Annotated in this window: 49 protein-coding genes, 3 tRNA genes, 2 rRNA genes, 1 other RNA gene, 2 pseudogenes and 1 riboswitch (2 of these 58 cut by a window edge); of the genes and pseudogenes, 25 read left to right on the top strand and 32 right to left on the bottom strand. The window is 30.8% G+C overall.

Annotated elements, in window-relative coordinates:
* From BV55_RS0105700 to BV55_RS0105645, 12 genes and pseudogenes are all read right to left on the bottom strand, one after another.
* A 23S ribosomal RNA gene (locus BV55_RS0105700) occupies window positions 1–2,264 on the bottom strand; it reaches 640 nt to the left of the window's first position.
* A 486-nt stretch (window positions 2,265–2,750) separates the two neighbouring features.
* Window positions 2,751–4,262 (bottom strand): 16S ribosomal RNA (locus tag BV55_RS0105695).
* Together the 16S and 23S rRNA genes form the textbook arrangement of a ribosomal RNA operon.
* 555 nt (window positions 4,263–4,817) lie before the next feature.
* Entirely contained in the window at window positions 4,818–5,069 is a 252-nt protein-coding gene (locus BV55_RS0105690) for a DUF2508 family protein (RefSeq protein WP_029451854.1), read from the bottom strand.
* 277 nt (window positions 5,070–5,346) lie between these two features.
* A complete protein-coding gene (gene recR, locus BV55_RS0105680) occupies window positions 5,347–5,943 on the bottom strand; it encodes a recombination mediator RecR (RefSeq protein WP_029451853.1) in 597 nt (198 codons plus the stop codon).
* Between the two features lie 124 nt (window positions 5,944–6,067).
* Window positions 6,068–6,406 carry a YbaB/EbfC family nucleoid-associated protein gene (locus tag BV55_RS0105675; RefSeq protein ID WP_029451852.1) on the bottom strand — a complete coding sequence of 113 codons (339 nt, stop codon included), beginning with the start codon at window positions 6,404–6,406 and terminating at the stop codon, window positions 6,068–6,070.
* 159 nt (window positions 6,407–6,565) lie between these two features.
* Window positions 6,566–8,194 carry a DNA polymerase III subunit gamma/tau gene (gene dnaX / locus BV55_RS0105670; protein ID WP_029451851.1) on the bottom strand — a complete coding sequence of 543 codons (1,629 nt, stop codon included), beginning with the start codon at window positions 8,192–8,194 and terminating at the stop codon, window positions 6,566–6,568.
* Window positions 8,195–8,406: 212 nt separating this feature from the next.
* The gene (locus tag BV55_RS0105665; protein WP_051652411.1) at window positions 8,407–10,341 is read right to left on the bottom strand and encodes a DUF4153 domain-containing protein; all 1,935 of its coding nucleotides are present in this window, start codon (window positions 10,339–10,341) and stop codon (window positions 8,407–8,409) included.
* A 70-nt stretch (window positions 10,342–10,411) separates the two neighbouring features.
* On the bottom strand, window positions 10,412–10,615 hold the full coding sequence (locus tag BV55_RS0105660; RefSeq protein ID WP_029451849.1) for a helix-turn-helix domain-containing protein: 204 nt from the start codon (window positions 10,613–10,615) through the stop codon (window positions 10,412–10,414).
* A 162-nt stretch (window positions 10,616–10,777) separates the two neighbouring features.
* Window positions 10,778–11,794, bottom strand: a pseudogene (locus BV55_RS0105655) (RNA-guided endonuclease InsQ/TnpB family protein); the annotation flags it as partial.
* Window positions 11,795–11,847: 53 nt separating this feature from the next.
* Window positions 11,848–12,345 carry a DUF2975 domain-containing protein gene (locus BV55_RS0105650; protein ID WP_029451847.1) on the bottom strand — a complete coding sequence of 166 codons (498 nt, stop codon included), beginning with the start codon at window positions 12,343–12,345 and terminating at the stop codon, window positions 11,848–11,850.
* Between the two features lie 147 nt (window positions 12,346–12,492).
* Window positions 12,493–12,758, bottom strand: an RNA gene (gene ffs, locus BV55_RS15295) — signal recognition particle sRNA large type.
* A gap of 11 nt (window positions 12,759–12,769) precedes the next feature.
* A tRNA-Ser gene (locus BV55_RS0105645) sits at window positions 12,770–12,859 on the bottom strand.
* A 250-nt stretch (window positions 12,860–13,109) separates the two neighbouring features.
* Here BV55_RS0105645 and BV55_RS0105640 point away from each other — a divergent pair.
* From BV55_RS0105640 to thiE, 4 genes and pseudogenes are all read left to right on the top strand, one after another.
* Complete coding sequence (locus tag BV55_RS0105640) at window positions 13,110–13,799, top strand: TIGR00266 family protein (protein ID WP_035794280.1); 690 nt, start codon at window positions 13,110–13,112, stop codon at window positions 13,797–13,799.
* A gap of 67 nt (window positions 13,800–13,866) precedes the next feature.
* A riboswitch (TPP riboswitch) is annotated at window positions 13,867–13,979 on the top strand.
* 82 nt (window positions 13,980–14,061) lie between these two features.
* A pseudogene (gene thiD / locus BV55_RS0105635) lies at window positions 14,062–14,877 on the top strand (bifunctional hydroxymethylpyrimidine kinase/phosphomethylpyrimidine kinase); the annotation flags it as partial.
* Window positions 14,878–14,955: 78 nt separating this feature from the next.
* Window positions 14,956–15,771 (top strand): hydroxyethylthiazole kinase, encoded by an 816-nt coding sequence (gene thiM, locus BV55_RS15290; protein ID WP_157469702.1) that lies wholly within the window; start codon window positions 14,956–14,958, stop codon window positions 15,769–15,771.
* The gene (thiE, locus tag BV55_RS0105630) at window positions 15,761–16,387 is read left to right on the top strand and encodes a thiamine phosphate synthase (protein ID WP_029451843.1); all 627 of its coding nucleotides are present in this window, start codon (window positions 15,761–15,763) and stop codon (window positions 16,385–16,387) included. Before thiM ends, thiE begins: the two co-directional genes overlap by 11 nt.
* Window positions 16,388–16,578: 191 nt before the next feature.
* Here thiE and lgt read toward each other — a convergent pair whose 3' ends face one another.
* Both lgt and BV55_RS0105620 read right to left on the bottom strand, forming a co-directional pair.
* Window positions 16,579–17,349, bottom strand: coding sequence for a prolipoprotein diacylglyceryl transferase (gene lgt, locus BV55_RS0105625; RefSeq protein ID WP_029451842.1), 771 nt, complete (start codon window positions 17,347–17,349; stop codon window positions 16,579–16,581).
* Between the two features lie 153 nt (window positions 17,350–17,502).
* The gene (locus BV55_RS0105620) at window positions 17,503–18,342 is read right to left on the bottom strand and encodes a hypothetical protein (RefSeq protein WP_029451841.1); all 840 of its coding nucleotides are present in this window, start codon (window positions 18,340–18,342) and stop codon (window positions 17,503–17,505) included.
* Between the two features lie 287 nt (window positions 18,343–18,629).
* Here BV55_RS0105620 and BV55_RS0105615 point away from each other — a divergent pair, with 287 nt between their 5' ends.
* From BV55_RS0105615 to BV55_RS0105605, 3 genes are all read left to right on the top strand, one after another.
* Window positions 18,630–18,914 (top strand): tetratricopeptide repeat protein, encoded by a 285-nt coding sequence (locus tag BV55_RS0105615; protein ID WP_029451840.1) that lies wholly within the window; start codon window positions 18,630–18,632, stop codon window positions 18,912–18,914.
* Window positions 18,915–19,007: 93 nt separating this feature from the next.
* Window positions 19,008–19,256, top strand: coding sequence for a hypothetical protein (locus BV55_RS0105610; protein WP_029451838.1), 249 nt, complete (start codon window positions 19,008–19,010; stop codon window positions 19,254–19,256).
* Between the two features lie 31 nt (window positions 19,257–19,287).
* The gene (locus tag BV55_RS0105605; RefSeq protein ID WP_029451837.1) at window positions 19,288–19,701 is read left to right on the top strand and encodes a tetratricopeptide repeat protein; all 414 of its coding nucleotides are present in this window, start codon (window positions 19,288–19,290) and stop codon (window positions 19,699–19,701) included.
* A 356-nt stretch (window positions 19,702–20,057) separates the two neighbouring features.
* Here BV55_RS0105605 and BV55_RS0105600 read toward each other — a convergent pair whose 3' ends face one another.
* Window positions 20,058–20,495: a hypothetical protein gene (locus BV55_RS0105600; protein WP_029451836.1), complete on the bottom strand. Its 438-nt coding sequence runs from the start codon at window positions 20,493–20,495 to the stop codon at window positions 20,058–20,060.
* A gap of 403 nt (window positions 20,496–20,898) precedes the next feature.
* Here BV55_RS0105600 and BV55_RS0105595 point away from each other — a divergent pair, with 403 nt between their 5' ends.
* Window positions 20,899–21,315: a hypothetical protein gene (locus BV55_RS0105595; protein WP_029451835.1), complete on the top strand. Its 417-nt coding sequence runs from the start codon at window positions 20,899–20,901 to the stop codon at window positions 21,313–21,315.
* A gap of 73 nt (window positions 21,316–21,388) precedes the next feature.
* On the opposite strand, the gene BV55_RS0105590 is transcribed toward BV55_RS0105595, so the two are convergent.
* From BV55_RS0105590 to BV55_RS0105565, 4 genes are all read right to left on the bottom strand, one after another.
* Window positions 21,389–22,554, bottom strand: a protein-coding gene (locus BV55_RS0105590; RefSeq protein WP_423752101.1) for an IS3 family transposase whose coding sequence is annotated in 2 segments (ribosomal slippage) — window positions 21,389–22,296 and window positions 22,296–22,554 — 1,167 coding nt in all. Because the reading frame shifts where the segments join, the coding sequence is not laid out codon by codon here.
* 420 nt (window positions 22,555–22,974) lie between these two features.
* Entirely contained in the window at window positions 22,975–25,905 is a 2,931-nt protein-coding gene (locus BV55_RS15070) for an SH3 domain-containing protein (protein ID WP_051652409.1), read from the bottom strand.
* Between the two features lie 366 nt (window positions 25,906–26,271).
* Complete coding sequence (locus BV55_RS15065) at window positions 26,272–27,276, bottom strand: N-acetylmuramoyl-L-alanine amidase (RefSeq protein WP_051652408.1); 1,005 nt, start codon at window positions 27,274–27,276, stop codon at window positions 26,272–26,274.
* 15 nt (window positions 27,277–27,291) lie between these two features.
* Window positions 27,292–27,486, bottom strand: a complete 195-nt coding sequence (locus BV55_RS0105565; protein ID WP_029451832.1) for a BhlA/UviB family holin-like peptide — start codon at window positions 27,484–27,486, stop codon at window positions 27,292–27,294.
* A gap of 260 nt (window positions 27,487–27,746) precedes the next feature.
* On the opposite strand from BV55_RS0105565, the gene BV55_RS0105560 reads away from it, so the two are divergent.
* On the top strand, window positions 27,747–29,057 hold the full coding sequence (locus BV55_RS0105560) for an IS30 family transposase (protein WP_029451831.1): 1,311 nt from the start codon (window positions 27,747–27,749) through the stop codon (window positions 29,055–29,057).
* Between the two features lie 243 nt (window positions 29,058–29,300).
* Here BV55_RS0105560 and BV55_RS0105555 read toward each other — a convergent pair whose 3' ends face one another.
* The gene (locus BV55_RS0105555; protein ID WP_029451829.1) at window positions 29,301–29,819 is read right to left on the bottom strand and encodes an RNA polymerase sigma factor; all 519 of its coding nucleotides are present in this window, start codon (window positions 29,817–29,819) and stop codon (window positions 29,301–29,303) included.
* Window positions 29,820–30,289: 470 nt separating this feature from the next.
* On the opposite strand from BV55_RS0105555, the gene BV55_RS14830 reads away from it, so the two are divergent.
* On the top strand, window positions 30,290–30,799 hold the full coding sequence (locus tag BV55_RS14830) for a hypothetical protein (RefSeq protein WP_035794278.1): 510 nt from the start codon (window positions 30,290–30,292) through the stop codon (window positions 30,797–30,799).
* Window positions 30,800–31,022: 223 nt separating this feature from the next.
* On the opposite strand, the gene BV55_RS0105545 is transcribed toward BV55_RS14830, so the two are convergent.
* Window positions 31,023–31,631, bottom strand: a complete 609-nt coding sequence (locus BV55_RS0105545; protein ID WP_029451826.1) for a hypothetical protein — start codon at window positions 31,629–31,631, stop codon at window positions 31,023–31,025.
* A 529-nt stretch (window positions 31,632–32,160) separates the two neighbouring features.
* Here BV55_RS0105545 and BV55_RS0105540 point away from each other — a divergent pair.
* From BV55_RS0105540 to BV55_RS0105525, 3 genes are all read left to right on the top strand, one after another.
* Window positions 32,161–33,297 carry a tetratricopeptide repeat protein gene (locus tag BV55_RS0105540; RefSeq protein ID WP_029451825.1) on the top strand — a complete coding sequence of 379 codons (1,137 nt, stop codon included), beginning with the start codon at window positions 32,161–32,163 and terminating at the stop codon, window positions 33,295–33,297.
* A 141-nt stretch (window positions 33,298–33,438) separates the two neighbouring features.
* Entirely contained in the window at window positions 33,439–34,233 is a 795-nt protein-coding gene (locus BV55_RS15060) for a tetratricopeptide repeat protein (RefSeq protein ID WP_051652407.1), read from the top strand.
* 228 nt (window positions 34,234–34,461) lie between these two features.
* Window positions 34,462–35,627 (top strand): IS3 family transposase gene (locus tag BV55_RS0105525; RefSeq protein ID WP_423752101.1). Its coding sequence is split into 2 segments (ribosomal slippage): window positions 34,462–34,720 and window positions 34,720–35,627, totalling 1,167 coding nucleotides; the frame shifts between segments, so codons are not numbered across the junction.
* Between the two features lie 278 nt (window positions 35,628–35,905).
* Here BV55_RS0105525 and BV55_RS0105520 read toward each other — a convergent pair.
* Window positions 35,906–36,142 carry a hypothetical protein gene (locus BV55_RS0105520; protein ID WP_029451822.1) on the bottom strand — a complete coding sequence of 79 codons (237 nt, stop codon included), beginning with the start codon at window positions 36,140–36,142 and terminating at the stop codon, window positions 35,906–35,908.
* Window positions 36,143–36,889: 747 nt separating this feature from the next.
* Here BV55_RS0105520 and BV55_RS0105510 point away from each other — a divergent pair.
* The 3 genes from BV55_RS0105510 (at window position 36,890) to BV55_RS0105500 (ending at window position 39,240) form a co-directional block, all read left to right on the top strand.
* A protein-coding gene (locus tag BV55_RS0105510) for an IS3 family transposase (RefSeq protein WP_423752101.1) occupies window positions 36,890–38,055 on the top strand; the annotation gives its coding sequence in 2 pieces (ribosomal slippage) (window positions 36,890–37,148 and window positions 37,148–38,055; 1,167 coding nt in all).
* Between the two features lie 139 nt (window positions 38,056–38,194).
* Window positions 38,195–38,680 (top strand): YcxB family protein, encoded by a 486-nt coding sequence (locus BV55_RS0105505; protein WP_029451818.1) that lies wholly within the window; start codon window positions 38,195–38,197, stop codon window positions 38,678–38,680.
* An 86-nt stretch (window positions 38,681–38,766) separates the two neighbouring features.
* Window positions 38,767–39,240: a YcxB family protein gene (locus tag BV55_RS0105500; protein ID WP_029451816.1), complete on the top strand. Its 474-nt coding sequence runs from the start codon at window positions 38,767–38,769 to the stop codon at window positions 39,238–39,240.
* A gap of 239 nt (window positions 39,241–39,479) precedes the next feature.
* On the opposite strand, the gene BV55_RS0105495 is transcribed toward BV55_RS0105500, so the two are convergent.
* Window positions 39,480–39,785: a hypothetical protein gene (locus tag BV55_RS0105495; RefSeq protein ID WP_029451815.1), complete on the bottom strand. Its 306-nt coding sequence runs from the start codon at window positions 39,783–39,785 to the stop codon at window positions 39,480–39,482.
* 255 nt (window positions 39,786–40,040) lie between these two features.
* Here BV55_RS0105495 and BV55_RS15920 point away from each other — a divergent pair, with 255 nt between their 5' ends.
* Both BV55_RS15920 and BV55_RS0105485 read left to right on the top strand, forming a co-directional pair.
* Entirely contained in the window at window positions 40,041–40,598 is a 558-nt protein-coding gene (locus BV55_RS15920) for a DUF6262 family protein (protein ID WP_035794277.1), read from the top strand.
* Between the two features lie 124 nt (window positions 40,599–40,722).
* On the top strand, window positions 40,723–41,484 hold the full coding sequence (locus BV55_RS0105485; RefSeq protein WP_029451814.1) for a Nif3-like dinuclear metal center hexameric protein: 762 nt from the start codon (window positions 40,723–40,725) through the stop codon (window positions 41,482–41,484).
* Between the two features lie 745 nt (window positions 41,485–42,229).
* Here BV55_RS0105485 and BV55_RS0105480 read toward each other — a convergent pair.
* The 3 genes from BV55_RS0105480 to BV55_RS0105470 all read right to left on the bottom strand — a co-directional run bounded on the left by BV55_RS0105480 (window position 42,230) and on the right by BV55_RS0105470 (window position 46,644).
* The gene (locus BV55_RS0105480) at window positions 42,230–42,667 is read right to left on the bottom strand and encodes a hypothetical protein (protein WP_029451813.1); all 438 of its coding nucleotides are present in this window, start codon (window positions 42,665–42,667) and stop codon (window positions 42,230–42,232) included.
* Between the two features lie 393 nt (window positions 42,668–43,060).
* A complete protein-coding gene (locus BV55_RS15655) occupies window positions 43,061–45,496 on the bottom strand; it encodes a peptidoglycan-binding protein (RefSeq protein WP_051652406.1) in 2,436 nt (811 codons plus the stop codon).
* 254 nt (window positions 45,497–45,750) lie between these two features.
* The gene (locus BV55_RS0105470; RefSeq protein WP_029451811.1) at window positions 45,751–46,644 is read right to left on the bottom strand and encodes a phosphatidylserine decarboxylase; all 894 of its coding nucleotides are present in this window, start codon (window positions 46,642–46,644) and stop codon (window positions 45,751–45,753) included.
* 222 nt (window positions 46,645–46,866) lie between these two features.
* Between BV55_RS0105470 and BV55_RS0105465 the strand changes: the two genes are divergently transcribed.
* Entirely contained in the window at window positions 46,867–47,439 is a 573-nt protein-coding gene (locus BV55_RS0105465; protein WP_341349697.1) for a TetR/AcrR family transcriptional regulator, read from the top strand.
* Between the two features lie 359 nt (window positions 47,440–47,798).
* Here the strand turns inward: BV55_RS0105465 and BV55_RS0105460 are convergent, their stop codons facing one another.
* The gene (locus BV55_RS0105460) at window positions 47,799–49,391 is read right to left on the bottom strand and encodes an ABC1 kinase family protein (protein ID WP_029451808.1); all 1,593 of its coding nucleotides are present in this window, start codon (window positions 49,389–49,391) and stop codon (window positions 47,799–47,801) included.
* 53 nt (window positions 49,392–49,444) lie between these two features.
* Window positions 49,445–49,780, bottom strand: coding sequence for a phasin family protein (locus tag BV55_RS0105455; RefSeq protein WP_029451806.1), 336 nt, complete (start codon window positions 49,778–49,780; stop codon window positions 49,445–49,447).
* Between the two features lie 219 nt (window positions 49,781–49,999).
* Here BV55_RS0105455 and BV55_RS0105450 point away from each other — a divergent pair, with 219 nt between their 5' ends.
* Window positions 50,000–50,884, top strand: a complete 885-nt coding sequence (locus BV55_RS0105450) for a MurR/RpiR family transcriptional regulator (protein ID WP_242850853.1) — start codon at window positions 50,000–50,002, stop codon at window positions 50,882–50,884.
* An 82-nt stretch (window positions 50,885–50,966) separates the two neighbouring features.
* On the opposite strand, the gene BV55_RS15530 is transcribed toward BV55_RS0105450, so the two are convergent.
* The gene (locus tag BV55_RS15530) at window positions 50,967–51,140 is read right to left on the bottom strand and encodes a hypothetical protein (protein WP_157469605.1); all 174 of its coding nucleotides are present in this window, start codon (window positions 51,138–51,140) and stop codon (window positions 50,967–50,969) included.
* A 192-nt stretch (window positions 51,141–51,332) separates the two neighbouring features.
* On the opposite strand from BV55_RS15530, the gene BV55_RS0105440 reads away from it, so the two are divergent.
* From BV55_RS0105440 to BV55_RS0105420, 5 genes are all read left to right on the top strand, one after another.
* A tRNA-Arg gene (locus BV55_RS0105440) sits at window positions 51,333–51,407 on the top strand.
* A gap of 387 nt (window positions 51,408–51,794) precedes the next feature.
* Window positions 51,795–53,036: an HlyC/CorC family transporter gene (locus BV55_RS0105435; protein ID WP_029451804.1), complete on the top strand. Its 1,242-nt coding sequence runs from the start codon at window positions 51,795–51,797 to the stop codon at window positions 53,034–53,036.
* A 187-nt stretch (window positions 53,037–53,223) separates the two neighbouring features.
* The gene (locus BV55_RS0105430; protein ID WP_029451803.1) at window positions 53,224–53,742 is read left to right on the top strand and encodes a type 1 glutamine amidotransferase domain-containing protein; all 519 of its coding nucleotides are present in this window, start codon (window positions 53,224–53,226) and stop codon (window positions 53,740–53,742) included.
* Between the two features lie 114 nt (window positions 53,743–53,856).
* The gene (locus tag BV55_RS0105425) at window positions 53,857–54,297 is read left to right on the top strand and encodes a nucleoside deaminase (RefSeq protein ID WP_029451802.1); all 441 of its coding nucleotides are present in this window, start codon (window positions 53,857–53,859) and stop codon (window positions 54,295–54,297) included.
* A gap of 71 nt (window positions 54,298–54,368) precedes the next feature.
* A tRNA-Ser gene (locus tag BV55_RS0105420) sits at window positions 54,369–54,458 on the top strand.
* A gap of 151 nt (window positions 54,459–54,609) precedes the next feature.
* On the opposite strand, the gene BV55_RS0105415 is transcribed toward BV55_RS0105420, so the two are convergent.
* From BV55_RS0105415 to BV55_RS0105400, 3 genes are all read right to left on the bottom strand, one after another.
* Window positions 54,610–56,121: a glycine betaine uptake BCCT transporter gene (locus BV55_RS0105415; RefSeq protein ID WP_035794274.1), complete on the bottom strand. Its 1,512-nt coding sequence runs from the start codon at window positions 56,119–56,121 to the stop codon at window positions 54,610–54,612.
* Window positions 56,122–56,207: 86 nt separating this feature from the next.
* Window positions 56,208–57,518 (bottom strand): betaine reductase selenoprotein B, encoded by a 1,311-nt coding sequence (grdH, locus tag BV55_RS0105405; protein ID WP_084170494.1) that lies wholly within the window; start codon window positions 57,516–57,518, stop codon window positions 56,208–56,210.
* Window positions 57,519–57,530: 12 nt separating this feature from the next.
* Window positions 57,531–57,671 carry the 3' portion of a glycine/sarcosine/betaine reductase component B subunit gene (locus tag BV55_RS0105400; protein ID WP_029451797.1) on the bottom strand. It continues 1,185 nt past the right edge of the window, so 141 of the gene's 1,326 nt are visible here — the last part of the coding sequence; its start codon lies off the right edge, out of view; its stop codon occupies window positions 57,531–57,533.

The raw sequence follows: 57,671 nt of genomic DNA, 5'->3' as shown, positions 1-57,671 counted from the left end.
CGACCGCCCCAGTCAAACTGCCCACCTAACAATGTCCGGCACCCAGTTTCATGGGTATCCGTTAGAACCTCAGTACTGTCAGGGTGGTATCCCAAGGATGACTCCACTGAAGCTGACGCCCCAGTTTCTCAGTCTCCCACCTATCCTGTACAGACAATACCGAAATTCAATGCTAAGCTACAGTAAAGCTCTACGGGGTCTTTCCGTCCAATCGCGGGTAGCCAGCATCTTCACTGGCACTACAATTTCGCCGGATTTGCAGTTGAGACAGTGCCCAAGTCATTACGCCATTCGTGCGGGTCAGAACTTACCTGACAAGGAATTTCGCTACCTTAGGACCGTTATAGTTACGGCCGCCGTTTACTGGGGCTTAAGTTCATGCCTTCGCTTGCGCTAAGCATTCCCCTTAACCTTCCAGCACCGGGCAGGCGTCAGCCCCTATACTTCAGCTTTCGCTTTAGCAGAGACCTGTGTTTTTGCTAAACAGTTGCTTGGGCCTATTCTCTGCGGCCTACTTGCGTAGGCACCCCTTCTCCCGAAGTTACGGGGTCAATTTGCCGAGTTCCTTAACTGCAATTCTTCCGATGGTCTTAGGATTCTCTCCTCATCTACCTGTGTCGGTTTGCGGTACGGGCACTATTTTGCTCCCTAGAGGCTTTTCTTGGCAGCGTGGAATCAGATACTTCGGTCATAATGACCTTCCCCATCACACCTCAGAATTGTCTGAACGGATTTTCCTATCCAGACTCCCTAAGTGCTTAGACTAGCATCCAATAGCTAGCACATCTTATCCTCCTGCGTCACCCCATTGGTAATAACGCTACATAGTGGTATCGGAATATCAACCGATTGTCCATCGCCTACGCCTTTCGGCCTCGGCTTAGGTCCCGACTAACCCTGGGCGGACGAACCTTCCCCAGGAAACCTTAGATTTTCGACCACTAGGATTCTCACCTAGTTCTCGCTACTTATGCCAACATTCTCACTCCTGTACCGTCCACCGCTCCTTTCGGTACGACTTCAGCCAGTACAGGACGCTCCTCTACCGCGTACATAAATGTACACCCATAGCTTCGGTGATAGATTTTAGCCCCGAACATCTTCGGCGCGGGATCTCTCGACTAGTGAGCTATTACGCACTCTTTTAATGAGTGGCTGCTTCTAAGCCAACATCCTAGTTGTCTTTGAAATCCCACATCCTTTTCCACTTAATCTATACTTTGGGACCTTAGCTGATGGTCTGGGCTGTTTCCCTTTTGACTACGGGCCTTATCACTCGCAGTCTGACTGCCGGACTAATAGTATGTGGCATTCGGAGTTTGATAGAGTTTGGTAACCTATACGGCCCCTAGCCCATTCAGTGCTCTACCTCCACTACTCATATCCGACGCTAGCCCTAAAGCTATTTCGAGGAGAACCAGCTATCTCCGGGTTCGATTGGAATTTCTCCGCTATCCACAGCTCATCCCATGGTTTTTCAACACCAATTTGGTTCGGTCCTCCACAGAATTTTACTTCTGCTTCAACCTGGCCATGGATAGGTCACCCGGTTTCGGGTCTACGACATGCAACTATTTGCCCTATTAAGACTCGGTTTCCCTTCGGCTCCGTACCTTAAGTACTTAACCTCGCTACATATCGTAACTCGTTGGCTCGTTCTACAAAAAGCACGTCATCACACACATAAGGTGCTTTGACCGGTTGTAGGCACACGGTTTCAGGTTCTATTTCACTCCCCTTCCGGGGTTCTTTTCACCTTTCCCTCACGGTACTTCTTCACTATCGGTCATCAAGTAGTATTTAGCCTTGGGAGGTGGTCCTCCCTGCTTCCCACAAGGTTTCACGTGTCTCGTGGTACTCTGGATCAGATCTTTGGTTTTATTCTTTCGCCTACGTGGCTATTACACGCTGTGGCTCAACTTTCCAGTTGTATTCGGCTAAAATAACCACCATTTTAATGATCTGTCCGCAACCCCAGAAATAAATTTCTGGTTTGGGCTCTTTCCCTTTCGCTCGCCGCTACTTAGGAAATCGAATTTCTTTCTCTTCCTCCAGGTACTTAGATGTTTCAGTTCCCTGGGTGTACCCTTATATACCTATTTATTCAGTATACAATACATGGGGTTTACCCATGTGAGTTTCCTCATTCGGAAATCTTCGGTTCACAGCCTATTTGCGGCTACCCGAAGCTTATCGCAGCTTATCGCGTCCTTCGTCGGCTCTTGATGCCAAGGCATTCGCCATGTGCCCTTTGTAGCTTGACCTTCGTTCGTTATAATCGTCGCACTACTTCGTCAGCTGCCTCAGTCTGGTGCTCATTTACCATAGGTAAACTCCGCTCCTCCTTCGTTGCTTCCTCGTATTGCTAGATTCTAACTTCACTCAGAGAGTTTTTTAAAGTTTAATCATATTAAAATACAATTAAAACATAATAAATAATCAATGAGTTATCATTTCAATCTTACAAAAGATTTTTCTTTTTAAAGTTTTACTTTGCTTTTAAACCATATGCAGTTTTCAAAGAACATGGCCAGACATCCAAAATCTACGATTTTGAGATGGTCGGCTACTTCTCATGTAATGAGAAGCTCATTTTCGCTTTCATCTCCGTTAGGAGATGTTTCATTAAATCTTAAACTAAGACTTAATTCATGAAAGATACTTGATCTTTCAAAATTGAACAGAAAGATAAATTCCAGCTAGTACTAAGAGTTATAGACGAGCTATAATCTTAATACAGTTCTCCATAGAAAGGAGGTGATCCAGCCGCAGGTTCTCCTACGGCTACCTTGTTACGACTTCACCCCAATCGCTGACCCTACCTTCGGCCGCTGCCTCGCTTACGCGTTAGCGCACGGACTTCGGGTATTGCCAACTCTCATGGTGTGACGGGCGGTGTGTACAAGGCCCGGGAACGTATTCACCGCGACATTCTGATTCGCGATTACTAGCAACTCCGGCTTCATGTAGGCGAGTTTCAGCCTACAATCCGAACTGGGACGAGTTTTTTGAGTTTTGCTCCACCTCGCGGTATTGCGTCTCGTTGTACTCGCCATTGTAGCACGTGTGTAGCCCTAGACATAAGGGGCATGATGATTTGACGTCATCCCCACCTTCCTCCTGGTTAACCCAGGCAGTCTCGCTAGAGTGCTCAACTAAATGGTAGCAACTAACAATAAGGGTTGCGCTCGTTGCGGGACTTAACCCAACATCTCACGACACGAGCTGACGACAACCATGCACCACCTGTCTTCCTGCCCCGAAGGGCTTCCCTAATTACAGGTAATTCAGGAGATGTCAAGTCTAGGTAAGGTTCTTCGCGTTGCTTCGAATTAAACCACATGCTCCGCTGCTTGTGCGGGCCCCCGTCAATTCCTTTGAGTTTTAATCTTGCGATCGTACTCCCCAGGCGGGATACTTAGTGTGTTAACGACGGCACGGAGGATTGGTATCCCCCACACCTAGTATCCATCGTTTACGGCGTGGACTACCAGGGTATCTAATCCTGTTTGCTCCCCACGCTTTCGAGCCTCAGCGTCAGTTATGGTCCAGAAAGTCGCCTTCGCCACTGGTGTTCTTCCTAATCTCTACGCATTTCACCGCTACACTAGGAATTCCACTTTCCTCTCCCACACTCTAGATACCCAGTTTGGAATGCAGCACCCGGGTTGAGCCCGGGTATTTCACATCCCACTTAAGTATCCGCCTACGCTCCCTTTACGCCCAGTAAATCCGGACAACGCTTGCCACCTACGTATTACCGCGGCTGCTGGCACGTAGTTAGCCGTGGCTTCCTCCTCGGGTACCGTCATTATCGTCCCCGAAGACAGAGCTTTACGACCCGAAGGCCTTCATCACTCACGCGGCGTTGCTGCATCAGGCTTTCGCCCATTGTGCAATATTCCCCACTGCTGCCTCCCGTAGGAGTCTGGGCCGTGTCTCAGTCCCAATGTGGCCGATCACCCTCTCAGGTCGGCTACGCATCGTGGCCTTGGTGAGCCGTTACCTCACCAACTAGCTAATGCGCCGCGGGTCCATCTCATAGCGGATTACTCCTTTAATAACTTTATCATGCGATAATGCTATGTTATGGGGTATTAATCTTCCTTTCGGAAGGCTATCCCCCTCTATGAGGCAGGTTACCCACGTGTTACTCACCCGTCCGCCGCTAAGTTATTCCCGAAGGAATAACTTCGCTCGACTTGCATGTGTTAAGCACGCCGCCAGCGTTCGTCCTGAGCCAGGATCAAACTCTCAATTTAAAAGTATATTCCAAATCTTAGATTTGGTATAAGACTTTCTGAGTGAGTTTCAAATGAAACTCTCAGTTTAATCTACTCAATTACATAATTCAAAAGAATTGCTGGTCTTTATATATCTTTTCTGTTCAATTTTCAAAGATCAATGTGCTTCTTTAATGAAGCAACTATATTAGTATATCATTTTTTTTGGAAGTTGTCAACAAGTTTTTTCATTCTTGTTTTGAACTTTTGAAACTTTATTCCTTGCAATAAGTGTTTGTTTTTCTCTGCCTCTAAGGAACTTTTATAGAATAACATCTATGCTAACATTGTATATCCTTCATATTGCCTTTTATACTAAGTTAACTCCTCTATAATCACCATATCTAATTCTTTCTTCATCATGTCTATATGGATACACTAGGTATAGTTTTCTTTTATATTAATACAAATATTCCGTAAAACACTACTATATAGGTTGTACACATAAGCTGTAAACTACTCTCTAGCTAAAATGAAAATAGAATATCTTCCACTTTATTGAAAGATATATCTAATTATTACTATCTCTAATACTTAACATATGGATTTTAATCTTAAATAAAAGATTTCTTCATCTAGTTTTATCTCTAATTTTCTAGCTTGGAATAGTAAGTATTCATATTTAGCCTTTATAGCTTGCTCTGAATATATGGCTACTTCTATTAATTTAGTATCATTAGCATTTTCGAACATACATCTTGCAGTTTCTAGCTCGTTTATAGTTTCCTCTAAGGCTTCAATTATTTCTATTTGTTCTTTAGTATATATTCTTTTATTAATCTTCATAAATACACCCCTTTAATAAACATAACTACTTACATTCATTATTGACATAAATAATATTTTTATAACAACCTTTACTTAATTATTAACCTTTATTTTGTTTTGTTAAAATACTAAGAAATATAAAGTTAATTTCATATCTTAAATTTCTGTTTATTATAGATTGTAATTTATATGTAAAACTATTAAAAGAAATTAGGAGTAATTCATGAATATCGTCCATAAATTACTCCTAATCTTTAAAGCCTTTATTTTTAAAATATACAAACCACTTGATATCTTATATCTCTCTTCTACCTTCTAACGCTTTAGACAATGTAACTTCATCTGCATAATCTAAATCTCCACCTACTGGTATTCCATGAGCTATTCTTGTTACCTTAACTTCTAAAGGTTTCAATATTTTAGATATATACATAGCTGTAGCTTCACCCTCTATGTTAGGATTTGTAGCTACAATAACTTCTTTTACTTCTCCATTCATTCTAGTAATTAAAGATTTTAAGTTTATATCATTTGGCCCTCTTCCTGCCATAGGTGATATGTTGCCATGTAACACATGATATAAGCCATTAAATTCTCTTACCTTTTCTAAAGACATTATATCCTTAGGTTGTTCTACTACACATACTATGCTTTTATCTCTATTTGGATTTCTGCAAATAGCACAAGGGTCAGTATCTGTATAATTACCGCAAACCTTGCAATATTTTATAGTTCCTCTTGCCTTAACTAAGGCTTCTGCAAATGCTTCTACCTCTTCTTTTGGAAGATTTAAAATGTGCAGGGTAAGCCTTTGAGCTGTCTTATATCCAACACTAGGTAGCTTTGCAAATTCTTCTATAAGTTTTTCTATGGATACTGGATAAGATTCCATTTTATATTCACATCCTTATTTACCTTTATATAATGCTAAAATAAAGCTACTACTCTATATTAAAAGTAGTAGCTTTAGACATCTTCAAAATACACTGTTTTAATTTAAAGAATTACTAGTCTAGTTACATCCCAGGTATGTTAAGTCCACCAGTTAGCTTTTTCATACTTTCTGCTGTATCTTCTTCTGCTTTACTTATTACTTCATTACAAGCACTTAATATCAAATCTTGAAGCATTTCTACATCTTCTGGATCCACTACTTCTGGCTTTATTTCTATTGATATAAGTTCCTTTTTACCATTTGCTCTTGCAACTACTGCTCCACCACCAACTGATACTTCAAATTCCTTTGTTTCTGAACTCTTTTGCATCTCTTCCATTTGTTGTTGTAACTTTTGTGCTTGCTTTAATAAGCTATTCATATTTCCTCCACCCATTCCTGGGAATCCGCCTTTTGCCATTATGAAAACCTCCTTAATTTTACCTAAAAAGTTTATAACTTAATAATATTTTATTTTTATATTTCATTAGTGTGATTGATTATACTTAATAATTATTTAAAACTAACTTTATTTTATATTATACAATGAATTTTTACAATAGCTTATTACTTAAATAGCCTATTCATCTATAATCTCTACATTTTCCTTGCCAAATGTATCTATTAGGATCTTTTCCCTACTATCATCCTCTTTTATTTCTTCTTCTATTATATACTTAACCTTTACCGCTTCTTTTAAGTTTTCTGCAAATATATCTTCAACTATTTTTCTATTCTCTAAAGTTTCAAGTCTTGGCTTATTAAAAGCATATTGCTTTCCATACTCTATTTCTATTACTCCATTTTTACATCTTACAGGAACTCCTGTTAATAAAGATGCATATATAACCATATGTCTTTTGTTTTTTATGGTTTCTAATATATCTTTCCATGAATTTTTAACTACATCTATAGTAAGCGTAGAATTTTCATTAAATTTTTCAACTGGTCTTACATTAGAACTTTTATTTTGTAAAAAGTTAGAAGCTTTAGCTTTTGGTTTATTAGAATTAGATGGATTTTCAGCAGTTATACTTTCACATTCAACCGTTATCTTCCCTTGTTTTATTACCTCTTCTAATTTATTTATCCTAGCTAACATAACCTCTTTTGATGTATCATATTCAATTTTGCACATCTTTATCACTGCAAGTTCTAAATAAACCCTGGATTGTTTACTCCACTTGGACTGTTCTTCTGCCTCTTGCAATATCCTTATACATCTCATTATCTCTTCTATTCTTATTTTATCCCCTTGAAACTTTAAGTTAGAAATACTCTCTTTAGACATATCCAAAACTTCTTCAGGGCTATTACTAACCTTCATCATAAGTAGATTTCTAAAATGACTTATAAAATCCTTTATAGCCGTATGGACATCTTTACCACTTAACACTATCTCATCTATAGTTCTTATAGCCTTTTCTATATCTTTATTTATAATAGAGTCTGCAAGGGTTATTAGGTTTTCGTTACTAACAAGTCCTAACATTGCAATTAAATCATCATAATCTACCTTTCCACTGCCCATGGAAATAGCTTGATCTAATATACTTAAAGAATCTCTCATAGCTCCATCAGATATTTTAGCTATAAGATTTAAGCTATCATCATCAGCAAAAACCCCTTGTTCCTCCACTATCTTCCTTAGCCTTAAAGATATCTCTTCATATTTTATCCTTTTAAAATCAAATCTCTGACATCTAGATAATATTGTAATAGGTAGTTTTTGTGGATCTGTAGTTGCTAATATAAATACCACTCTTTTAGGAGGTTCTTCTAATGTCTTTAGAAATGCATTTACAGCACCATCTGTTAACATATGAACCTCATCCATTATGTAAACTTTGTATTTAGCTTCTTGTGGGGGATATTGAACATCATCAATAAGATCCCTTATATTATCTACTTTATTATTAGAAGCAGCATCAAGTTCTACCACATCTATAGCAAGCCCCTTATTTATCTTAATGCACATATCGCATTTATTGCAAGGTTCCCCATCTTTTAAATCAAGGCAATTTAAAGCCTTAGCCATTATCTTCGCTGTAGATGTCTTTCCAGTTCCTCTTGTACCACAAAACAAATAAGCATGAGCTATTCTATCACCTTTTATTTGATTTTTAAGGGTAATACTAATATGATCTTGCCCTACAACATCACTAAAAGTTCTAGGTCTCCATTCTCTATACAATGCCGTGTATGCCAATAACCTCACCTCTTCTTTTATAACCATTTCACTTATAATAATATTATACAACAAATAGTAGTCATTAGTCTAAACTATGTATATATAGTAGGTAAAATTAATATCATCCTTTGATGTTAATAATATTACTGCGAATATCATTAAAGGCATCTTCAAAAGGTAGCTGGTATATTTACCCCTATCTTTTAAAAATGCCTTAACAAGAACATTATTTACTGGCCTTTATTACCCGCCTTTATATAATAATTATATTCATACCACTTATCATTATTAGTGTGCACGTTATCTTTATTAACCTTAATCCAATTATTATAGGTTATTTGATCTATCTTACCATCTTCAAGAGCCTTATCCATTTCTTTTAAGGCATCAAAAGATAACATGTTAAGATAGCTTCCATTCATTCCTTTATCCTTATACACTTCAATATTCCTTCTTGCTATAAATGCATCTATATTAAAGAAATTTATAAATAGATAAAACACAACAGCAACAACTAAAATTGGCTTAAATATGCTAATCTTCATCCATATATAAATAAGTTGTAATATAATAACTATGCCTAAAAGTATTATGAATAATTGTACAAGTATCCTAAGCCTTGTATATCCAAAGGCTTCCACATACATGTTCATCTTATAAAAGGCTGAAAACATCATATTTAGTGTAAATCCTACTATAAGTGTATATAAAATATTTAATGTAATACTTAATTTTTCATCTTCTTCTATAACTTTAGCCTTTAAAAAAGATATTAAAACCATATTTATAATAGTAACAATAACTAATTCAAAGAATCCTTTTCTTGCATACTCAGAGTAAGATAACCCTCCCGGTAAGAGTTTCACATCCCCAGCATATAAATAACTTATTTGAACCTTTGTAAAAACTAAGTAAAGCATATTTATAATTATAAGCAAGGTAATTATTTTTATTGGTTCCATGGTTTTCTTTTGAAAATACTGGTCAGATTCATCTCTAAATTTATATCTAAAACTCCAAATAAGCCCAAATATATAAACAGCTACAAATATAGAAGAAATGAGCTGCCAAAACGAATCTCCTATTCTAAATAATGTAATGGCTTCATTTAGATTCTTAATATAATATCCAAATACATTATCTGCTCCAGACAATAAGCTTCCAAGTAACAAAATAACAGGTATAGATATAAGTATCCCTTGTAGTATGGACTTATATACCTCTTTATCCTTTTTAATTGTCTTTCCTTTTAATAATTTAAACGTAACATCAGGAACCTTTGTAATACTTTTAAAACTACGTGTAAATATTCTTTTAAAAAATCCATTTATGAAATTCCCTAGGTTAAAATCTACATCTTTATAATTTAAAATCATAAACCCCATTATTAGTGTAGATGGCACGAAAATTCTATTTAAACTTCTAATAAGTGGATTTGTATAAATAGCAAAGGTTAGAGCTACTAGCATACTACTACCTATGAAAAAGTAACCAAATAAGCTATTTTTATTTTTTATACCATTAATTGCAATAAAGTATATTAACACTATAGATGCAAATATAAAGTAAGATATGCCTAGATAAGATGAAGTTTCGTATCCCTTATCAAAGGAAAATATAAAGTAGATAATACCTAGCAGTACACTTAATATAAGTGATCTTAGTTTTAAATTTATAGGAGTGTCTTCATCTACCCTTTTATCAGCTATTGATAAATTTACCTTTCTTAAATATTTGTTTCCTATTTCACTATCTTTAAGTCGATTTTCAATTCGAGAAATCCCTATGGAATTATTTTTAACTTTTATGCAACTTTCTACAATAACTTTTATAATTAAAATATCTCTTTCACATAACTTTTGTAAAACACTTATGTCTTCCCATACTAAACCTTCTGGTAACTCTTCTTTTAAAGAAGATGATTTATTACTATAATCTACTAAATACAGTGAAAATCCATTCATAAGCATATCTAAATTAGGGTCTATCTTAAATAATTCTTCTTCATCATTACTTATATTTGATATTAAATATTCATTTAATGAATTCTCTTCATCTTCATCTTTAGCAACATTCATTATAGGTAGTCTTAAAATCGTTGTACCAATTTGATTTTTCAACAAAATCTTATCTTCATTAATTATTAAAGCCACTATACCAGCCATTATATTCCTCCTCATTTCTACCTAATATTTAAAACTTAACATATCTACTATTTATAATTACTAAAGTCTTTTATTCTACATATTCTAATATATCTCCTGGCTGGCAATTAAGCTCTCTACATATAGCCTCAAGGGTAGAGAATCTTACAGCTCTCGCTTTATCATTTTTTAAAATAGATAGGTTTGCATTAGTTATACCAACCTTTTGCGCCAAGTCCTGCAAGGATATCTTCCTTTTAGCCATCATAACGTCTAAATTAACAACTATAGCCATAGGTACTCTGCTACTCAAAATATGGACAAACATACCCATATCGAGATTATTACTGTTTCTTCGTGTCTGTCCTCATCTAATAAATTAGATTACTAACATTTGATATAACACTCCACAGTCGTAAATTCCCAACTAGCCATTGGTACATATATACAATTGCTTCTAATTTGCAATTTTGTATATTTTAGCATCTCTCAAATTTAAACTTGCATTTAAATCTCTATCCTCTTTATACCCACATTCACAAATGTACTCTCTATCACTTAGTTTTAAATCTTTTTTAATAGAACCACATTCATGACATAGTTTACTTGAAGGATAAAATCTATCAACTATTCTTAATTCAATACCATATTCATTACATTTATTAGTTAATTTAACTCTAAACATATTAAATCCTTGTTTTGATATTGCTTTTGAAAGATGTTTATTCTTCATCATTCCTCTTACATTTAAATCTTCAATAGTAACAAAGCTTGGATTTTGCTTAACTACTTCATTCACAGATTGATTTAAATAGTTTTCTCTAATATTTCCTAAAGTCTGATGAAGTTTTTGTACTTTAACTATTTGTTTTTGGATATTTTGTCTAGTAGCATTTCCTCCTTCTTTTTTAATATTTTTATTTCTTAATTTTAAACTTTCATACTTTCTTGAAAGTTTTCTTTGTTCTCTTTTTAACTTCTTTTCTATTTTCTTAACTCTTTTAGTTTTATTAATGTTCTTTTTAGTAATTCCATTAGACATTATTGAGAAATCTTTAAGTCCTAAATCAATACCTAATCCTTCATTTGAATTAACTTGATATTTTTCTTCCACTTTTACTAATACTGAAACATAGTATCTATTAGCCTTTTTTGATACTGTTCCACTTACAACATTTTCTCCAACTGGTAAATATCCAAATTCTTTTAATCTAACATTCTTTAAAGAAGGTATCATTAATTTATGACGTTCGATTTTCCAATCACCTTTATTATTTTTAGGAAAATAAATTTTAACATCTTGATTCTTTTTCTTTTTAAATCTAGGGAATTTAGATTCTCCCTTAAAAAACTTTTTATAAGCAGTTTCAGCATTACATATAGCTTTCTTTCTAGCTTTAGAACCACAACTATTAATCCAAATATATTCATCTAAAGTTTTAACTTCATGATTTATATATTTAAGATAATCTACATGGTAAGCATACCTTTTCTAATTAAAGTCATTTTCATCTCACATACAACCTTTTATACCGTAAAATCATTTTCATCCTTATAATCTATAGCTTGTTGAAATACTTTAGATAATATATATATAAAGCACCCTGCAAATATGAATATTATAAACTCCATATCCGTATGAACTCCTTTGTTATCAACGTAAATAAATTGAAATTCCTTTAAATTTGAGTTGAATATAAAGTTAATGATATAACAAAAAGCTATAGCAAAACATTGCATAGAAACCCTCTTTAAAATAATCACATTTGATACAACAAAAGGATTAGAATTAACTAAGGAATTTAGTACCTTTATTAGATTAAATACGATTAAAAACACACAGCAAATACCAACAGCAAGAAGCACTGTTATAAGCACCTTTTTACTCATGGATATCTCCTCAGAAACCTTACCTAAAATCACACTTTTAAATATTAATATAGTTGCAATTACTCCTACTATCAATATTACATCTAGAGTTTTCTTTAAAACACTAGACATTGATCTTTTTCCATAATACTTCATAAAATCACCTTCCAAAATATAATTTCTAATTAGATCTTATCACTTATTAAAATGTTTTTCAATACTTTTTTATTGTTTATCAATATATTTTATAATTTAGGGCAAAATAAAAAAAGGCCTTAAAGCCTTTCTAATAAACTATGTAAACCGTGCACCTCACCTTGACTTAACCTCATAAGCGTTACCTGTAGAGTTAACTCAAGTCAGGTTAATCCACGGCACATGAAAGTATCCACTTACCGCTGCTTCCTTCCGAATCTGACGGGGTTCATGGGCTTTCATTGCGTGGGACCCAACTATCAACGCCACTTTTACAGGGCAGACCTTACAAGATAGAAGCCTCAATGAGGAATTCAATCCTGCTGTAGCGGATTGCAGGTTATAGGGCACCGCTAACTCCCCATCTAGCACGGCAAAAATAAAATGGCGGAGAGAGAGGGATTCGAACCCTCGGTAGAGTTGCCCCTACACACGCTTTCCAGGCGTGCTCCTTAAGCCACTCGGACATCTCTCCACATACGTTTTATTTTATTTAATTGCTACATCAGCTATTATACTATCAAACATATCATATTTCAATAGGTTTTCAAAATTAATTTGTTTTAACATAAAGTTACTTGATTTTTCTATTACATCTTGTCCTTTTAGTATATATGTTTATGTGCTAATATTTTAAGTTACTTTTTCATATATCTACGTTATAATATATTAAGTAAAAAATATAAAAAAGGCAGGTGAATGCTATCTTTATAGATAGCGGATTTATGAATTACGAAATTAAAGGTAACTCCTTACCCGTTGTAATATGTAAGCTAGATGCTAATGAAACCATTTTATCTGAATCTGGAGCTATGGGATGGATGTCTGATAACATTGTTATGGATACAAACATAAAAGGTGGTATTTTTAAAGGTATAGCTAGGGCCTTTTCTGGTGAGTCTGTATTTTTAAATACCTTTACATCTAAAGTAAACAATGGTCTTATTGCTTTCCCATCCTCTTTTCCTGGTAAAATTGTAGCAAAACAACTCTATGCTAACGAATATATAATATGTCAAAAGGGCTCTTTCTTGGCAGGAGATTCTTCTATTTCAGTAGATGCATTCTTTAAAAAGAAGCTAGGGGCTGGATTCTTTGGTGGAGAAGGTTTCATATTGCAAAAGATAACAGGCCCTGGAATGGTATTTTTAGAACTAGATGGACATGTAGAAGAATATGACCTATCTCCAGGTGAAGTTATGAAGGTAGATACTGGCAATGTTGCTGCTTTTGAAAGTTCAGTGAACTTTGATGTGGAAACAGTAAAAGGAATGAAAAATGTATTCTTTGGTGGTGAGGGTTTATTTCTAACTGTTTTAACAGGTCCCGGTAAGATCTATCTACAAACTATGCCTATACAAAACTTAGCGGGAGAAATTTCTAGATACTTTAATACTGGAGGTTCTAATTCGTAAGATTAAACATAATTAGTTGAATAAGACATAATGTAGTGATAAAATGAATTTATAAAAATTGAATAATTAGATAACACAGGGGTGCCGAAATTGGTCGGCTGAGACTAAGAACCTTAAATCTTTCACCCTATGAACCTGAAATGGGTAATACCAGCGTAGGAAGATGTTTACTTTTGTTTTATTGCTAATGGCGTAAAAGGTACAAGCTTCTGTTTGTACCTTTTTTATTTTGTATTTATATATTTTAAGGAGGTAATAAGTTATGAAAAATGTTTTAACTATAGCTGGCTCAGACTGCTCTGGTGGAGCAGGTATACAGGCAGATTTAAAAACCTTTAGTGCAAATGGTGTTTATGGTATGAGCGTTATTACAGCTGTAACAGTGCAAAATACCACTGGGGTCTTTGACGTTCAAGATATAGATCCTAATATTATAAAATCACAAATTGATGCAATTTTCACAGATATTAAAGTAGATTCCGTTAAAATTGGCATGGTTTCAAAAGTTGATACAATTAATGCTATAAGCGAAAAATTAAAAGAGTATAACCCTATTAATGTTGTTTTAGATCCTGTAATGATATCTAAAAGTGGATATTCATTATTAAAACCCGAATCTAAAAAGACCTTAATTACTAAACTAATACCTTTAGCAGATATTATTACGCCTAACATCCCAGAAGCAGAAGAAATACTTAGAGAAGTTCATGCAGAAATTACTTCAATAAAAACAGTTGAAGATATGGAAAAAGCCGCAAAGGAAATCTATAAATTTGGTTGTAAAAATGTTCTTTTAAAAGGAGGTCATATGATTGGAGATGCTATAGACATTTTATATGACGGGAAAGAATTTTTCCACTTCAATTCTGAGAGAATACATACAAAAAATACTCATGGTACAGGATGTACTTTATCTTCAGCTATAGCATCTAATCTAGCTCTTGGATTTAATATGCATAATTCAGTTACAAAAGCAAAAAGTTATATTACCAAAGCCATAATACACTCATTAGATATCGGTCATGGTGTTGGACCCACTAATCATTTTTATGAATTATATAAAAAAGCAGGTTTAATTACAGAACATCCTTATGATGATATTGAAGAGAGTGTATGTGCACCTTATGATAATAGCCTTACAAAATCTCATAAAGATATAGGAAAACTTTTATCCAAACTTCGGGGAAAATCTCCTTTGGTTCATCATATAACAAACTATGTTACAGTTAATGATTGTGCTAACATCACCCTTGCAATAGGCGCATCACCAGTTATGGCAGATGATATAAATGAGGTTGAAGATATGGTTTCTATAGCTTCTTCCTTAGTTTTAAATATAGGAACCCTAAATAACAGAACTGTAGACTCTATAATTTTGGCAGGGAAAAAGGCTAATGAATTAAATATTCCTGTGGTTTTAGATCCAGTAGGTGCAGGTGCTACGCCTTATAGGACAAAGATAGCTAAAAAAATAATGGAAGAAATAAAGTTATCAGTTATAAGAGGAAACTTGTCAGAAATAAAAACATTGTATGGCATAAAAACGCAAACTAAAGGAGTAGACTCCGTAGACAGTATATCCTCGAATGAAAATGATTTTATAAAAACAAAAAATCTTGCTATGGATTTTGCAAATAAATTAGATACTATAATTGCTATAACTGGTGAAGTTGATATCATAACTGACGGCAAACATATTTATAGTATAAAAAATGGCCATGAAATGATGTCTAAGGTTACTGGCACAGGCTGTATGTGCACCTCATTAATTGGTTCTTACTTAGGGTCTGGAAAAGATAATTTAGCTGCTGCCTTAGCTGGAGTAGTATCCATGGGTATTGCTGGTGAAATGGCCTTTGAAAGATTAGATAAGTGTGGTGGCTCTGGAAGTCTTAAAACAAATATTGTTGATGCAATCTACAACTTATCCGAAGAAGTAATAGTAAAGAGAGGGAAAATATATGAAGACTAATATAGATTATAAGCTTTACCTTGTAACAGACAGAGATTTACTGAAAAATACAGATTTATACACCGCTGTAGAAGAAGCAATAAAAGGCGGTGTTACATTAGTACAGCTTAGAGAAAAGGATATTACAACTTTAGACTTTTATAATACCGCTTTAAACATAAAGAAGGTTACAGATAAATATGATATCCCCTTAATAATAAATGACAGAATGGATATAGCTTTAGCAGTTAATGCTTCTGGTGTCCATATTGGTCAAAAAGATATGCCTTGCACTATTGCAAGAAAGATTTTAGGAAATGATAAAATCCTTGGAGTTTCAGCTACAACCTTATCACAGGCTATAAAAGCTGAAAAAGAAGGCGCAGATTATATAGGCGTTGGAGCCATTTTTAACACATCTACTAAACAAGATGCAAAGCCTGTTTCTATTGATACGTTAAAAGAAATAAAAGAAACCCTATCTATTCCCGTGGTTGCTATAGGTGGAATAACTAGAAAAAACATTCACCTATTAGACTCCTCAAATATCGATGGAATAGCAGTAGTTTCAGATATCTTAGGAAAAGAAGATATTAAGGTAGCAGCAGAAAGCTTAAATTCACTAATTAAGTTTTAAGTTAGGAATAACATGTTAAAGTAAGCCTTATATACTATTTTATCTTTTTCAAAAAGACAAAAACAATATTTACTTTACATTTATTAAGTTACATATTTGTTTATATTTCATGTAAATCTTCTTCAAAGCTATAAATTTTAATACGCTCTAAAAGAAGACTTCTAAGAATAAGTTCTTAGAAGTCTTCTTTTTTATTTATTATTTGCTCTTTTCTTTATAATGAAAATGCTTACAAGTCCAGCAATTATAAGAAGTAAACTTACTATCTGAGCTGTCCTGAGGCCTAATATCATAAGACTATCTGTCCTTAATCCTTCAATAAAGAATCTACCTAAAGAGTATAAAACAGCATAATATGCTATTATAATACCCTTTTCCTCTTCTTTTCTCCTTTTTAGTAGTATAAGAAGAATAAAAAATACTATTAGATTCCATATTGATTCATATAAAAATGTAGGGTGATAATATGTACCACCTATATTCATACCCCTTTGAATAAAGCCTGGGAACTTACTTATAAACTGAGAGGTTACAGCACCTCCATGGGCCTCTTTATTAATAAAGTTTCCCCACCTTCCAATGCCCTGAGCTAATATTAAAGAAGGAGCTACTACATCGATAATAGATAAAAAATCAAATTTCTTTTTCTTAGAGTATAAATAGGCTGCAAGTACCCCGAATATAACCCCTCCATGTATAGCAAGTCCACCTTGCCTTAAATTAAGCATGGATAATATATTTCCCCTATAATCTTCAAATTCAAAAGCCACATAATAAGCTCTAGCACCTATTATAGCTATTGGAAAAGCTATTAAAAATGTATCTATTATATTATCAAAACTAACACCCTTTAACTTGCTAGTGTAAGAAATTATAATAAGCCCAAGCATCACTCCAAAGGATATTATTATCCCATACCACATTAAATCTATCCCAAATATATTAAAAGCTACTGGATTCAAATCTTCACCATCTACGCATTACCTAGATGATTTCCTCCCTTCTGTAATTAAATTTATATATTTATACTAATATTAACCTTCAAAACAACTAATAAGTCAACCATGATCACAATTTACGCCCTCATTTATTGTTTTAAATTGCAACTTCAAAGTTTATTTCGAATATATCAAAGTTTCATTTTGAGTTTCTTTGTCAACTAAATATATTTGCATATTATTTATATCAACATCTTCGGGGTTATATAATAAATTCCCAGTACAAAATACAATATGTTTTGAATCCTTATTGTAATCATAATCTTCTAATTCACTTAATTGTTTAACCTCATTATTTCGGTAACCTAAGAAGGTTTTAAGTTCGTATGCATTAATATAGTTTCCTGATATTAGCTTTAAATTATATTTTTCTCTAATATCATAGGTATCTGAATTCTTTGTATCCTCAATATAAAAATCAATTAAAGAACCAAATTCAAAGTTTCCTAAACTCTCAATTGTAAAATCCAAACCATCTAATGAAATCTTTTTATGAATATATTCATATCCATTCGTGGTTTTATTTAATGAATTAGATAGTTCAAATTTTATATCCCCAGTTAATAAATATTGTATTTTTATTGAATTACTTTTCCCCTTTCTCCCTACAATAAGAAACCTTTGAATAACTTCTAATTTATCCTTAGATACTTCTTTTGATGATATATGTTGTGGTCCAGCACCAAATTTAATACCATTATTATTTTGAGTTGCTGCTGTTAGGGAAAATTCTTTTCCCTCTATATTTGAACCATCCTTTGTTGTTATATAATATTTTGTTAGCAAATAATTCCCGAAATATTTAGTATACTCTATATCAATTATATAATTACCCACTTCCTTCGTTAACGGAAAGTTTGAGGGCTCAGTTTCATAAGCTTTTGTACATCCTAAAAAAAAGGTAGTTATTATTACACTTAATAATATTAGTATTATATTGTTTTTCTTTTTAAACATATTAAAATCTTCACTCCTTAAAATTAGTATTCTCCTTATTTTAACATTAACCTTACATAAAAGAAATAAATGCATGATCTGTTACTTTTTAAAAGCAATAATTAAAAGATGAGTTTTCATTTTCTATTACAAAATAATTCCTACTTAACCCTTGTGGCTACATCACATAACCTTCACGTAATACGTTTAAACCTTCATATAAAATGTTCTATAACTGGAAGTAAAATGCTAAAATATTAATATACATAAGGTATATTTTGAAAACAACGAGGGATGAGGTTTTAATTATGCGTTATTTAATTATACTCTTATTACTTTTTATCATTTGTTATATTTTCATAGTAGTGTATATAAAAAGCAAAGTTAAATTAAACTCTTATATAAATACATTAGATGATGGTATTGGTTTTCTTAATGATAAAGATTATGAAAGAGCTCTTAAAGAATTTTTAAAAGCAAAATCTATATTGCCTAAGTCTGCTAAGGCTTATAGTTTAATTGGAAAGGTATATGTTGAATTAAATGAGTTTGATGAGGCATTAGAATATTTAAATACTTCAGTTAATGTATAAAATTAGTTCACTTTGCTATTGCAACTTAGCGCATAAAATTAATTGTAAATTATAAACATTAAAAATTTATCTAATAGGGAGGTACTTTAAATAATGATTTATTTAGTCATAATTTCCTTGTGTTCTATACTAATTATAAAATTAATCTTACCACGTATAAAAAATAAAATTAAATTAAATTCTTATGGAGAAATTATAAGGAAGAGTGCTTATTTTTTCTTCAATAAAGATTATGAAGACTCTATTAAAGAATTAAATAAAGCTATTGATATTGACGGTGAATATACAGATGTATTGTGTAATCTTAGGGGTGAAACATATCTTAAACTAAAAAAAATATGAAAGTTCACTTAAAGATTTTAATAAGACTATTATGATTGACCCGAGTAATAATACGGCATATAATAATAGAGCATTTATATATATCAGACTGAAACAATATGAAAATGCTCTTACAGATTTAAATAAATCTGTAGAAATTAGTGGAAATTTATCCCAGGCTTATAAAAACTATGCACATGTATTTTTTAAATTATCTGATATTAAAAAAGCTGAAGAGAATATATTAGAAGCAATACAGCTTGATTCTAGTAATGGAGATAACTCTATTATTTTAGCTGCAATAAACTTATATAACGAAGATTATAATAGCTGTTACACAAACTTAAAACTAGCTAAAGATACAGGGATTAATTATTATGATTATTTTGATGATGACATATTTGATAAAATTAGGCATAATGATGAATTTTTAAGTCTGTTTGGAAGTTGTCCTAGGTTATTTTAAAATTAACCTCATATTATTCACCTTTTATATACTATCTCAATATTTCTACATAAAAAGTTAGTTTTCGAATCTTATGGTTTCAAATGATCATGGTGGCGTGATTCTTTTGTTATTTATAATCTTTTGTCAATGCATTAGGCTATTAACATCAAGTGTAGTTGCCACATATTTAAATAAAGAAATATATAAAATAAAATGTTACAGCACTGCTCCTAATACCAAAAAAGAGACTATCTCAAAATAATTTTTTCAGATAATCTCTTGAAATACTAATGTTAACCTTCAATACAACTAATGAGTTTATCATAACCACATTTCATTTCTTTTATTGGATTAAAAATAACCCTGCTAATTTTTCATTTACTACGCTTTTCCAAATCATTATGTAACCTTTTAAGCTTATCACGCTGATCCATGCTAGTCCAATAAGTTCGACAATAGTTCCCATCTGCTCTACAATGCATCAACTCTTCCCCAAAGAAGGTAAGATCCTCAACCATTTTCCCATGCTTATCTAGTATCACTATGCATCCATTGGGGCTATCACCTCCAGGTTTGAGATTAAATCCATAAAAGTATTTAGTAGAATTCATGTGTTTGATTACTTTTTCCTTTTCATCTCTATCTTCTACTTTTATACCACTTGAACTTGTATCTTCAACTATTATCTTATAATCATCATTTTTGAAATACTTATCACTAAACTTAATCCTTTTAAAGGACACATTATAAATATTTAAAGAAATTATCATGGTCATAAGTAATATCCTAATTATAGTTCTCTTTTTCTTCATTATATACCCCCAAACTTATTATAAAGCGCTAAATACATATCCTCATTTTACCATATTGCAAGGTTAATTGTATAACTTTATCTTCTATTAATGCTGATGTATATCTTTTTTATTTATCCGATGGCTACCATCCGTAACACCCCTACCCTCTTCAAGGTGAGGGATGACGGCTGCTACACCCCTGGATAAGTTCTTCTAAGACTAAGATGGAGAGATGTATTCCTTATAAGCAAACTCCACCTGAGTCTAAGAATCACTTGATATCCTATATCCTCACAAAAAAATATGATGTTATATATGCAAAATGTTTTTAATGTTATTTAATAATAGTATATTTATAAACAGTTTCAATTGTGGTAATATATGTTTATTCAAATAAAATGAAATAAAGGAGATGCTTATATTGTTTAAAAAGATTTTCACAGCATTAATTTATCTTTTAGTATTGATAATTTTTATTTTGGCATTTAAAAACGCACTTAATAAACATAAATATATACTTTCTGATCTTGATGAAATAATTAAATATAATTGTAGCTTAGTTATGAATGTGGAAAATAAGTTATACGACTATGATAATGTAAAGTTTTTTAAATCAAATTATTCAAGCGATAACATTATAACTACTAACCAAATAAAGGTAACTAATAATGAAATTAAATATTGTAACTATGCAATTACAATTAATCAAGATTATATATTTACCTATATAGATAATAAAAAGTCTATATTTAAAATACAATCACCATTGTCGGAGGATTCCAGAACATTTTTATTAAATTCATTTTTCAAAAATGGTGTGACTGATATTACAGTATGACCCTTACCCAATAAAATAGACACTCTAAACTCGTATTATCTCTTATTTTCGTAGCATAACTTAATATTTCATTTTATGCAACGTTAACTTTTCGATTGGCTTTATTATAATATTCTTCAGGTGTAACATATCCATTTGAAGCGTGGATTCGTTGCCGATTATAAAATACCTCAACATATTCAAATACGGCTGCACGGGCCTCTTCACGGGTTTTAAAGTGGGTACCATAAAGCCATTCACATTTTAATTTACCCCAGAAAGATTCCATTGGTGCATTATCCCAACAGTTGCCTTTTCGGGACATGCTACATGTGAAACCATACTTTTTAATTAAATCTTGGTAATCATAAGAACAGTACTGTGAACCTCTATCCGAGTGTAAAATGACGTTTGAAGGCTTCCCAGCACGTAGATATGCTGAATTCAACGCGTTAATAACTAACTCCTTTGTCATTCGTTCACTCATGGACAATCCAACAATTTTTTGTCCACATAAATCCAATATTCCAGCAATATAGAGCCATCCTTCATCTGTCCACAGATAGGTGATATCACTTACCATTTTCTCATTAGGTTTGTCCACAGAAAAGTCACGGTTAAGGATATTTTCTGCAACTGGAAGCTTATGATTAGAATTTGTAGTTGCTATAAATTTCTTTGAAACCTTTGATTTTATGCCATTTTCACTCATGATATGTTCCACTCTTTTATGATTAATAGGAGTTTTGCTTTTGGCGTTTAATATCCGCGTAATTTTTGTTGAACCGTAAACTTTCTTGCTTTTGACATGGATATCACTAATTTCTTTTAATAGAAGACTATTTGCTTTCGATCTCATACTTTCCGGACGTTTCTCCCATGCATAGTAGCTGCTCCTAGAAACGGATAGGACCATGCATAGCTTCGCTATATGGTAGTTCATGCGATTAGCCTTGATAAATAGAAATCTCTTTATTTGAGGTTTCTCGCGAAGTAGGCTGCCGCTTTTTTTAATATATCATTCTCCTCTTTGAGGTCCCTATTTTCTTTTTCAAGTTTATGAAATTTTTCATCTTCTGGGCTTAAGTGTCCACTACCTATAAATGGAGCCTTAGGAGATTTCCTATACTTGTTTACCCATCCCTGCATTGTGGTAGACTTAACACCTAAATCAGCAGCTACTTTTGACATTGGTTCTCCTGTTTTTTCTACTCTCTTTACTGCTTCCATTTTAAATTCAGCACTATAACTTTTATTCATCTAAAATCATCCACCCTTCATTTTTAGTATAGCACGAGTTCGTCGTGTCTAACAAAGGGGGTATGGGTCAGTATATCCATTTAAAGATACAAATAAGCTATGTGTACAAGTTGAAAGAGCTTATTATTTTGTTGACCTTTTATCTAAAAGTATTAAGCCCTTAAATGGTGGTAGATTTGCTATTCTTCAAGTTAACCTAAAAGAAAATGTTATAACAATAGTAAAAAAGGATATCTTAGCAAACTATACTTATGTATTTGATGAAAATGGAGAATTTATTTGTAAGTTTTTATAACCATTATTTTAAAAAACATAGTAAGTGTCATATAATATATCATAATATTGTTGCCTAATTAATATTATGTATAAAAGGTTGTCTATTTACTATATGTAAAGACAACCTTTTATTAATTATATTGCTTAATAATATAATTTTATTATATATTTAGCAAATGCCCTACAAGTAGCTTCCATTACAGCAGGAGTCGGGTCTTTAGCTATCGTAATTAATAGTCCAGATCTTTCTAATGGTCCGTTCATCTTTTGAATAATGGCCTTAGTTAACAAATCTTCTGAAAGCTTTGAATCCATTGTTGAAATATCATTATATAAGTATTCAAAACGTTTTTTATAATAGCTTTTATAATATAAATCTAATGCATCAGAAACCTTGCTATCTTTAAATAACTTTGCTAATTTTATAGCATCTGCATCTGCATTTAAATCAATTAGTGAAAAAGAAGAGTTTGAATGACCTATAAGTTCTATTGCATTCTCTAACGCTAATTGGTAATTGTTCATAGATTCATAATTACTTTTATTTCCTGTTTTTTCTGAAACTTCCTCCATGCAACTAGCCAAATCGCCTCCCCAACCAATCCAAAAGTCTGGAACTATAGGTGAGTCCATATATCCTTGAGCTGTTGCTATTAAATGTGGTAAATCTATATTATCACAATTATTTATTTTAGCATATTTTTGGGGTTCGCTTATATTAATATACACTATTAAGTTGTCGTATAATGTATTATGGTTAGTCTTGACATAATCAATAAAACCTTTAGATGTATCTCCTAGCGTTACTATCCATTTAAAATTACCATACTTAATATGCCTTAAAAAGTTTAGTGTAAGCTCATTTATTACTTTAATTGGCGCTTGTTTATATTCATATTCCATAAAATCTTTTGCTAATAATTCAAGTTGCCTTATTAAATATAGTACGTTAGTAGTTAAAGCTTTTTTAATAGAGTTACGTGTTTCTTCATTGGCAACTCCATTTGCTGGTATTATATTATACCTTAATTGAAACTCTCTTACAGCAAATTCAGTTAAACTATCATAATATCCTGATGCAACTCCACTAAAAATACCCAATCTCTTTAAATCTTCTTGAATGATTTTAATTTCATCAAATGTTAAAGTATTGTCATCTACTATTTGAATATAATCTTTATGAACATAACCAAATCCAATACCGTAGTATATTTTATACCAATCACCTTTTTTAGCAACTATAGTCACAAATGCTGATGGTGCTAATGAACCAATTGTATTTGATGAAGTACTTGAATCACTTCTTACATTTAGATTTGATGTTACATTTATCACCTTTCCACTTTTCGCCATAGGTGTTTCTTCTGAACCAGTAGATCCACTATCAGAAGCTCCTGGATTGTTCTTTAAAATATTTACTATACCATTGAATGTTTTACCTATATAGTTACCGGTAATCACATCACTATAACTATGGGTTGAAGTTGGGTACTCTATTAGTACTGCTTTAGTATTTTTTAAAGTAGAAGCCCAACTTGAAAAGAATCCTGAACTATATCCATTATTATGTCCAAATCCAAATTGACTCCCAAAGTATCTTCCAATTTCAGCATTACCTTGAGTAAAGTTCATCCAACCATGAAAATCTAAAACTATCATTTCAGTAGAAGATGAATTTATTTTTTCTAAGTAACCTTTTATGGCTCTAGCCTCTGGAGCACCTAATGAATTTGCTCCAGTGTAATTTCTAGAACTATACTGTGGCGTAAAATTATAAGGAAAACATCTATTCATATCAATTCTACTAGTTACAGCACATCTACCTGGTCCATCCTTAGTTCCTCTAACAATAACTCCATCTGGGTTCATACATGGAGCAATATATACTGTCCATCCGTGAAGTCCATTATTTTGTGACTTATAATCTCCAAGTCTAGTTATTAATGAGTTTGCTATATTAACTAAAGCAAGTCCATCATTATCCCAGTTATCTTCCCAGCCGTGTAGCGCAAAACCAGCAAATAATACCTTACTACCATTTCCTATTTTATAAACATTTAATGGACGTCCCTTTCCACTAATTCCATACTGTTCTTTAATTGCTTGAAGGTGTGAAATAGGTGGGATTTCAATGTTAGAATCATTAAATCCAGATCCCCCTTCATATTTAACATATCCTGATTTAGTATTTGGGCCTTTATCTGTGTTATAAACTACATGTGTCATTCCATTTTTCTTATATAGTGGTGTTGCTGATTCATAAGGATTTAATGATCCGAGCTGTCCACCATTTTCATCATAAACTATTTCTGTGGTTGAACCGTTAGCCCATGCATTAGCATCATTATACTTAATTACAGAAGGTGTATTATTAACATATCCTTGTCTAACACCAGCTGATGTTGGATATTGAACTAATGCTAATTGTTTTGTATAACCTACATCTAATACTGTTATTCTATCACCGTTGTCAACTTGCCTACCTGATACCATATTTTTGTTTGCATCTCTTAAATATAGGAAGTCTCCTTGTAGCTTAGCATTATTAGGATAGGTAAATCCTCCTGGTACTAATTCTCCTGGTTTTATTTCTCCACCTGATGAAGTAGAACCACCACCTGTTCCTTCATATTTAACATACCCTGATTTAGTATTTGATCCTTTATCTGTGTTATAAACCACGTGAGTCATACCATCTTTTTTATACAAAGGAGTAGCTTTTTCATATGGATCTAATGATCCAAGTTGTCCACCATTTTCATCATAAACTATTTCTGTGGTTGAACCGTTAGCCCATGAATTAGCATCATTATACTTAATTACAGAAGGTGTATTATTAACATATCCTTGTCTAACACCAGCTGATGTTGGATATTGAACTAATGCTAATTGCTGACTATAACCAACATCCAACACTGTTATGCTATCACCATCATCAACTTGCCTACCTGATACCATGTTTTTGTTTGCATCTCTTAAGTATAGGAAGTCTCCTTGTAGCTTAGCATTATTAGGATAGGTAAATCCTCCTTGTACTATTTCACCTGGATTTACATTTGGATAATATTTTCCCATTTTTAAAACCTCCATTAATCTTTTGTTTTTTAAATTAAAAATCAAGCTTGAATTCAATCTACACCTATAAAAGAGAAGGAAATCTTAAATATGTAAAGGTTAAATAAAAATATATATTAAAATATTTTTATTTTTAGATTTATAGCTTCAATAATGAGTCTTTTATTAAAGCTAATTGAATATCTTCATATCAAATGATTCTTAGATCCAGGTAGGTTCGCTTATGAAAAGTACTCTATACACCTGAATCTTACAAAAACTTATCCAGACGCATAGGGCTAGAGATCAGATAAATCAAAAAGAGAGAAAAAGCAAAAGCGTTTTCTCTCTTTTTAGGTATTATCTTTACTAATGATTATTTACACATTAAAACTTATTAAAGTTACCATTATAAATTACATAACCTGATTTTGTGTTCTTTCCTTTATTGGTGCTATATACCACATGAAGTCTACTATCTTTTCTGTATAAGGTCGTTGCCTTTTCAAATGGATCTAGTGATCCAAGATATAAGCCATTTTCATCGTATACTGTTTCCTTTGTTGATCCATTAGAGTATTCATCTTGGTAATAATATTCAATGCAATTAGTTGCATTAGTTACATAACCTCTTTTAACTCCAGAAGCTGTAGGATATTCAACTAAGGCAAGTTGTTTTGCATAGCTTACATCTAAAACTGTTATATTATCTCCTATATCTACTCTTCGCCCTGGTATTATATTTCCCATGGAATCTCTTACATAAAGGAAATCTCCTATAACCTTAGCATTGTTGCTATAGGAAAATCCCAATTCCTTAGATTCCTCTAAACCAGGACTTAAGTCAGGTTTTGAATCATGTTCTGAATTAGTTATTGCTTTAACTATAGCCTCTGCAATATCATTCCCACTATACTTGTCCATATCTTGCTTAGAATCTACAAATGAGCATTCTACTAGTACACAAGGCATAGATGTATATCTTGTAACATATAAATTTGCTGTTTTTACACCTCTATTGGTATAACCTAATTTAGAAATCTCATTACAAATATTAGTTGCAAAATCCTTTTCTAAGTCTTTATTACCACTTATATAACATTCTACACCTGTTCCACCTCCAGAATTAAAGTGTATACATAAATGAATCTTTGAACCACTATTATTTGCTTCATTTACCCTAAAGGCTAGAGATTTATTTACACTATCAAATCTTTTCCCCCATGGGGTGCAATCTTTAGTTAAATATCCCCTAGCACTAAGCTTATCTTGTATTAAATTCCAAACTTCTTTAGTAAGATCATCTTCTTTCCTATATCCACTAGCCCCGGTATCTGGTGGTGAGTTATGACCTGCATCACCACTTATTAAAGTACCTCTATCTAAAAACATAAAATGGTCTCCTTTCTATTTAAATATTTTTTCTTTAATAGCTTCCACATCATTTTTAATTGTAGGTAGTAAACCTGTTAGTTCTTGGATTATAGTTTGATAATTATTTTCTCTTCTACTATTTTCTTTTAAAACATAGAATAATAAATAACAAAATAAAATAGCAAAAGCACCTTGACTAGCCACTAACTTTAATATCTGATCCTCCATAAAACCCCTCCTCCCTTAGATACATTTTTAGTAAAATTTAAGTTCAACTTATAATAAGTCTTTACATCTCCAATTCGTAAAGTTCTATAAACTATTTTTGTAAATTAAGTTATTATTTATCTACAATATTTAAACTTCTTTTAAAATATCGTAAATTGAAAAGTTAAGTTCCGTTTTTATTGATAAACAGAAGTTAGTATTACAAAGTGTTTGATATAATTAATTTGATATTTGTCCTAAGCATATTAGGAGGGTTAATTATGTCAAATAAAGAGTTATGCAAAGGAAAACACCTTATAATAGAAGATCGCCTTATAATTGAGTATGGTTTAGATCAAAATTATACATTAAAAGAAATTGCTGAAATAGTTAAGAAAGACCCAACTACTATCTCCAAAGAGATTAGAAGAAATAGATTTCTTAGAGTAAGTAAGAGAAAAGAAAATGATGTACAACCATGCCAACATCGGAGAAGTTGCACTAAGACAAACTTGTGTAATAATAGGTGTGGTAAGCAATGTAAGAAGTGTAGCTTTATAAATTGTTATCGAACTTGCAATGAATATTCCACTAAGAAATGTACCAAGATTAACCGTTACCCATATGTTTGTAATGGTTGCAGCACAGTAACTACGTGTATGGCTGAAAAAAGCTACTATAAAGCTAAAGTTGCAGATTCAAAGTATAGAGATTTATTAACATCATCTAGAGAAGGTTTGAATATAACCTCAGAGGATTTGAAAAAGATAGATGATATAATTTCACCACTTATTTCTAAAGGACAATCACTATCCCATATTTTGACCCATCATAAGAATGAAATAAACTGCTGTGAAAGAACTTTATATTATTATTTTGATAAAAATGCTTTTACTGCTAGAAGCATTGATTTGCCTAGGAAAGTTAAATATAAACCTAGAAAAAAACATAAACAACCTGTGACTAAAGAATCTACAGATAGAGTTGGAAGAACATTTGATGACTTTGTTAAATTTGTTGAAGATAATCCTAATATTCCTGTAGTAGAGATGGATACTGTCCACGGCACACGAAGTGGTAAAGTTCTTCTAACATTTCTTTTTAGGAATTGCTCATTAATGCTAGCTTTCATTATTGAAAGCTGTAGCCAGGTAGATGTAAAGGAAGTTATAGATAAGCTATATGCGTTATTAGGACATGAAGTATTTAATAAATGCTTTCCTGTTATTTTAACAGACAACGGCTCAGAATTTAAAAAACCTGAAGCTTTAGAATTAGATGCTGAAGGAAATCAAAGAACTAAGATATTCTACTGCAATCCTATGGCTTCTTATCAGAAGCCACATGTGGAAAAAAACCATGAATACATAAGGTATGTAATACCTAAAGGAATATCATTTAATAATCGTACTCAAGAAGATATAACCTTAATGATAAATCATATTAATAGTACAGCAAGAGCTAGTTTAAATGGGAATACACCATTTAAACTGGCCCAAATGTTATTAGATAACTCACTGTTAGAGAAACTGTCATTAAAACATATCTCAGCAGATGAAGTACATCTAAAACCTGCACTTTTTAAAAAATAAGATATCAAAAATTTAGGGCAATTATCAGCGGAACTTAATCATGCAAAAATAAAGCAAACGGAAGTTAGTTTTGCAAGCCAATTCCGTAGGCTTAATAAGCATACTTAAAAACCCCTAAAAAATGATTATCTTATATAAATTATAGCCTATTTTAGGTATTTTAACTACTAAATTTAACTCAAAAAACTGACTTAACCCTTGCAGTTCCAATTGCTTATGCTAAAACGGAAGTTAGTTTTTCATTCAACCTCTTTTAAAATATAATCTTAATTTACTTATAGCTCTATTTTTAGCTTGGTTAACTGCTTGTCTAGAAATATTGTTAAGTATTGCTATTTCGCAGTCTTTCATCATATACATATACTTTAATATTATTACTTTTCGTTCTATTTCTGTGAAATCTTTTAATAGATCATACATTTCTAAAACGTTTTCATCGTCATCAACATATATTAAATTAATATCGGCTTCTGACTCATAACGACTTACTTTTGATAATTGCCTTGAAAGAGCTATAAATCTATTTATAATAGATTTATTTATATAACTAATTATATATTTGTCTTCTCTAAAATTTCCTTTATCTATTCTAATCCTTTGTAAAACCTTAATAAGTGTAAGACTCAATTCTTGTTTTGTATCTTCATATTCAAGTAATCTTGAATATTTATTTATTAAAGGGTCAAACTTATTTAAAATAAATATTACATCCTCCTCATTTCCATCTTTACAGCTTTGAATTATTTCACATAAATCCCTCATACAATATTCCTCCTTAATTACCCATCTTTACTTAAACATAGATAATCTGACATATTGTAAAGGCCTCAAAATATTTTTTTGAAAATTAAAGGGAATTTTGCACTTTTAATTAATGAAAATATTAATTTCTATTTTTAAAGATACTGAAAAGTACACCCATAAAAGGTACAAAAAAAAGATGTATGTTCTAAAAGTTAACTTTTAGAACATACATCTTTTTAGTTTTTTAGAATATTCTAGAATAATTATTACTTAAACCTTGTGGCCATCTCACATAACTTTCACCTTAAAGTAAATTATACTTTTATTACTTTTTATCATTGGTTGTATTTCCATAAAAGAATATATTAAAACCAATAAGGCTCAATTATACCATATTTTATATTAGTTCCTAGTATATATCTTATTTTTTTATTATTTCTTAGAATGAAGATAAGAAGATGATTTTATAAATAATAGCCTCTTAAATTATGGTAATATGTATTTATCCAAATAAGTTAAAGGAGATGAATAAAATTAATAATAAGTGCTTAAAAATTCTAAAACAGATTAGTACAACTCAGTTATTAAGTATTGTTTTTGCTATTATTGGAGAACTATATCTCCAACTATTAATAAGTTATCATTTGGCATCTGATAATATCCTACTATTAAGTAGTGTTGGGATTATTTTCTTAACAGTACTGTATACAAGCCTAATTTACTTCTTTTTAGAAGGAAAATGGATGAATATCCCCTTAATTTTTATTCCACATGTAATTTACTTCTTTATAATTTTTATTAAAAGTCCTTATCTTTTTCCTATGCAGCTTGATCCAAATGATTATGGAGGCGGTATTCTTTTGTTATTTGTAACCTTTTGTCAATGCATGAGCGTATTAATATCAAGTATAGTTGGCACATATTTAAACAAAGAAAGATGTAAACCAAAAGTTTACGCCCCTGTTCCTAATACTAAAAAAGAGACTATCTCAAAATAAAATTTTTAGATAGTCTCTTTAAATATTAGTGTTAACCTTCAAAATAACTAATAAGTCCATCATAATCACAATTTACACCCTCATTTATTACTTTTCATTGCAACTTGAAAATTTATTTTGAATATATCAAAGTTTCATTTTGAGTTTGATTATCAACTAAATATATTTGCATATTATTTATATCAACATCTTTAGGATTATATAATAGATTTCCAGTATAAAATTAAATATATTTTGAATCCCTATTATAATCATAATCTTTTAATTCACTTAATTGTTTAACTTGATTATCTCGATAACCTAGAAAACTTTTAAGTTCATATTCATTAATATAGTTTCCTGATATTAGCTTTAAACTATACTTATCTATAATATCATAAGTATCTGAATTCTTTGTATCCTCAACATAAAAATCAATTAAAGAACCAAATTCAAAGTTTCCTAAACTTTCAATTGTAAAATCTAAACCATTCAATGAAACCTTTTTATGAATATATTCATATCCATTTGTACTTTTATTTAATGGATTAGATAGTTTAATACCTTCATCTCCAGCAAATATATATTTCATTTTTATTGGATCACCTTTCCCTCTTCTTCCTACAATAAGAAATCTTTGAACAATCTCTAATTTATCCTTAGCTATTTCTTTTGATGATATTTCATGTGGTCCAACACCAAACTCAACAACATTATCATTTTGAATTCCTCCTGATAAGAACCCCTTCTTTTCATCTACATTTGAACCATCCTTTGTTGTTATATAATATTTTGTTAGCAAATAATTCCCGAAATATTTAGTATACTCTATATCAATTATATAATTACCCACTTCTTTTCTTAAAGGAAAATTTGAGGATTCAGTTTCAGAAATTTTTGTACATCCTAAAAAAAAGTAGTTATTATTACACTTAATAATATTAGTATTATATTGTTTTTCTTTTTAAACATATTAAAATCTTCACTCCTTAAAATTAACATTGTCTTTATTTTAACATTAACCTTACATAAAAGAAAGAAATGCATTATTTGCTAATTTTTAAAAGCAGGAATTAAAAAGATGGATTTTCATTTACTATTACAAAATAATTCCTACTTAACCCTTGTGGATACATCACATAACCTTCACCTTAAAGTAAACTAAGTTTTTTAAAAATCAATGTAAATTTTTGAGATAACAATTTTATACTCAAACCAAGTAATAAAATTTAAGTGCAAGGTATCCTATAACTGGAAGTAAGATGCTATAATATTAATATACATAAGGTATATTTTGAAAATAACAAGGAATGAGGTTTTAATTATGGGTTATTTAATTATACTCTTATTACTTTTTTATCATTTGTTATATTTCCATAGTAGTGTATATAAAAAATAAAGTTAAATTAAACTCTTATATAAATACATTAGATGATGGTATTGGTTTTCTTAATGATAAAGATTATGAAAAAGCTCTTAAAGAATTTTTAAAAGCAAAATCTATATTGCCTAAATCTGCTAAGGCCTATAGTTTGATTGGAAAGGTATATGTTGAATTAAATGAGTTTGATGAGGCATTAGAATATTTAAATACTTCAATTAACTACTATATCGAAGATGTTGATGCTTATTATTCTAGAATACAGGTGTCTTTATACTTTAATCAATTAGGAAATATAATTAAAGATTGCAATAAAATACTAGAGCTTAATGAATTAAATCATATTGCCTTATATTACAGAGCTTATTCTTATCATGAAATGGGTAAGTTAGAAAATGCCTTAAATGACATAAATAAATGTATTACACTTAGTCCGAATGAACCCTTATCCTATGGTTTAAGATCTAGTATAAACAAAGATTTAGGTAATCATAAATCCTCATTTGAAGATTTAAATAAGTCTATTGAGATGTGCTCTAATTATACTAATGTATATTATAAAAGAGCTACTATATATGAAAAAATAAAAGACTACGATAATGCCATTAAGGATTTAAATAAAGCTATAGAATCTAACCCTAGTGATAGCAACTCATATTTTTCTAGAGGCAATATATACATTAAAATAAAGAATTATGATAATGCACTTAAAGATTTTAATAAGAGTATTATGATTAACCCTAATAATAATAAGGCATATAATAACATAGCATTTATATATATAAGATTGAAACAATATGAAAATGCATTTAAAAATTTAAATAAATCTGTGCAAATTAGTGAAAACCTATCTCAATCTTATAAAAACTATGCACATTTGTTTTTAAAGCTATCTAATGTTAAAGATGCTGAAGAGAATGTATTAAAAGCAATAAAGCTTGATTCTAGTAATGGAGATAACTATATTATTTTAGCTGCAATAAATTTATATAACAAAGATTATAATAGCTGTTACACAAACTTAAAATTAGCTAAAGATACAGTAATTAATTACTATGATTATTTTGATGATGAAATATTTGATAAAATTAAACATGAGGATGAGTTTTTAAGTCTGTTTGGAAATTCTAGTATATAACTTTAATTAATTTTACTAAGATCATTACTTTTAATAGTTAATATATAGAATTAGTTCACTTTGCTATTGCAACTTAGGGCAGAAAATCAATTGTAAATTATAAACATTAAAAATTTATCTAATAGGGAGGTGCTTTAAATAATGATTTATTTAGTCATAATTTCCTTGTGTTCTATACTAATTATAAAATTAATCTTACCACGTATAAAAAATAAAATTAAATTAAATTCTTATGGAGAAATTATAAAGAAGAGTAATTATCTTTTCGTAAATAAAGATTATAAAGAAGCTATTAAAGAATTAAATAAAGCTATTGATATTGACGGTGAATATAAAGATGTATTGTATATTCTTAGGGGTGAAACATATCTTAAACTAAAAAAATATGAAAGCGCACTTAAAGATTTTAATAAGGCTATTGATATTAATCCTAGCAACAGCCTTGCATATAATAGTAGGGCCTTTTTATATCTTAATTTAGAAAGGTATGAAAGTTCACTTAAAGATTTTAATAAGACTATTATGATTGACCCGAGTAATAATACGGCATATAATAATAGAGCATTTTTATACATCAGACTGAAACAATATGAAAATGCCCTTGCAGATTTAAATAAATCTGTGGAAATTAGTGAAAACCTATCTCAGGCTTATAAAAACTATGCACATGTATTTTTTAAATTATCTAATATTAAAAAAGCTGAAGAGAATATATTAAAAGCAATACAGCTTGATTCTAGTAATGGAGATAACTATATTATTTTAGCTGCAATAAACTTATATAACGAAGATTATAATAGCTGTTACACAAACTTAAAACTAGCTAAAGATACAGTAATTAATTACTATGATTATTTTGATGATGAAATATTTGATAAAATTAGGCATAATGATGAATTTTTAAGTCTGTTTGGAAGTTGTTCTAGGTTATTTTAAAATTAACCTCATATTATTCACCTTTTATATACTATCTTAATATTTCTACATAAAAAGTTAGATTTCGAATCTTATGGTTTCAAATGACCATGGTGTCGTGATTCTTTTGTTATTTATAATCTTTTGTCAATGCATAAGCGTCTTAATATCAAGTATAGTGACCCATACCCCCTTTGTTAGACACGACGAACTCGTGCTATACTAAAAATGAAGGGTGGATGATTTTAGATGAATAAAAGTTATAGTGCTGAATTTAAAATGGAAGCAGTAAAGAGAGTAGAAAAAACAGGAGAACCAATGTCAAAAGTAGCTGCTGATTTAGGTGTTAAGTCTACCACAATGCAGGGATGGGTAAACAAGTATAGGAAATCTCCTAAGGCTCCATTTATAGGTAGTGGACACTTAAGCCCAGAAGATGAAAAATTTCATAAACTTGAAAAAGAAAATAGGGACCTCAAAGAGGAGAATGATATATTAAAAAAAGCGGCAGCCTACTTCGCGAGAAACCTCAAATAAAGAGATTTCTATTTATCAAGGCTAATCGCATGAACTACCATATAGCGAAGCTATGCATGGTCCTATCCGTTTCTAGGAGCAGCTACTATGCATGGGAGAAACGTCCGGAAAGTATGAGATCGAAAGCAAATAGTCTTCTATTAAAAGAAATTAGTGATATCCATGTCAAAAGCAAGAAAGTTTACGGTTCAACAAAAATTACGCGGATATTAAACGCCAAAAGCAAAACTCCTATTAATCATAAAAGAGTGGAACATATCATGAGTGAAAATGGCATAAAATCAAAGGTTTCAAAGAAATTTATAGCAACTACAAATTCTAATCATAAGCTTCCAGTTGCAGAAAATATCCTTAACCGTGACTTTTCTGTGGACAAACCTAATGAGAAAATGGTAAGTGATATCACCTATCTGTGGACAGATGAAGGATGGCTCTATATTGCTGGAATATTGGATTTATGTGGACAAAAAATTGTTGGATTGTCCATGAGTGAACGAATGACAAAGGAGTTAGTTATTAACGCGTTGAATTCAGCATATCTACGTGCTGGGAAGCCTTCAAACGTCATTTTACACTCGGATAGAGGTTCACAGTACTGTTCTTATGATTACCAAGATTTAATTAAAAAGTATGGTTTCACATGTAGCATGTCCCGAAAAGGCAACTGTTGGGATAATGCACCAATGGAATCTTTCTGGGGTAAATTAAAATGTGAATGGCTTTATGGTACCCACTTTAAAACCCGTGAAGAGGCCCGTGCAGCCGTATTTGAATATGTTGAGGTATTTTATAATCGGCAACGAATCCACGCTTCAAATGGATATGTTACACCTGAAGAATATTATAATAAAGCCAATCGAAAAGTTAACGTTGCATAAAATGAAATATTAAGTTATGCTACGAAAATAAGAGATAATACGAGTTTAGAGTGTCTATTTTATTGGGTAAGGGTCATAGTTAGCACATATTTAAATATAGAAATATATAAAATAAAACGTTACGCCCCTGCTCCTAATACAAAAAAAAGAGACTATCTCAAAATAAATTTTTCAGATAATCTCTTGAAATACTAGTATTAACCTTTAAAGGCGCTAATGAGTTCATCATAACCACAATTCATTTCTTTTATTGGATTAAAAATAACCACGCTAATTTTTTATTTACTACGCCTTTCCAAATCATTATATAACTTTTTAACCTTATCACGCTGATCCATGCTAGCCCAATAAGTTCGACAATAGTTGCCATCTGCTCTACAATGCATCAACTTTTCCCCAAAGAAAGTAAGCCCCTCAACATTATTTCTATCCTTATTTAGTATCTCTATGCGTACATCAGGGCTATCACCACCAGGTCTTAGATTAAATCCATAAAAGTATTTAGTAGAATTCATGTGTTTGATTACTTTTTCTTTTTCATCTCTATCTTCTACTTTTATACCACTTGAACTTGTATCTTCAACTATTATCTTATATTAACTTTTAAAACAACTAATGAGTTCATCATAACCCCAATTCATTTCTTTTATTGGATTAAAAATGAAACCTTATATCCTCACCAAAAGAGGTACTATTATATATTTAAACCATTATTCCATTGCCTTTTTAATAATTACCTATTGATAAACAACTTATATCATGGTAATATATGTTTATTCAAATAAGTTAAACGAGATGAATAAAATTAATAATAAGCGATTAAGGATTCTAAAACAGATTAGTATAACTCAGCTATTAAATATTGTTTTTGCTATTATTTGAGAAATATATCTCCAGATATTAATAAGTTATCATTTGGTATCTGATAATATCCTACTATTAAGTAGTATAGGGATCATTTTCTTAACAATACTGTATATAAGCCTAATTTACTTCTTTTTAGAAGGTAAATGAATCAATATACCCTTAATTTTTATTCCTTATATAATATACTTCTTTATAGTTTCAATTAAAATTCTTTATCTTTTTCCTATGCAGCTTGATCCAAATGATTATGGAGTTGGAATCCTTTTTTTGTCAATGCATGAGCGTATTAATATTAAGTATAGTTGGCACATATTTAAACAAAGAATGACCCATACCCCCTTTGTTAGACACGACGAACTCGTGCTATACTAAAAATGAAGGGTGGATGATTTTAGATGAATAAAAGTTATAGTGCTGAATTTAAAATGGAAGCAGTAAAGAGAGTAGAAAAAACAGGAGAACCAATGTCAAAAGTAGCTGCTGATTTAGGTGTTAAGTCTACCACAATGCAGGGATGGGTAAACAAGTATAGGAAATCTCCTAAGGCTCCATTTATAGGTAGTGGACACTTAAGCCCAGAAGATGAAAAATTTCATAAACTTGAAAAAGAAAATAGGGACCTCAAAGAGGAGAATGATATATTAAAAAAAGCGGCAGCCTACTTCGCGAGAAACCTCAAATAAAGAGATTTCTATTTATCAAGGCTAATCGCATGAACTACCATATAGCGAAGCTATGCATGGTCCTATCCGTTTCTAGGAGCAGCTACTATGCATGGGAGAAACGTCCGGAAAGTATGAGATCGAAAGCAAATAGTCTTCTATTAAAGGAAATTAGTGATATCCATGTCAAAAGCAAGAAAGTTTACGGTTCAACAAAAATTACGCGGATATTAAACGCCAAAAGCAAAACTCCTATTAATCATAAAAGAGTGGAACATATCATGAGTGAAAATGGCATAAAATCAAAGGTTTCAAAGAAATTTATAGCAACTACAAATTCTAATCATAAGCTTCCAGTTGCAGAAAATATCCTTAACCGTGACTTTTCTGTGGACAAACCTAATGAGAAAATGGTAAGTGATATCACCTATCTGTGGACAGATGAAGGATGGCTCTATATTGCTGGAATATTGGATTTATGTGGACAAAAAATTGTTGGATTGTCCATGAGTGAACGAATGACAAAGGAGTTAGTTATTAACGCGTTGAATTCAGCATATCTACGTGCTGGGAAGCCTTCAAACGTCATTTTACACTCGGATAGAGGTTCACAGTACTGTTCTTATGATTACCAAGATTTAATTAAAAAGTATGGTTTCACATGTAGCATGTCCCGAAAAGGCAACTGTTGGGATAATGCACCAATGGAATCTTTCTGGGGTAAATTAAAATGTGAATGGCTTTATGGTACCCACTTTAAAACCCGTGAAGAGGCCCGTGCAGCCGTATTTGAATATGTTGAGGTATTTTATAATCGGCAACGAATCCACGCTTCAAATGGATATGTTACACCTGAAGAATATTATAATAAAGCCAATCGAAAAGTTAACGTTGCATAAAATGAAATATTAAGTTATGCTACGAAAATAAGAGATAATACGAGTTTAGAGTGTCTATTTTATTGGGTAAGGGTCAGAAAGATGTAAACTAAAACAAAGATAGTGTTAACACTATCCATGACTAATAGGGGGTATTCATATGGACATAAAATATTCTTTTACAAAAAGAGAATATATAAATTCTAAAGTAGAGTATATATTTGGTTCTGAAGATTTTAAAAAACGATTTTTTGTAGGTAGATATATACTTACTATTGTAATATTCGCACCTATTACCTTCTTCTTATTAAAAAAGGGGATTGGCACCTTTCTTATGATGTACATATTAACGGTTATATTTCTGCCGATGTCAGTTAAGGTAGGTCTTCATTATCGAGTTAAAAAGGAATTAAAACATGAAATAAATGAATTCTTATTATCTATAAATGAAAATTCTATATCAGTTACCACCAATGAATATAAGCTTAATTTATATTGGCCATTATTTAATAAGATTGTTGAATCTAAAAAATACATACATTTATATAATTCAAAGGAGAATATATCAATACCTAAAAAGATATTTAAAAACAAAAATAATAAAACGGATTTTATAAATGAACTAAATAAACATTTAGGAAAATAAAAGACAACCCAAAGCCATAAAAATGTATTCCATTTCAGCATTTTAAAGATATATAAATAAATTTTATTACTAATGGAGGTGTTTAAATGGAGATAAAATATTCTCTTTTAAGAGAAGAATATCTAAATTCTAAATCAGAATATACTTCTGGCTCTGAAAATTTTAAAAACCGTACTTTAGTAAATAGGTATATAGTTCTTATTGCAATCTTTTCACCATTTATTTTCCTTGGATTGAAAGAAGGAATCTTTACATTTCTTATATTATATATAGTGTCAACTACATTAGATCCAATATTAACCAGAAAAATTCTTTCTTATGGACTAGAAGATGAAGTAAATGAATTCTTATTGTCTATAAATGAAGCTGGACTATCAATTATTGCCACTAACTATGATATAATTTTGTATTGGTCATTATTTGATAAGATAGTTGAATCTGGCAAGTATCTTCATATATATAATTCAAAGGAAATTATATCAATACCTAAAATAGCATTTGAAAATGAAGATAATAAAAATGCTTTTATAAATGAATTTAATAAACATTTAATAAAATGAGAGGATCTATCTCTTTCCCTTTACTTAAAAAAATAAGTTTAAATGCAACCAATCAATTCATCATAACAACAATTGATTTCTTTTATTGGATTAAAAATAACCCCGCTAATTTTTTATTTACTACGCTTTTTCAAATCATTATATAACCTTTCAAGCTTATCATGCTGATCCAATAAGTTCGCCAATAGTTACCATCCACTCTACGATGCATCAATTCTTCCCCAAAGAAAGTAAGCCCCTCAACCAACCATCTCTCCATCCTTATCTAGTATCACTATGCATCCATCGGGGCTATCACCTCCAGGTTTGAGATTAAATCCATAAAAGTATTTAGTAGAATTCATGTGTTTGATTACTTTTTCTTTTTCATCTCTATCTTCTACTTTTATCCCACTTGCACTTGTACCTCCAACTATTATCTTATAATCATCATCTTTGAAATACTTATCACTAAACTTAATCCTTTTAAAGGACACATTATAAATATTTAAAGAAATTATCATGATGAGAAGTAATATCCTAATTATAGTTCTCTTTTTCTTCATTATATACCCCCACACTTATTATAAAATGCTAAATACATATCCTCATTTTACCATATTGCAAGATTAATTGTATAACTTTATCTTCTATTAATGCTGATGTATATCTTTTTTATTTATATCCTATATAAGAGCAAAAAAAGGTGCTGTTATATATTTAAAACATTGTTTTATTGCTTTTTTAATAATAACCTATTTATAAGAAACTTGAATCGTGGTAATATATGTTTATTAAGATAAGTTTAAGGAGATGATATTTTGTTTAATAATTTAAGCAAAAAACCTTTTATAATATATATATTTGTTTTATCGATAGTTCTATATAATATGCCTTTAATTATCCATATAAATAATGCTCAAACATTAAATCTTATTCTTGCTTATTCAATGTTTATTTCAACTTGTTTATATACTTTAACTTTTAAAGATGAAAATTTAAGTTCAACTTTTAAAAAAATTATAATCTCAAATTTAATCGTAACTCTTATAGGCATTTTTTTATTTAAATCATTGAATAAAGAAAATCTATTTTTCTCATTTGAAGAATTTGACGATTGGGCATGGGAAGGAATTATGATTTTATTTTATATGACTTTATATACAATCATTTCATTTTGTATTTACTTTATTTTAACGGGATTCAAAAAAATATTATCAACAATAATTAATAAACTAAAAAAAATTAACATATATAACTTAAAAGCTATGATTAGCGAACTCTCCATTAATGGAGAAAAGATTAATTTTAATAACGTGGCGACAGCAAGTGGAGTATCAAGGACATTTCTTTATAACAATGAAGATGTTAAGAGGTAAGCTGTATGAAAAAATGTAAATACACAATTTATTTGTATTATGATGTAATACAAATAAATTGATTACAACCAAGGTAATAATGAGAATTGAAGGCAAAACATGATGAAATTGAGGAGGTAAGTATATGGATGTTTCACATATTGTTGAAAGAATTAATGAACTTTTTAATGTAACAAGTGAGGAAATCTATTCTAGTGAATCTGGGATTACATACCATGCAGATAAAAAAGTTAAAAAATTAGGATACTGTGTTAACCTAACGCTTGAAACTATAGAGGAAGCAAGAATTCATGGAGTTGATATGATGGTGACACACCACGATGCATGGTATGAAATATACGGATTAAAAGAGGCATGCATAGAAAAATTAGCAGAGTATGGTATAAGTCACTACTATAATCACTTGCCACTTGATGACTGTAACTTTGGAACAAATGATAGTTTATTAAAAAAATTGAATTTAAAAAATGTTAGAAGAACCCACGAATGGAAAGGGTTATATTTTGGTAGAATCGCAGAATATGATGAAGAAATTGAATTTAATGAATTAGTAAAAGATATTGAAAATCTACTTGAAGAACCCGTTAAATTTTGGCGGTTTAATGACAAAAAAGTGAAGCGAGTGGGCTTAGTCTGTGGTAATGGAGGGCCAACAACTTGCCTTAAGGAAGCAGTTGAAAATAAGTGTGATGTATACATTACAGGTGAATGTAATTTGTATACGATTCAATATGCTAAGTTTAAAGGGATAAATCTTATCATTGGGAGTCATACTTTCACAGAATTCTTTGGAATTCAAAGTTTAGCATTGAAATTGAATGAGAATAAAAAAGAACTTGAAGTAGTGAGACTTAATGAAGAGCATTATGAAACGAATATAAAATAAGACATAATAACAGAGAAATACGTATAACTTAAAAGAATTTAACAATTAAATTCTAGACTACATTGATTATATGTAGTCTATGTATAAAGATATTAAAATAAGTCGGTGTATGGTGTACTACACTAGATATCATAAGGAGGAATAGTGTTATGTTAAAAAAAACAAATCCATTGTTTTATAATTCATAGCAAATATTATATTAATTATAATTCCTATTATAATATTTGATCCATCTGATATTTTATATAGTCAAAGTTATAGATATAAAGTTAGTAAAGACCTTATGATAATATTTTCAATTATATTTATACTTTTTGGCTTATCTTTGAAACTTCAGAAAAATAGTATTTATGACCTTTTATCATAAAAAATATTTTCATATTACTTTTAATAAGCTCTTTGATTTTGTTTATTGATCATGATTATATAAAGTCGCCTTATGATATGGGTACACCTGATGAGTCTATCTTTCCTAGTGTATTTGTTTATATATCTTATTTACTTAGCTTTCCAATCTCATGGTTTCAAATGCTTCCTACCGTAAATGATAATATAAGTCCATATTTTATATTAATTTCTAGTATATATCCTAGTTTTTTATTATTTCTTGGAATGCAGATAAGAAAATGGTCTTATAAATAATAGTCTCTTAAACTATTAGTATTAACTTTCAAGACAACTAATAGATTCATCATAATCACAATTGATTTCTTTTATTGTAGTAAAAAATTAAATCGATACCTTTTTATTTACTACACCTTTTTAAATCATTGTATAACTTTTGAAGCTTATCAAACTGATTATCCGTAAGCCAATACTCTTCCCAGTACTCTTCATCATTTGTACGATGTACCACCTTTATTCCATAAAAAATAAACTTATCATAATATTCGCCATCCTTATAAACTATGGATATACCTCCAGTAGGGGTATCACCTCCAGGTTTGAGATTAAATGCATAAAGGTATTTAGTAGAGTCCATATATTCAATTACCTTTTCTTTTTCATCTCTATCTTCTACTTCTATCCAATTTAAACTTGCATCTGCAACTCTTATCTTATAATCATCATTTTTGAAATACTTATCACTAAACCTAATCCTTTTAAAGGACACATTATAAATATTTAAAGAAATTATCATGGTCATAAGTAATATCCTAATTATAGTTCTCTTTTTCTTCATTATATACCCCCAAGCTTATTATGAAATATTATCTACCTCCTTTATTTTACCATAAGGTAACCCTGATTTCTATCATTTTACTTCCTTTAATAAATAGTAGCTTTTTCCCAAGATAAAGTTAATATTAGACCCTTATTTGTTAATAAAATTTATTCCCTAGCTACCAACGGTAATACTCCAATAACACTCTTTGAAATTAGCTATCACCAAATTTATGATTTGGTGATAGCTAGTTTTTTTCAAATTGGATATATTAGCACTGTTGAACCTCCATGATTTAGGGTTCTTATGCTGTACATAACAGCTTATACACCCTTGGATACGTTTTTCTAAGACTCATTTGATATATTACCTTTTTTATTTATACTATTAACTCATCGGGTCTATTCTATATTAAATCCATACCCTTCCTTTCCTATCCCTGAGTGGTGTACCATCTTTATCCTTATCAACATACTTATACCAGGTCGCTTGGTCTCTCTTAATTTTATCAATAGTCTTTCTATAAGGTCCAGGTTCATCTTCACCAGTATCCCAATTAAATATAGTTCCACCATCCCATGCAATTATTTCATTTGCAGTAACAACTTTCTTAAATGCATTACCTACATTTTCAACATCAGGATTACCAGTATTGCATGAAGAAAAATAAAGAAGATCCATTTTTTTAGACTTTAAAGTTGAAATTATTATATCTGTATCTCTATTATATTCGTCAAGCTTATCACTAACTACAATTCTATCTTTCTTATTATCGTCATTATCTATATTGAACATATGTCCAATTCCTTTTCCATCTGGTGCATCACCTACAGTACCATGAAATTGAAGCTCAACTACAGCAACCTTTATTTCATTACCTTTAGAATCTAGTCCAATATTATTCCACTTATTTTTGAAATCATGTGCACCGCTTACTGGAACTAACTCAACTTCCGTATATGGATATTTCTCACAATACTTCTTCTTTCTTACTTCCGCTGTGTCTTTAAATAATTTACCGGGTTTTGAATTTTTAGCTTCTTCATCATAAAGTATATAACTGATTGATGGATTAGATTTTTTAATAGCATAAATTGTTTCTTCATTAGCTACTCCATATGTTGGCATAATATTATATTTTAGTTGAAACTGTCTTACAGCGGATTTAGTTAAATCATCATAATATCCTGATATAAATCCATCAAAGAGCTTTAGTTTCTGTAATCTTTCTTGAATTTGTGTAATGTCGTCAACTGTTATCTTCTTATTTAAAATTAAGTACAACTTTCCGGAATTATCGAAATGATAGGTCTTACCACTCATTATAATTTCACCAGTAGCCATAGCCCCATTTGATTCTAAGTAATACCACGAATCATTTATACTTTTCAACCCTGTAGCCATGGCTCCACTTGATTCTAAATAATACCATGAACCATCTATACTATTCCAACCTGTAACCATAGCTCCACTTGATTCTAAGTAATACCATGAACCATCTATACTATTCCACCCTGTTGCCATAGCTCCACTTGATTCTAAGTAATACCATGATCCATTTATACTTTTCCAGCCTGTAACCATTAAATCATTTTCATAGTAATACCAATTATCTCCTTTTTGAATCCATTTACCAATAGATCCACCACCAGGATTATTTGAAATTATTCCATTTACTGCATTTATTACTTTTTGTGAGTAGCCTCCATTTATAACATCACTATGGCTATGTGTATTCTTTGGCAATTCTATTAATGCAGCATCTGCACCTATTGATTTAGCCCATGCAATTAAGAATCCTCTATCTGCTCCATATCCACTTCTTTGCTCAAATCCAAATTGATTTCTAAAGTACTGTCCTATTTCTGGATTACCTATGGCTGCTCCTTCCCATCCGTGTAAGTCTATAACAACCATTTTCCCTGAAGTTTTATTTTTAATACCTTGTATAAATTCACTTAATTTTTTAGACTCATTAACACTAAGTGGTGCATCACCAGTCCAATATCTTGGAGTACCGTGTGAAGTAAATCCTATAGGAAAGTCTCTATTTATATCTACTCCGCCTACTATAGTACATCTGCCTGGACCATTATTAGTATATCCTTCAGCTAGTCCATCTGGATTTGCTGCTGGTATCACATATACTGACCATCCTTTTGTTCCATTACTTGCAAGTGATCTAATTAAGTCATTTCCTATATTAACTAATTCAAGTCCATCTTTAGGGAAGTTATCCTCAAATCCATGAACTTCACATACCATTACTAATGAATTGTTTCCATTCCCTATTTTATAAGCAGTAAGGTCTCTTTCTTTACCACTCTTCCCGTATGATATTGTGGATACACCTGACGTTGATGGTTTAGGTATAGTGATTACTGTTATAGGACTACCTTCATATTTAACATATCCTGATTTAGTATTTGGGCCTTTATCTGTGTTATAAACTACATGTGTCATTCCATTTTTCTTATATAGTGGTGTTGCTGACTCATAAGGATCTAATGATCCGAGCTGTCCACCATTTTCATCATAAACTATTTCTGTGGTTGAACCGTTAGCCCATGCATTAGCATTATTATACTTAATTACAGAAGGTGTATTATTAACATACCCTTGTCTCACCCCAGCTGATGTTGGATATTGAACTAATGCTAATTGCTGACTATAACCAACATCTAACACTGTTATGCTATCACCATCATCAACTTGCCTACCTGATACCATATTTTTGTTTGCATCTCTTAAATATAAGAAGTCTCCTTGTAACTTAGCATTATTAGGATAGGTAAATCCTCCTGGTACTATTTCACCTGGATTTACATCTGGATAATATTTTCCCATTTTTAAAACCTCCATTAATCTTTTATTTTTTAAATTAAAAATCAAGCTTGAATTTAATCTACACCTATAAAAGAGAAGGAAATCTTAAATATGTAAAGGTTAGATGAAAATATATATTAAATTTTTTTTATTTTTAGATTTATAGCTTCAATAATAACTTTTTTATTGAAGCTAATTGAATAATTTTGTACAATAAAAAGAGAGAAAAAGCTTTTGCCTTTTCTCTCTTTTTAAATATTGTATTTACTGATGGTTTAAATACTTATTTTCTTACCTATAGTCTCTCCCATAACAACCTTTGTTTCGTAACCTAAGGATGTTTCCCGCAATATATCTTCATCTATCTTTACAGTGTTAGGCTTAATAAACATAATTGTAGTAGAGCCTCCAAACTTAAAGTACCCTTTTTCATCACCTTTTTTAACAACATGGTTTGGGTTATAAGTTTGTACTATTGTTCCAACGCAGGTAGCCCCTACTTCAACTAATATAACATCACCAAAGTTTTCTGATTTAAGTAAGCTCCACTCTCTTTTATTTTGACAATAAAGCTTAGGTATCTTTTCTAAGGCTATAGGATTTACAGAATAGTAATCTCCATTTACCTTTTTACTATCACTACATATTCCTGAGTCAATAAAGTGAAAGCGATGATAGTCTGTAGGACATAGTCTTAATACTAAACATAGTCCCCCATTATACTTATCTGCAATGGCCTTATCTTCTATAAGCTCATGTAAGCTATAGGTTAATCCTTTTACCTGCACAAGGTTATCCATATCTATGTTGTCATAAGCAAATAATCTACCATCTCCAGGAGAAATTAACATATTACTATTTTCATCTATAGGTCTAGCCTCTTTTTTTAAGCTACGTATAAAAAAATCATTAAAGCTATTAAACTTACTTAGATTTTTTTCACATAAATTCATATCGATATTAAATTCTTTTATGAAACTGTTTATCTTTTTCTTACTTAAAGAGCTATCACAGTAGGCTCCATAAACTTTAGAAAATAATTTCTTTTTTATAAACATCTCAAGTAAAGTGAGTCCAACTGGAGAAGAATAGTTCCATTTTAAATACTTATCCCCTGCAACCTTTTCCACTTCATATTCATTTGAATTACGATTATAATATTTTATCATTTCATCTCTCCATTTTATTAAACTATTATATTTTAAAAAACTTCACATCAATATTTCATAATAATATTACTGATTCTATAATACATATTATACTTTAAAATAAGGAAAATAAGAAGGCAATACCATATAACTGAAAATTCAATTACATTGTATTTAAATTGGTTGTTTATTGTTGTTAAATGATATATTATAGGTAGTAAATACTCATATAGACTTGGAGTGATGGATTTGAATAAAACTAAAAATATAATTTCTAAAGCTGCCGTTGATATCTTTTCTAAAAAGGGCTATGAAGGAGCTACAATGGAAGATATTGCTCTTACTGGAGGCCTAGCAAAGGGAACACTATACTATCATTTTAAGAGCAAGGAAGAAATATTTAATTATATAATAAAAGTTGGTATGGACATAATAAAAGAAGATATCATAGAAGCGACGGAAAAGGAAAGTAATCCCATATTAAAATTAAGAGCTCTTTGTAAGATACAACTTCAATCTGTCTATAAATACAAAGACTTCTTCAAAGTCGTTATGAGTCAACTTTGGGGTCAAGAAATAAGGCAGGTAGAAATCAGGGATTCATTAAGTGATTATATATCTATCTTAGAGGGGTACTTAAAAGAAGCTATAGATAATGGAATTCTAAAAAAAGGAAATCCTGCTTTTATGGCTCACCTATTCTTAGGGGTTTTAATGTCTGCCTCTATATATGAATTATTAAATGCAGAGGATCCCGACATAGAAGAACTTTTAGATAGCTTAATGAACTATATTTTAAGAGGTATTGAAATATAAAGTTACTTTTACCTTAATTAAACTCATATATTTATCCCATGGCTACCATCCGTAATACCGCTCTCCTCTTCAAGGTGGGGGATGATGGCTGCTACGCCCCTGAGTAATTTCTTCTAAGACTTTGGTTGAGAGACGTATTTCCTTATAAGCAAACTCCACCTGAGTCTAAGAATCACTTGATAACAAAGCTTTTGTATAGCTTAAATAGATTACTTACTTTAGTAGGAGTAGAATCACTCCTACTAAAATCAAATTTAATTTCTAAAAACAATATATATTACTCCTCCACACTTCTAAGATTCTCCAAAGGGTCTTTCCGTATCCTTAGTATGGAATACTCCACAAACAGTACACATACCTTACATCATTCCTGATTTTAAAATAGATATTAATAACCAAAGCCCAGATATTCCAGCAACTATAAATCCAATAACACCAATGAGTGAAACATCATATACCTTAGGTCCTATATTAGAATTTAATACTAAGGACGAAGCAACAATCATAGCGGATACTACAAGTCCAAACACCATCCTATTAACCATTCTATTTAATTCATTTAAAGGTTTATCTAAATTCTTAAGTTCTAGTTTAATTTTAGTTCTTCCACTTAATATATTATCTGAAACCTCTATTAATTTTGTTGGAACCTTAACACTATTTTTTAAAAATATATGTGTATTTAAAAGAACTTCATCTAAATCTATGTCTTTATTTAAGTTATGTGACTTTACATAAGGTATAGCAATATCTAAAACCTTAATCTCAGGGGATATTTGAGCTATAACCCCTTCTAATATTATAAATGTCCTTATAACAAGGGTTAGCTCTTTTGGTAGCTTAATGTTATTGCGTCTAGCAACATCAAATACTTCTTGGAGCATATAAGACATATTTATATTTTCAAATGATGTATTTAAATAATTAGCAAAGAGGTAATCAATATCTTCATAAAGTTGGTTTCTGTCTACAAATCCATCTTTTATTCCTATAGACATGAATACAGATATGAGTTTATTTATATCTTCATATGCAACAGCTACTACAGCATCATTTAACGAGTCTCTTAAGGTTTTGTTTAAATTACCGGTTATACCAAAGTCTATAAAACATATCTTTCCATCTCTGATTAAAAGATTCCCCGGATGAGGATCTGCATGAAAAAAACCATCTTCGAAAATATTTTTAAGAAAACTCAAAGCTAGTTTCTTTGATATATCAGGTAAATCATATCCTTGTTCTAAAAGCCCTTTTTTATTATCAATTTTATACCCCTTAATTTTTTCTAATGTAAGTACAGTTTTTCCACTATATTCACTTATTACAAAGGGTGCATAGATACATGCAACTGATTTATTAATCTTCCTAAATTTTTCTATATTTTCTCCTTCTATATTAAAGTCTAGTTCAAGCCTTGTAGAATCAAGAAGTTCATTTAAAGCTTCACTAGGATCTATTAATGTATCTTTAAATTTAGCCTTAGTAAGATTAAATATCCTAGATAATATAGAAATATCCGTCTCCATCTTATCTGATATCTCAGGTCTTTGTACCTTTACTATAACTTCTCTCCCATCCTTTAGTGTCGCTTCATGTACTTGTGCTACCGAAGCTGAGGCTAAGGGTATCTCGTTAAATTTAAGGAATAGCTCCTCAATTGATTTACCAAATTCGCTCTTTATAACCTTATTTATATCTTTAAACTTTTCAGGTAAAACATTATCTTGGAGCTTTGATAATTCCTTTATATATTCAGCAGGCAAAATATCTGGTCTAGTGCTTAAGATTTGTCCAAGCTTTATAAATGTTGGTCCAAGATCTTCACAAGCTAATCTTAAATTTTCAGGTGAATTATCTTGTCTTTTTATTTTATTATCAACTAGAAAGCCAAATCCATAAAAAGCAGAAACTTTTACTATTTCTTTTAAACGTTTAGCGGAATTCTTAGCCATTTTAGCCCTCTCTTTACTTAAAACCACCATTAATTATATGTGTCTTAAAGTTTTTACTCTTGTTTGTTTTCTAAAAGGCTTATTTTAGCTTCTAATTTTAGCATCTTTTCTTTAACTTCATTTAAATCTTCTTGATGTGCTAAATTTAGCTCTTCAATTATACAAACTACATCCTTTTTATTTAAAGGTTTTACACTATCAACTTTTGAAACTAACTTTTCTCCTGAACTTTGCATATCTCTTTTTAATTCTTCATTTAATTCTTTACCTTCTTCCGTACTTAACTTTCCCTTTTCAACCATATCCTCAATAATCTTTGAAGACTTTTCATAAGTATAAGCAACAGAACCTACTCCTGCAAGAAATACCTTTTTTAATTCATCTAACATAATTACACCTCCAAATTTATTTTTATATTCTCTAGTATATGCTTATATAAATTATACTATAAGGATTGCCCCTATTAAAGGCTTTAATAAATCTTTAACATAACTTATATATTTAAAGATATAATGATTTTAAAGTCATTGAATTATATGCTAAAATATATAAGTAATATAGTAACTACTTATATATAAGTATGCCTTTAAATAAAATAATTAAACATAATGTTTAAGTTGAGAGAAGGTTTTATATTGGCCGGGAGTATTATAAAAATACGTGGAATAATGAATGGACTTAGCGATACAGAAAAAAAGGTAGCTAATTTTATACTAGAATATCCTTCAGAGATTTCTGATTTATCTATAGGTAACATGTCTAAAAGATGTGGAGCTAGCGAGGCTACTATAGTAAGATTTTGTAGAGCGGTTGGTTATAGTGGATTCAAAGACTTTAAAATTGATATAACTCGTGATATGGCTTATCTTGAGGTAAACAGTAAAGATGACAAATATGCAGATATAGAAAATGGTGATGATATAGATGTTATTATAAAAAACATAAGTAATAATAATAAAAAAGCTATAGATAATACCAGTAAAATAATATCTACAAAAAGCATAAAAGAAGCAATCGAAGCGCTAGATAATTCAAAGCGAATAGAGTTTTTTGGAGTAGGAGCTTCCTATGTGATAGCCTTAGATGCCTTCCAAAAGTTTTGTAGGATAAATAAATTAGCTACAGCTCATGCTGATACGCATATTCAAACTATTTCAGCTGCCAATCTTACTAAAGGTGATGTTGCAGTTGCAATATCATATTCTGGGGAAACTAAGGATGTTTACGATGCCATAAATATAGCAAGAAGTACAGGTGCAACAACTATTAGTATAACTAAATATGGCTCTAGTTCTATAAGTGATATATGCGATATTAATTTATATGTATCATCTCCAGAAATAAATATAAGAAGTGGGGCAACCTCTTCTAGAATAGCACAGCTTAATGTAATAGATATATTATTTGCCGGAGTTGCAAGTAAGCGATTTAATGAAACTCAAAACTATCTAGAAAAAACAAGAGTGGCTATAAAAGCTAAAAAGTTTAAATAACCATTCTCAATTTAATAAGGATAACTTGTCCTAATTATTAGAGCAAGTTATCCTTGAAATGTACATTATTTAAATATTTGATTTACTTTTCATCTTTTTCTTTGACTTCAAAATTACAAGGTTCTCCCTCACAATTTGGGACCACTTCATCATTAGCTCCCACAAATACTTTTGAATTTGGTGAGGACTTTACCTCTTTTGATTCTTTATCCTTATTAATAGGAGTAGTATTTGTTTTTTCTTCATTATTACACATCTAAATCACTCCTTACAAAATATTCTGTAAACTCTATACTCATATTATATCACAATCTTAAACTTTAATAATAAATATCCGTAAAAAGTGTATTAAGTTTTCATGAATTAATGAATTTAAATTTATTTGCTTAGTTATAATTGACATAATACAATTTATATAATAAAATGTTAGGGTGATACAATAACATATGCTCTCATAGTTTAATGGATATAACGATCCCCTCCTAAGGGATAAATACAGGTTCGATTCCTGTTGGGAGTACCAAAAAGATTAGAATTTTAATTTATTAAATTTCTAATCTTTTTTTATTTACCTACAACTTTCTAAATCTTTACTTTAAAGTATGATTCCTTAGATATAACTAGATATAACTAGATATAATATAAAATATTAACCTAAATCTTATATTTGAGCTATTTAAAAGATAATGCCTTGAAATGGTATATAATTTGTGTTAATACATTAGAATTAAATGTGATATAATAAGATAGATTTATTTAATTTTATGACATTTCAGAAAAGTATTAGAAGTATAAATTATATATAACTATTCTAATCTCATCTATGTATCCAAAGACATATTAAATGGATATAAGATATCACAAAATTATTTATTATATAAAAATTAATTATTATAGGAGAGTGGTACTTTTGGACCCTAGCACGTGGCATTTAATTTTATTAACTGTGCTTTTATTATTATCAGCATTTTTCTCAGCTTCAGAAACGGCTCTTATGAGCTTTAGTAAGATAAGAGTAAAACACCTTGTAGAAGAAGGTGTAAAGGGAGCTGATAAAATAGAAAAACTTATAGCAAGCCCTAATAAACTATTAGGAAGCATTTTAGTAGGTAATAACGTAGCAAATATAGCAGCTTCTGCTCTAGCAACCTCAATTGCATTAAAAGCATTTGGACAAAAAGGTGTAGGAATAGCAACTATTGTTATGACCGTATTAGTTCTTATATTTGCAGAAATAACCCCTAAATCCTTAGCTGCTCAAAATTCAGAAAAGGTTTCTTTTAAGGTTTATAAGCCTATAAGTTTTATTATAATAATACTCAGACCTATAGTAACTGTATTTACATTTATATCTTCAGGGATTATAAAGCTATTAGGTGGAAACCCTGATAAAACTCAACCCTTCATAACAGAAGAAGAATTAAAAACTTTGGTGGATGTTGGAGAGGAAGAGGGAGTTCTTGAAGTTGGAGAAAAAGAGATGATATATAATGTTTTCGAATTTGGAGACCTTCAAGCAAAGGATGTAATGGTTCAAAGAGTAGATGTTATATCTATAAGCACTGAATCTACTTATGACGAGATCCTTGAAGTCTTGAAAAGAGAACAATTCTCTAGGATACCCGTATACAGAGAATCTATCGATGATATCGTAGGTGTGTTATACATAAAAGACTTGCTTTTAAAAGAAAAAGAGGAAGAGTTTAACGTTGAAGACTACATGAGAGAGCCTAATTACACCTATGAGTTTAGAAGGATTACAGATCTTTTTACTGATATGAAAAAGGACAGAAATCATATGTATATCGTGCTTGATGAATACGGTGGTACAGTAGGTATTGTAACCATTGAGGACTTAGTAGAAGAAATTGTTGGAGAGATTGAAGACGAATATGATGATGAAGATGATAAAGAGATTGATGTAATTAAAGAAGATGAGTATGTAGTATCTGGAAGTGCTAGGTTAGATGATCTTAATGACCTTATAGGCACATCCATGGAATCAGAAGAATTTGATTCTATAGGAGGCTTTATAATAGGTCAGCTTGGAAGATTCCCAGATAGAGGAGAAAACATACAATTTGATACAACTAAGTTTGTTATTGAAGAGTTAGATAAAAATAGAATAAAAAAGGTACGTATATTTACGTAACTTATACAAATTACCCTGTGTAGACCACAGGGATTTATTTTTTATCTTATTTCATAAATCAATATAATTTATAAGCTTTAAATTTTACAAATTAGTAAACAAAGTGATAATAGTAGTTTACAATTCATTATTAAATTGTAAATAATGTTACAATTAAAATAATATAATTGAGGAGAGGTGGATTTTAATGACTTGTGTAAAAAAAGTTTTAAGTTTTATTCATGATGACTTTGAAGATTTAGAATTATGGTATCCTATTCTAAGGTTAAGAGAAGAAGGAATTGAAGTGGTTATAGCTGGTGAAGAAGCTAACAAAAAATACACTGGTAAACATGGAGTCCCTGCTATCTCTGACTGTTCATTTAAAGATATAAATGTAGATGAATTTCATGGTTTACTTATCCCCGGGGGATGGGCACCAGATAAAATAAGAGTATGTGATGATGCACTTAGTATAGTTAAGCATATGAGCGAAAGTCAAAAGGTTATAGGTCAAATATGCCATGCTGGTTGGGTTACAATTTCTGCCGACATCCTAAATGGATACAAAGTAACAAGTACACCTAATATAAAAGACGACATGGAAAATGCAGGTGCAATATGGAGTGATGAAATGGTAGTTGTGGATAGAAACTTAGTATCCAGTAGAAAACCTAGCGATTTACCTCAATATATGAAATCCTATATTGAGACTTTACTTAAATAATGATAAATTATAATAAGAGTTTATAGGGGCATTCTTTTGATAAACTGTTTCAAAATATCAAATTAAAAGTTTTGAATGTATAAATTTTTTATACTAATGTAAGGGGATCTTAAAATGGAATTTATAAATATAGCCTTAGAAGAGGCTAAAAAGGCTTTATCCATAGATGAAGTTCCAATAGGTGCAGTTATAGTAAAGGATGGCAAAATAATTGGAAGAGGCCATAATTTAAGAGAAACTATGAAGAACCCATTAGCCCATGCTGAAATCATTGCTATAAACGAGGCTTCTAAAACTCTTGGAAATTGGAGACTAAATGGATGTAGTATGTTTGTAACCTTAGAACCTTGTATAATGTGTGCTGGGGCTATTGTTCAATCAAGATTGTCAGAGCTTAATATAGGTACCTTTGACCCAAACCTTGGAGCTTGTGGCTCTGTTTTAAACTTAGTAAATAATCAATATATTAATTCTAATATAAAAGTAAATTGGCTTTATAATAATGAATGTAGTGAAATTTTAAAAGAGTTTTTTAAATCTCTAAGAAATAAATGATTGTTTAATTTATATTGATTTATATTTTTATATTTAGTATACTTTTAGGGTAGTATAAAAATACTTATTGTGGAGAGATGTCCGAGTTGGTTTAAGGTGCTTGTCTCGAAAACAAGTGTACACAAAATGTACCGGGGGTTCGAATCCCTTTCTCTCCGCCAAAAAGAGGCTTGTAGCAATTGCTACAAGCCTCTTTTGTATAAGGTATTGAATAAACTCCACTTCTAGATACATCATAAAAATACTCTTCTTAAATCTATATTGCGAACTTCCAAAACCTTATAAATTAACTAGTTAAATAATATTCTATTTTTATATCTTTTCTTCAGAAAGAGCCTTCCATAAGGAAATACAGGCAAAAATCATTATAAATATAAATGGGAAGGCTGCGGCTACTGAAGCTGTCTGCAAGGATTTTAATCCTCCTGCAAGTAATAATGAGGTAGCAAGTAATGATTGAACTAATCCCCAAACTATCTTTTTTCTATTTGAAGGATTCAAATCACCCTTTGATGTTAGCATACCCAGTACAAATGTAGCTGAATTTGCAGAGGTTACAAAAAATGTACCTAATAAAAATACTGCAATAAAAGATAGTATAACCCCTAACTTATAATTACTCATTATTACAAAGAAGGCTGTCTCTGGTGAAGCTGCAACAGTCTTTAAAGCATCCATAGACATAACGCCTTCAATACCTAAGTTTATTCCCATAGTTCCAAATACTGAAAACCATACGAAAGAAGCTATTGATGGAGCAACTATAACTCCTAATACGAATTCTCTTATGGTTCTTCCCTTAGATATCCTAGCTATAAATGTACCAACAAAAGGTGCCCAAGCTATCCACCAAGCCCAATAAAATATTCTCCAGCCATTAAGCCAAGAATTATCACCGAATGCTTCAATTTGAAGACTATCTTGAAAAAAGTTACCTAGATAGGCGCCTAATCCATTAGAAAATGAATTTATAATCTTTACAGTAGGTCCTATTAAAAGTGCTAATATTAAAAGTCCAAATGCTAAGTATAAATTTACATCAGAAATAACCTTTATTCCTTTTTCTATACCACTTACAGCGGACCAAATAAATACTATAGTTATTACTACAATTATAATTACTTGAACAACCTGTGTTTCTGGCACTCCAAAAAGATACTGAAGTCCGCTATTTATTTGAAGTGTACCAAGCCCTAAGGATGTTGCAACTCCTGCTACTGTAGCAAGTACTGCAAATATATCTATAGCTTTTCCTAGGGGACCATTAACTCTCTTTTCACCTATTAAAGGTTCAAATATACTACTTATTAATCCTGGTTTATTCTTTCTAAACTGAAAATATGCTAGTGCTAATCCTATTATAGAATAGTTAGCCCAGGGGTGAAATCCCCAATGCATAAAAGAAGCTCTCATTGCAAAGCTTGCTGCTTCTACTGACCCTGGTTCTAAGCCATTTGGTGCTACGAAGTGTGATAAAGGTTCTGCTGTTCCCCAAAATACTAGACCAATTCCCATACCAGCTCCAAAGAGCATAGCAAACCATGATGCTGTACTGTATTCTGGCTTTGAATCATCTGCTCCAAGTTTTATATTCCCATATTTGCTAAAGGCTAATACCATGGCAAAGCCTACAAATATAAGCATAGATAATAAATATGCCCATCCAAAATTATTAGTTAAGGTATTTAATAAATTATCTGCTGCCCTAGCAAAGCTATCTTTTGATATAATAGCCCACAAAACCACTATAAAGGTTATAATCAAAGATATATAATAAACGGGTTGCCCTCTTTTTTTTGATTTATCACTTGTATTTATTTTCATTTATTCCACCTACCTAACTATAAATTAATATCTTGATAAGTAGAGTTCCATGGATAAACATGGAACTCACTTTATAGATACTTATTTTAAAACTTTACTCTAAAAACAGTTTGATCTTCAATATCAGTTGTAAGTGAATCTAATGCCACTCCTACTCTATGATATCTTAATTTCCATTGTTCTTCTTTTGTTGTAGCTGGATGTCCTAATGGATATGGTATTGATATGGTAGGAACTATTCTATTTGCTCCTACAGTTGTAGCAACTGGAATCAAGTTACACATTTGAACTATTGTAAATCCTTCTTTTTCGAATTCTTTAACCATGGTTGCACCGCAACGCGTACAAGTTCCTCATGTGGAAACTAATATGATTCCATCCACGTTATCTTCTCTTAAGTAAGGAATCATTTCCTTTGCCATTCTCGCAGCTTCTGCTTGGGTGGTTCCTGTTCCTACTGTAGAATAAAAGTAATCATGAAGCTTACCTATCTTATTTTCTTTTTCATAAGCTCTTAGAGCATCAATTGGAACTATTACATCTGGATCAGCATCAGCAGCTGCAGGATCAAACCCCGCATGTATAGTTTTATATACTCCACCTTTTAAGTCATCTATTCCTTTAATATCATATCTACCCCATCTTGTTGCTGAAGCAGATTGTATTCTATCTGGATTATCTATTGGAACTATTCCACCTGTATTTACAACTGCTATATTAGATTTACTTAGATCTTTTATAGCTGGAGCTATTGCTACTCTATCTAAAACTGGTATTTTAAGTTCTGTTTCAAAAGGTTCATTATTTAGTTTCTTTATTAGCATTTCCACTACTCTATCTGAAGCAGGCTTTTGATCTTCTCTAAAAACTTGATGTCTTATTCCTCTTTCATAATAACCTTCTTTATCTGCTCCTAAAACTTTCTCAGAATTAAGAAGCTTATTTCCAAGACTTGATATAGCTTTTATATCATCTCTCATCTTTGCTGCACTTTTTCCGCCCTTTAATATATACATGTCCTTTTTAAACATTTCAACTCCAGGATTTTCTTCATGCATAGAGCTTATTACAGGCACATTAAACTTTTCTTTTATAACCTTACATATGGTTCCACAAGCTGCTCCATATCTACCTGCTTGAAAAGCAGGACCTGCTATAAATATATCAAATTCTTTATCTTTTAAGAAATCTAGTATTATATTTACCGCTTCTTCTGTATTTGATCCCATGAAATTATCACCACATATTATAGTGTGAGTAACCTGTGCATTTAGGTTTTTATTAAGTTCAATAGCAGGACCTACAAGGCCTTCTTTAATAACTGGCGAAAAGTCTGCTTTATCTTCTCCACCTATTTGTCCAAAAAATTGATTTATATAAAGAATTGCTTTCTTCATAGTATCCCCTCCTTAAAATTCTCTCATAGTTTTTGTAGACCAACCAACTACTTGGTCACCACAGAACATTGCATTGTTTTCCATAACTATAGATCCATCATCTCTCACAGAAGGTCCTATAATCTCATCATTAGCCCAACCTCCAGATAATCC

Source organism: Clostridium algidicarnis (assembly GCF_000703125.1).
GTDB lineage: Bacteria > Bacillota > Clostridia > Clostridiales > Clostridiaceae > Clostridium_L > Clostridium_L algidicarnis.
Note: the sequence above shows the minus strand (reverse complement) of the source record. Positions and strands in the feature narration are given on the sequence as shown.

Excerpts from the sequence above, each read along its gene's own strand:
- BV55_RS0105660 (WP_029451849.1), bottom strand. The coding sequence starts at position 10,615 with ATGGCTATAGTTGTTAATTTAGACGTTATGATGGCTAAAAGGAAGATA.
- BV55_RS0105565 (WP_029451832.1), bottom strand. The coding sequence starts at position 27,486 with ATGGAGGATCAGATATTAAAGTTAGTGGCTAGTCAAGGTGCTTTTGCT.
- BV55_RS0105610 (WP_029451838.1), top strand. The coding sequence starts at position 19,008 with ATGATTTATTTAGTCATAATTTCCTTGTGTTCTATACTAATTATAAAA.
- recR (WP_029451853.1), bottom strand. The coding sequence starts at position 5,943 with ATGGAATCTTATCCAGTATCCATAGAAAAACTTATAGAAGAATTTGCA.
- BV55_RS0105640 (WP_035794280.1), top strand. The coding sequence starts at position 13,110 with ATGAATTACGAAATTAAAGGTAACTCCTTACCCGTTGTAATATGTAAG.
- BV55_RS0105650 (WP_029451847.1), bottom strand. The coding sequence starts at position 12,345 with ATGAAGTATTATGGAAAAAGATCAATGTCTAGTGTTTTAAAGAAAACT.
- BV55_RS0105560 (WP_029451831.1), top strand. The coding sequence starts at position 27,747 with ATGTCAAATAAAGAGTTATGCAAAGGAAAACACCTTATAATAGAAGAT.
- BV55_RS0105690 (WP_029451854.1), bottom strand. The coding sequence starts at position 5,069 with ATGAAGATTAATAAAAGAATATATACTAAAGAACAAATAGAAATAATT.
- BV55_RS0105460 (WP_029451808.1), bottom strand. The coding sequence starts at position 49,391 with ATGGCTAAGAATTCCGCTAAACGTTTAAAAGAAATAGTAAAAGTTTCT.
- BV55_RS0105555 (WP_029451829.1), bottom strand. The coding sequence starts at position 29,819 with ATGAGGGATTTATGTGAAATAATTCAAAGCTGTAAAGATGGAAATGAG.
- BV55_RS0105465 (WP_341349697.1), top strand. The coding sequence starts at position 46,867 with ATGGATTTGAATAAAACTAAAAATATAATTTCTAAAGCTGCCGTTGAT.
- BV55_RS0105605 (WP_029451837.1), top strand. The coding sequence starts at position 19,288 with ATGATTGACCCGAGTAATAATACGGCATATAATAATAGAGCATTTATA.
- BV55_RS0105500 (WP_029451816.1), top strand. The coding sequence starts at position 38,767 with ATGGAGATAAAATATTCTCTTTTAAGAGAAGAATATCTAAATTCTAAA.
- BV55_RS15655 (WP_051652406.1), bottom strand. The coding sequence starts at position 45,496 with ATGGGAAAATATTATCCAGATGTAAATCCAGGTGAAATAGTACCAGGA.
- BV55_RS0105470 (WP_029451811.1), bottom strand. The coding sequence starts at position 46,644 with ATGATAAAATATTATAATCGTAATTCAAATGAATATGAAGTGGAAAAG.
- BV55_RS0105430 (WP_029451803.1), top strand. The coding sequence starts at position 53,224 with ATGACTTGTGTAAAAAAAGTTTTAAGTTTTATTCATGATGACTTTGAA.
- BV55_RS0105495 (WP_029451815.1), bottom strand. The coding sequence starts at position 39,785 with ATGAAGAAAAAGAGAACTATAATTAGGATATTACTTCTCATCATGATA.
- BV55_RS0105665 (WP_051652411.1), bottom strand. The coding sequence starts at position 10,341 with ATGGCTGGTATAGTGGCTTTAATAATTAATGAAGATAAGATTTTGTTG.
- BV55_RS0105675 (WP_029451852.1), bottom strand. The coding sequence starts at position 6,406 with ATGGCAAAAGGCGGATTCCCAGGAATGGGTGGAGGAAATATGAATAGC.
- BV55_RS0105450 (WP_242850853.1), top strand. The coding sequence starts at position 50,000 with ATGTTTAAGTTGAGAGAAGGTTTTATATTGGCCGGGAGTATTATAAAA.
- BV55_RS0105425 (WP_029451802.1), top strand. The coding sequence starts at position 53,857 with ATGGAATTTATAAATATAGCCTTAGAAGAGGCTAAAAAGGCTTTATCC.
- BV55_RS15530 (WP_157469605.1), bottom strand. The coding sequence starts at position 51,140 with ATGTGTAATAATGAAGAAAAAACAAATACTACTCCTATTAATAAGGAT.
- thiE (WP_029451843.1), top strand. The coding sequence starts at position 15,761 with ATGAAGACTAATATAGATTATAAGCTTTACCTTGTAACAGACAGAGAT.
- BV55_RS0105600 (WP_029451836.1), bottom strand. The coding sequence starts at position 20,495 with ATGAAGAAAAAGAGAACTATAATTAGGATATTACTTATGACCATGATA.
- BV55_RS0105505 (WP_029451818.1), top strand. The coding sequence starts at position 38,195 with ATGGACATAAAATATTCTTTTACAAAAAGAGAATATATAAATTCTAAA.
- BV55_RS15070 (WP_051652409.1), bottom strand. The coding sequence starts at position 25,905 with ATGGGAAAATATTATCCAAATGTAAATCCAGGTGAAATAGTACAAGGA.
- BV55_RS0105455 (WP_029451806.1), bottom strand. The coding sequence starts at position 49,780 with ATGTTAGATGAATTAAAAAAGGTATTTCTTGCAGGAGTAGGTTCTGTT.
- BV55_RS0105480 (WP_029451813.1), bottom strand. The coding sequence starts at position 42,667 with ATGAAGAAAAAGAGAACTATAATTAGGATATTACTTATGACCATGATA.
- BV55_RS15060 (WP_051652407.1), top strand. The coding sequence starts at position 33,439 with ATGATTTATTTAGTCATAATTTCCTTGTGTTCTATACTAATTATAAAA.
- BV55_RS0105415 (WP_035794274.1), bottom strand. The coding sequence starts at position 56,121 with ATGAAAATAAATACAAGTGATAAATCAAAAAAAAGAGGGCAACCCGTT.
- BV55_RS14830 (WP_035794278.1), top strand. The coding sequence starts at position 30,290 with ATGGTAATATGTATTTATCCAAATAAGTTAAAGGAGATGAATAAAATT.
- BV55_RS15065 (WP_051652408.1), bottom strand. The coding sequence starts at position 27,276 with ATGTTTTTAGATAGAGGTACTTTAATAAGTGGTGATGCAGGTCATAAC.
- BV55_RS0105615 (WP_029451840.1), top strand. The coding sequence starts at position 18,630 with ATGCGTTATTTAATTATACTCTTATTACTTTTTATCATTTGTTATATT.
- BV55_RS0105620 (WP_029451841.1), bottom strand. The coding sequence starts at position 18,342 with ATGTTTAAAAAGAAAAACAATATAATACTAATATTATTAAGTGTAATA.
- BV55_RS0105520 (WP_029451822.1), bottom strand. The coding sequence starts at position 36,142 with ATGAATTCTACTAAATACTTTTATGGATTTAATCTAAGACCTGGTGGT.
- BV55_RS0105485 (WP_029451814.1), top strand. The coding sequence starts at position 40,723 with ATGGATGTTTCACATATTGTTGAAAGAATTAATGAACTTTTTAATGTA.